We start from the raw sequence: 57,671 nt of genomic DNA, 5'->3' as shown, positions 1-57,671 counted from the left end.
GTTGTTGTTCTTTTACTATTTCTGCTTTTCGTGTTTCAGCTTGAACGAGTTCTATTTCTATTTTTTCTAATTGCTCTTGTAAATCTGGTTTCAATTGAACGGCAAGTTCTTCTATTTTCTGCTGTCGCTGATACTGTTCTTTTTGTAATTGCAATGTTTTTTGCTCTACTTCTCTGACTTCTATTTTTTCTCGTTCAAGTAGTTGTTTTGCTTGAGAATACTTTAGTTCAGAAGTAGTTAAGGTTGCCGCTAATTGCGTTACATTTTTTATTCTTTGTCGAGACTCCAATATCGTTTTTTCTAGCTGGTCAATTGCCTGTGTGAGTTGATTTCTCTGCCACTGTTTTTCAGGCGGCCCGTTGGTTTGTAGGTATTCATCAATCTGTTTCTCCAATTCACTTTGCTTGGATTCTAGATGTTGCTTCAACTCTTCCTTTCGCTGTATATTGGCCTGTATTTCATGAAGTTCCTGTTGGAGGAATCTCAAAATTTCATATTTCACTTCTGCAAATACTTCTTTTACAGAGTGGACTTTCTGTTGCTGAAGCTCAATTCCTTTTGCACGAACAATCTCTTCTTTACCGTAAAACAATGACATCCCTTGTGCGATTTTTTGTAGAACTTCTGTTTTCCCGGATGAAATTTCTTTGTTTTGCAGCACTTTTTTTGTTGCAGGATGGATTAAAAACTTTCCTAAACGATCAATCATTTCATGCATTTCTTGTATAGTCGTGAAATTTTCGGTTGAGCGTTTAGTAATGGTTTCTACCGGATAACGGTGCGTTTGCAATAGAGATTGTGTTTTTTTAATAGCCGTTTGAAATCGCTCATGAAGTTCCTTCCATTCCTGAAATTCATAGGAATACTCTCCACTTTCAATCGACTTGATGATTCGCTGTAAGTCGTTATTCTGCAACGTAATATGAATAGGTAATTCAATCTGGTTTTCAGCGAGCGCCAGTTGGATATCTTTCATTTTCGTCTGAGACTTTACGATACGATGTGCTGCTTGTAGCAATTGTTCTTTGTCAGGAAGCGTTTTGTATTCTTCCATAATATTTTGGTATGCTTCGGTATTGCTCTCCATTTCGTCTAGCCAGTTGATGTATGATTGTGTCTGCCTTAATAAGCACTGCTCTTGTAACGATTCTTCTACTCGACCTGACAATTCTTCTTTATCCGGTTCTGTTTTTAGCTGTTTCTGTAACTCTGCAATTTCCTTTACGTGTTGAGCAAGATCAACTTCAGTTTGCTCCATTCTTTGCTGTTTTTGAGAAAGCCTGCGTACAGACTGTTCAAGCAGAGACTTTCGAGAAAAGTATTCAGATTTTAGTTGTTTCAACTTCTCTTGCACTATGTTTTGCATTTGTAGTTGCTCAGTTAATGTGATTTTCAATTCTGTGTTCTGTTTAATCTGATTGGATAATTGATCCGCATGCTTTTGCAATTCGATATCTTTTTTTCGATAAATTGCACGTGTTGCTTGTACGGTTTCAATTGTTTCATTTCTCCAGTGCAACGCCACATTTTCTTCCATGAAACGCTTGCCCTCTTCTTCAATACTTTCTGATCGCCCATAACGTAAAATACGAGTCGCTGGATCTGTAAGTAATCGACCGAGTGCGTTATCTACAGCTAGATTTGATTGGGATGCGACAAGTGTCCGCAAACCAGCTTTGACGTTTTGGTAGCAAATTTCGGATATTACCGTTGTTTTGCCTGTACCGGGTGGGCCTTGGACTACAAACAAGTCATGCGCTTTCATCGCACCCGAGACTGCTTCTTGCTGGAATTCATTCAAATTATTATAAAACTCCAGTTTCGGCTGTTTATTCGTAATTTGCACGACAGGACGTTCCTCGAATAAGATCTTTTCCAAATTCGCATTTGCCGCTAGACCATCTTGTAAATCCTTGAAACCTTTACGTAACCGACGTATCTGACTTAATTCAGCAAAGTTCGTCAGCACTAGACTTTTATTCCGTGTTGGTAACCATTGTTCGGATCTTGCTTTCTTTTGAAACCGTTGATTTAATTCTACGACAAGGATCTTCTGTCCTTTATGAGCATCGATGACTTGACCGATTTCAGTGGAGAGTTCATTCATTTTTACACTAAACCCACGGAGTTGTTTCCAATTTTTCATTTGCAAATCTTTACAATGAAGACGTACCTTTGTAAAATCACTAGTAAAACTGGCTTGGCTAAATGTACAGAAGATATCCTCTACATCCGCATTTTTCTCCGCAATTTGTAGATAGCCTTCCCAACTTTCAATGCGTTTTTTTACATATTCCGAACGCTCTTCTGCGATGGGCAATTGGCGTAACCTCGTATAAAATTCGATTGGCAGTGCGACTCCTGCACGGTTTAACCTGAATTTTATTGCTGTATGTAGCCGCCGATTTGTCTGAACGGGCTCTCTCGCACCTCTGACATGAAAACCTGTTGCTAGTAGACCATCCGGTTTCAACACGCACTCCATAACAGCCACACGTTGCTGAACTTCTTTGGCAAACCTTTTATTTGTATATGGATCAAAAAACAGCGCATAGGATTGATTTCCCATACGATTCTCCGGTTTCTTTTCAATATATATATCAAAAACAGACTCTGAAGAAACGAAAGCTTCTTCACTTAAAAACCACTGTTCCAAACCTTTTCGTGCATTTTTCGTTATTTCCAGACTACAAAGTATCATTTCTATATTTTTTAACACACTCATAGTAATACATTCTTTTCAATAAAGGGCTTTACTTCAGCAAGATTATACATCATGCTTCTCCCTGTTAATCCCTTGTTCAAAGCTCTCACCTCAGTCCTCTATTATAGATCATAAGTGCATATACCGCGAGTAAGAATAATCTCAGAAAATCCTTTCAAATTTATTTAAAAAAGATGTTTAGAAATGGTTTGCATGGGTATACTATTACTACAAGGCAAACTGAAGGAACTAGTTAGTGTAGTAAGCTGCTAGATCTGGACGAGATGCACAGCCTTGGCGGAAAATTTTTCTTTACTGGCAAGTGGTACACTCGGTTTGGGAATCTGCTTTTAAGATTCCAAATGAAAGACAGGTTTACCAGGTAATGCGAAAGAAGTTTTTTGTGTAAGTGCAAGTGAAATTCCTGCTTCAAAGAAGTTAAGCAGTGTAACATGCAAAAAGCATACTACGAGGGTACAATGTCGTCAGTATGGAGTAATCGCAACATAAAATTTTCCGCATAGCTAGAGAAGAACAGTCAGTGATTGGAAGTTTTCAATCACTGACTGTTTTTTGTTTTGTCGCTAAACCATGTGAGTTGTTTAGTATGAATGAAAACTGGGAAAACAACATATAAGAAACGATAACGAGGAGGAGCAATATATGAAAAAAAGAATGGCGTTAACAGCGATCGGTTTAGGAGCAGCCTATTTAATGCGTAACAAAGATGCACGGGACAAATTGTCACGTCAATTTGACGAGTTCAATGAGACACCTATGCGCGGCGAACGTAAAGATAACACTCAGAAACCCGAACCAAATAAAGGATTACTAGATAGATTTTTAGATTAAATATATTTAATTGCGAGGGAGTGGATCTGCATGAGCAAAGAGAAAAAAGTATTTACAGAAAAAGACCGTAACCAGGCTGAGGGCGGGTATATGGATAACCCTGAAAATTTAAAAACCGATAAAGAAAGCATTTACGATATGCATGAAGATATGCAGACCGTAGACGCTATTCCTTTAGAAGATGTACGTATGGAGGAAGAAGAAGAAAGACACCATCGTGAGACGAAAAATCGTTCGTCCAGTGAAGAGAAATACGAAAAGGAATAAGGATGTTTTGAAATACACTGTAACAAACACGTAGAGTACTTAACTGATATGTAAGCTAATTAGAAAAGTGACGCCCATCAAAAAGGGCGTCACTTTTTATATCATTTTTAATAGTGCTTCTGATCCAATCATACCTGCGGAAATGCCATAGTTCTCAGCTTCTAGCGTTACTGATTCCAGCGGGGCTGCCAACAATTGCTCTATCGTTTTCACACCAACCGCGCGTCCCGCAACAATTTTACGGTCTGCTAGTACACTATTTAATAATCCTACATCAAGTGCACCACACATAATATACCCTTTTTCATTCGAAACTGTAAGTAGCGTCGTTTTCGGTAGTTTTACCGTAACTGCTTGAAATGACTGTCCATCTATAGATATGCTTTGGTGTTCAATCAAGACACCCACCCCTTTCTTTATCAGCATATGATAAGCCAGTCAAAACGTGATTCATCTTATAACCTTTCCTACACCGGGATGCATAAAAAGCTTGCCTACTATGATAAAGGTATGACGTCGTTATGTATTCATGTACTGCCCTTTTGTATGAATATCCAACCCACACTGCATAATCGCTAATCAGCTCAACCTATTTCATATAAAATTCTTCATCTACTATTTGTTGATTCGTCTCATTCAGTTTACTATAAGTAGATAAGGAGGTTTCGGAATGACTGCGATTTGGTTTAATGCACTCTTTTATACGATGCAAAATGAAGGACATACAATAGATGCTTTATTGACAAGAGACGGAAAAATACTAGCGACCGGTTCATATGATGAACTAAAAGATCAAGCTGATACGCAAATAGACTTGCAAGGAGCTTTTGTTTATCCCGGTTTTATCGACAATCATATGCACATGATCGGCCAAGGTGAAAAGCTGTTGCGCCTAGATTTATCCAACACCACTTATTCAGAACATATGATGGAGCTGCTTCTCAACTCCTATAAAGAATTGCCAGAAGACGAATGGTTCATTGGGGAAGGTTGGGATGAGAATAACTTTCCTGACAAGAAAATCTTCACTCGCTATGAGTTGGATGCTGTAACGGATTCACCTATGCTATTAAAACGTACTTGTTGGCATGCTGCTATCGTCAATTCAAAGGCTCTGGAACTAGCTGGTATCACAAAAGAGACACCTGACCCCGATGATGGTGTTATTGAACGCGATCCTAACGGCGAGCCAACAGGGTTATTGAAAGAAGGCGCTATGCAGCGAGTGCTTCAACTTTTACCGAATCCAACAGAGGACTATGTTACGAAAGCTTTGGAAACTTCTGTCGATCATTTACTATCTGTAGGGTTGACAGGTGTTGTGACGGATGACTTAGGTTATTACGGTCACTATCAGACGCCATTGAAAGCTTTCAATCACGTTCTCGGTGGGAAGCGTAAATTCCGTGCCCATTTACTGCGTCATGTTAGTGTATTTACTGATTTGATGGAAGATCATGCGCTCTATAATACACCGTGGGTAGAACCTGGCGAGATGAAGTTCTTCATTGATGGCGCTTTCGGCGGTAGTACTGCTCTGTTAAGTAAGCCATACTTCGATGACCCCGATAATGTAGGAACAGCTGTATTGACTGATGAAGAGATAGAAAACTATGTCAAAATGGCAAGACACTATGGAGAAGCTGTTGCCATACATGTGATTGGTGATCTGGCAGTTGAAAAAGCACTAGATGTCATTGAAATGTATCCTGCCCCAGCCGGCAAGTTAGATCGGTTAATACATGTCATTTTATTACGTGATGATTTAGTGGAACGAATGCAAAAGCTTCCAATTGTTTTAGATATACAGCCTGCGTTCGTTCCTTCTGATTTCCCTTGGGTTGGGGACCGACTGGGTGAAGACCGGCTTGACTGGGCATATGCATGGAAGAAGCTCCTAACTAAAGGTTTTATTTGTGGCGGAGGATCAGATGCTCCTATTGAAGACCCGAATCCTTTGCTAGGTATACACGCAGCGATCACTAGAAAGTCGAATACGGAACAGCATGAAGGATATTTACCAGATGAAAAACTTAGTCGTTATGAGGCAGTACAATTATTTACTTCAGGCGCAGCGGCTACTATAGGTAAAATGAATTCAAGAGGAAAACTATCAGTTGGATTTGATGCAGACTTCACTGTCTTGAAAGATGATGTTTTCACTATAGACGTGGATCGAATAACTGAAATACAAGTAGAAAAAACTATTGTCGCTGGTGAAATTATGTATACAGCGAATACGTGATCACTGTTTAGTAACTAGCGAATGGGGAAAACTTTCTAAAAAGGGGGTTTTACCTTGGAGTTAGTAAAAGTATATGGTGAACTGGATTGGAAGAAGCTCACACGTAACGTGTTAATTCCAGTAGTGGGCGGATCGATTATCGGATTTCTAGCTAACCGCAATACACAAAAACAGTATGCTGAGTTGAAGAAACCTTCATTTTCTCCTCCTGGAGCTACATTTCCAGTTGCTTGGACAGCTTTATATACGATAATGGGTGTTGCGAATTACCGCGTGGAAATGAAGCAGCCATCGCCATGGAAAGATACCGCTATCTCTTTGTATGACGTACAATTAGGCCTTAATTTTCTTTGGTCCTTCTTGTTCTTTAAATGGAATTTACGAGGTACAGCACTGATAGAGATGACGATTTTGTTAGGTGCTATTGCTATGACCGCTTATGAATTCAATCAGACGGATCGTATCGCTGGTGGATTGATGGTTCCTTATATTGGATGGGTAATGTTTGCTCTAGTATTAAATTACTCTACATGGAAATTAAATAAGTGAACAAAAAATGTCCCTGCCAATACTGGCTGGGACATTTTTCAATGCTTATTATATTGATTTTGATTATAGTTCATACGCTCAGCAGTCTTATAAGCGTCATACATACCCCAAATCCATACAATGGGATACGTAATGAAACCTATACCTACAAACATGAGCAGACCATTGATTCCTTGTAAGATAATAAGTAAAATCCCTTTAAGGATTTGTCCATTATAGATTTGGCCGACGCCAGTCCAGAAAAAACTAAGCACGGCGGCAATACCTGGATGCTTAAACATGTCATCTCCCCTTCCTGGCTGTTACGTCTATCCTACAGTATCCAGAAAGGGAATGACAAGATATTTGCTACATGTCTTTTTTAGAAACGGTCTTTATCCAACTGATCACCCTTAACTTCTACGTCCCCTTCTTTTTCAACATGTACTTCTTCACGTTTCACAGATTCGTGAATCGTTTCATTCTCTACAACCTCACGCTTCTTGAGTATGATTTCTTCCGTTACAACGGGTTTCTTTGTTACTTCCACTTGTTCTTCAGTAATCGGAATACGAATTGTCTCGTCATCTTCCCTGAACGCTACCGCATCATTGCCATAGCGACCATCAAGACCAGCTTCTCCATCTACAACAGGTCTACGTTCGATTGTCACTTCGTCGTGCGAAACGCTAACATCTACCGATCTAGGTTCTTCTACTACTTCTTTTTCAACACGGATTTCTCCACGCTGTGTTTCATGCTTATCCACTTGAAGACGTTCTTCGTGTAAACGTATACGTTCCTCTTCTGTATCAGTGTCAGTGAAAGCATGTTCAGTTGCATGAAGGCCAGAGTCTACGTCCCGATTGTGTTGATTGAGTGTATGATCTGGCAGCGTTTGATTCAACCTGAATGCCGGATCTCCTCCATTTAATTCTTGGTCCGTTACGCTTAAGCCATTCGCCCCAAGATTCACGTCTGTACTTTTTCCAATTCTGCCGTAAAACTCGGTGTTGTCCATATAATGGCGATTTGCTTCGCCAGAATCAACATATAGCAACATGCCACCTTGTTCTATTTCCTGATAATATCTTACTGTGTCTTCTGTTCCGAAATCTAAACTATCTACCATACGACGTACATGGTCTTCTCCAGAAACAAACCCCATAAAACGATCCCACCATGAATCGTCAGCTGATTTAATCTCCGCATCCGTACGACTTCTAAGCATAGTTAATTGATCTTCATTTTTCACAACGACATAAATATCATCTTCAGGCCATCCTTCTCTCTTCAACTCGTCCAGACGGTTCACCAAATCTGTTTCATTATAGTACATTCCAATATATCTATTTTTACCCATATAAATCTCCTCCTAATGTTGTAATGAATTATTTAGAACTCTTTTAACGTCGTGTTGATACATGTACCCCGGTTATGAAAATTAGAAACCTTTTCGTTAAATTTTTTTAGAGGATGTATAAATATTTGCTAGTAAGGAATGCTGATAAAAAGGAGTGATTTCATGCTGGAATTAGATACGCCGATTGAAGGCAAACTAGCTTGTTTTGGGACTTTACGGGATAAAGTCGATCAGCACGGGTATCATTTTGGCGGAGGCTGGGATTATCATAAAGGTAGTTTTGATTCCATCCTTCATAGGGAAGCTGGAGAAACCATTTACTTACGTGTCCCCTTTGAAGTTCATGACGGTGAACTTGATGATTTCAACACATCCATTAAATTCAAAAAACCTTACGTCATCAAACATGTGGTGAATACGGGTTTAGATCCCGACTCAAGTTCTTTAATAAGTGGTTCATTGAATCAATTCCAAGAACCGTTAGATCGTGATGCAGAAATTCGTGATAAAAGTCGTTGGGAAATTGCCGGTGAACTAGCAATTGAAGAAATACTACAGTACTTGGAATGAAAAAAGGATCTTCTTGCCGATTTTTTTGGCAGAAGATCCTCTTTATTATTTCTTTACATTTTGTATTTTTTCATCCATTTCATCTGAATCTAGCACTTTTTTAGGATATTTCTTGAAAACCGGTTCTAGTTCGCTCATTAACTCTTCTAATTCTGCTCCAGTATGGAAAAGGGATTCGAAGTATTTGGTATTTCCATCCGACTCCACTACTATTCTAAGCCGTTGCAAAGGTTCTCTGCCGGCAAGGTCTTCATCCGACATAATGGCTTCTTCTGCTACGTAATCGGCTTGCTGAATCCAAGTTGTTCCCGGCTCATCCGCTTTTTTTGCAAATAACAATAATTCTTCTGTATCCATCGTCGGCATCTTCATGCAATTCCCTCACTTTACTTGTTTTACTTAGTGTTCCCTGTTGGTACTAGTTAAAACCATTTAGTGGCTCGCCTCGTTTTCGAAGTATAAATCCTTATGCAGACCACAACCTGGATTAAAGCCCGCGTCGCAAGAAGGACATTGATAGTCGCATTGCAAGTATTCAGTAATGGTGAGTTCGTGGCCGCAATTGCCGCACAGAATGGCCTTTTCATTATATCGACTAACTGGCCAGACAGCGTGGTGACCGCAACCCGCTTTTTCATGACATAGGTGACATGGATAATAGGTTTTACAACAATAGAACTTGATGGCAATTCTGTCTGTTTCTGTTGAGTAATGGATACAGCGCGTTTCATCATCCACTAGTAAGCCCCGAACTTCCTGATCGTATTTTTTCATTTTTCCGCACCCCTCTTATGTACATCATAAAAGTAGAGAGGCCTGTAAAGCAATTAGAAATAGAAAGGGATTTGAAATGGAGTGGAGAGTAAGGAGCTGCAAATTGATAGACTCACCACTTTGGCTATAAAATACACGTCCCGGGTTCAAGCTTCAATCTACTCACTCATCTCTTTTTCTTCATCCCTAGTTTCGAAACTCAGTCATATAAAAAATGTCTCCGGCAATCGTAAGTTTACGACTGCAGAGACATCTTCTGTTTACATATCCTTATGAGTGAATGGACACTTTCCTGTTAATGGCACACTGTCGTCACCGATGAAGAACTGTTTCCATTCATTATGCGTTGGATCTCCGTAATGGCTGATATCGGGATGCTTCGGTAAGTTATCCCATACCTCTACACGTTCACGAACTTTTTCACGTGAGTTGATTCCGCCTTTTTCCGTACCTGTCAGACCCTTAAAAATTTTGCGCGGCTGAAACCCGATGACCATTGCATTTCCTAAATCACGCGTCTTTCGCTGCTTATAGGCAGGCGCATTACCAAAAGCAAAAATCGGCTCACCTTGGAAATGAAAGTCCCACAAATAATGATCAGGATCTCGTGGCGCTTCAGCAGGCCATTCTTCTTTATCTTCTTTATGCAAGTACTGCAAAATATCCCAAAACTGCTGGCGATATTCTTCTATTGTTCCTTCTTTTTCAAAAGGTTCAACAAATACAAACAGACCGTGGCGTTTATGCTTTGGATTTTCAAATAGTTCTAAAAAGGCTTCTAGCGCTTGCGGCAAGTTCGACCAGTCTTTTTGTGAAATATAAGCATAGCGCAACTCGCCTTTATTTTCACCAGCCATACCAAAATAGCATGGGAATGTTTTATCGGTCACAATATCATGAAATGTCTGATACTCTCTACGTAACCATTCTGGTAAATCATCACGTTCTGTAAAGTCTTCTTTTGTTAATAAAGCGTTTGATGTTTGAATCAACGTTTTATCCCCCTCTAACATACTATGCTGTATATCCGTTACCCTGTATTTCGCATAATGAAACATATGAAATGAAGAAAACACCTTATCGAATGGTGATCGATAAGATGTTTTCTCATTGTAAAGGTTTTGGATGATCCTGTAATTCATCAATCGTTTGCATAACCAACGTGACTGCCTGGCTTAAGGCACTTCCACCGCCAAGCGTAGCTGCAACACCAACAGCTTCTAACACTTCTGAAACGGTACAACCTGCATCCATACAAGCTTTTGTATGGAAAATAATACAGAACTCACTATGCGCATAGACACTTACTGCTAGTGCAATCAGCTGTTTATATTTCTGACTGATTTCTCCTTCTTCAAAACCAATTTCCGTAAATGCGTGGAATGATTTCATGAACTTGGGCAACTGTTCGCTCATGGCACCCATACCAGTTTTGTAATCTGCCAGTACCGCATCCGTAAATGTATAGTCTTCCATAAAATCGCCTCCCGTCATAGCAGTAGTATGTCCGATTCTTTGTTTGCTATTCAGCAATAATGGAAATGGTATAAGCAATTACAAATACAGGAGGTTTAGTATGAAAATCGTCATTACAGGAGATACACATATGCCTGGAAGAGGAAAAGGTTTGCCTTCACGATTAATAAAAGAATGTGAAACCGCCGATTTAATTTTACATACAGGTGATTGGAAATCGGTCGAAGTCGTGCAGATGCTTTCTGAATTTGCGGAAGTAAAAGGTGTTTCCGGAAATGTGGATGAAGAGGATATAAAAGAACTGTTTCCATTGCAGCAAGTGATTCAAGCGGAGCACGTAAGCATTGGATTAGTACATGGTCACGGAGAGAAAAAGACTACAGAAAAACGGGCTATTGAAGCATTTGAAGGAGTGCCACTAGACGTCATCGTCTTCGGACACTCCCACATTCCTATGCTTCGTTATTTGAATAAAACCTTATTATTGAATCCTGGTTCACCAACAGATAAGCGAAAATTACCCCATTACTCTTTCGCTATCTTACATATTAATGATGGGATTCGTGCAGAATTGGTATTTTTTGATGATAAAACGTAAAGTACAAAATGAATGGATTAATATGTCCAACCACGTGTATATTGAACGGGTGATTCGATTTCTACACCTAGTTCTTTTGCTGCTGTGTACGCCCAATAAGGATCACGTAATAATTCGCGAGCGAGCAATACGATATCCGCACGGTCATTTTGTAAAATTTCTTCTGCTTGTATAGCTGATGTGATTAATCCTACCGCACCCGTCGCAATATTTGCTTGCTGACGGATTGTATCTGCAAATGGCACTTGATAGCCTGGGAAAGGATGAATAGCAGCCGGAACTACTCCACCTGAGCTAACGTCAACTAGATCGACACCTTGTTCTTTCATCCAGCCTGCCATTTCTGCATACTGCGAAGAATCCATGCCACCTTCTTGATAATCTTCTGCAGAGATTCTCACAAATAACGGACCTTCCCAAACAGAACGAATTGCATCAATTACTTGCCCTAGTATGCGATAGCGATTTTCTGCTGATCCACCGTATTCATCTTCACGATGATTACATAATGGTGTTAGGAACTCATTAAGTAAATAACCATGCGCACCATGGATTTCAATGACGTCAAATCCGGCTTGTTTGGCACGGAGCGCTCCTTGTTTAAATGCTTCAATGGTTTCTTCAATATCAGCGATAGTCATTTCTGTTGGTGTTTTGTGTTTTTCATTGTACGCAATAGGGCTTGGCGCATGAATTGTTCCATCCACTGTCGCCTTTCTTCCTGCATGTGCTAATTGGATACCAGTACGAGCACCATGCTGTTTGTTTAAACGAACGATTTCAGTTAAACCTTCAATATGCTCATCTGACCAAATCCCTAAATCCTCACTTGAAATTCTTCCTTGCGGTTGAACAGCTGTTGCTTCAACGATGATTAGGCCGACTTGTCCTACTGCACGAGTTGCGTAGTGGGTTTTATGCCAATCTTCTACTTTCCCATCTTGATTATGTGAAGAATACATACACATCGGTGCCATTGCGATACGATTTTTAAATTCTACACCACGTATAGTATAAGGACTAAATAATTTTGCCATGAATAAATCCTCCTCTAATAGTTACTAGAGAAAGTATAGCAAATCTCTACTGATTTTTACTGTTCGAGGATTTTAAATTAACTTTATGAAACATATGGTAGTACTTGAACGTATAGTAGACTACATGAAAGGAGGTCTTCTCATGCAACCACTTGTTTCAATATGGACACAACCTAAGCAAACGATTCGTTATGTTCTTGAATACAAAACATGGAGTTATAGTTTCTTCATCTTATTCCTTACCTCGATCAGCGTCGGTATAACATCATTTGCTGAAACGGATATTTTACCCGATCTACCACTGCCGGTAATGATCCTACTCGGTATCGTGTCATCGTTCATCGGAACTATGATCAGCCTGTTCATTAGTTCTGCTCTCTACACATGGGTAGGTAAATGGCTCGGAGGGAAAGGGAACTTTAAGGATATGGTGCAAATGACGCCAATCGCTTCGATACCTTTTATTTGGATGATGCCGATTAACTTGCTATTAGTCGTTATTTACGGCAAGAATTTATTTGTGGATACGACGAATACTGCAAATGTTGACGCTTTTGGATCATTATCTAGTGTATTATTACTCACTAATTTACTAACATTGGCTCTAGGTATCTTTAGTACAGTGATATTATCGAAAGGAATTGGGATTGTCCATCAATTCTCTTCATGGCGTGGATTTGGTACGATTATGATTGTTGCCGGTTTATTTTTAGCATTAATGATTCCATTTATTATCTTTTTGATAGTTGTTTTTTGGGCTTACTAAATTCAACATATAAAAAAACCGAAGGCGAATCCACTTCTGGAAACGTCTTCAGTCTAACGCAAAGCCTCATGAGCTTTGCGTTTTATTATTTATTGACCATTTTCATGAATTCTCTCATTACGCCTGGAAGATCTGGCCAAGCATGTCCTGATACTAGATTCCCTTCTGTATGAAGATCTTTTTCTATATACGTAGCACCAGTTGCTGTAACGTCCGGCTTACATGCAATATACGCCGTATACTCCCTATCTTTCATAAGATCCGAAATAACGGATAATACTTGGGCAGCATGGCAAACTGCCGCCACGGGTTTATTCTCTTCAAAGAAATGGCGCACAATAGCTGGTAATGATTCATCTAGACGAATATACTCTGGTGCACGTCCACCTGGAATAATGAGCGCATCATAGTCTGCAGGATTGACATCTTTGAAGGCAATATGTGAATCCAAGCCATACGCAGGTTTTTCAACATACGTTTCCATTCCATCGATGAAATCATGGGTAACGGTATATAATTTTTTTACGGATGGTGAAGCAATAGTTGTGTCGAATCCTTCTTCCAAACAACGATAGTACGGATAGAAAATTTCCAGTGCTTCTACTGCATCTCCACCAAGAATCAATACTTTTTTACTCATGTGCAGATCCTCTCCCTATTCTAAATTGTGTGACTACTTTACTTCTTTCGACAATTTGATAATGAATCCTCTTTCTTTTGCTGAATTCCTCTTCTTTATGTATAACTATCGCAAATTACACCATATTATGAATAGGAGGGATTTCTATGGATCAAGATATACGTCATTTGTTTCATAAAGGAACGATCAATGAAGAAATGGGAATGGAGTTTGAACTATCTGCCGAAGAAGCTGCGCGTGCCCGAGAGAATGCGAGCGGTAAAGAGTATCGGGATGCTTTGAAAGAAGTCTATCGGGCTACAGAGGATAAAAGAAAATAATTCGTGAAAAAGCCGGACAGTTCATACTGTTTGGCTTTTTACATCTTACTATAATGATTTCCCCGACTTCTTCGTATCATGTATTGCTCAATAAGTATCGCGAGGATCGTTCCTGTAATCAATCCATTAGATAATGTTGAAGCTACAATGGGAGGAAGTTGCGACAAACTTTCTGCCGGGACAAACATGGTTCCTACACCTACCATTAATCCAAAAGCTACAGCTTGGCGAGCACGCTCCTTTTCTGGATCCGCATCAAGTTCATTGAATGCCATCGAGACCATTTTTGTAAAGATGGCGAAAGTTACAGCATATGCAACCGGCGCTGGTAAAGCCGCAAATATCGCCATAATACTTGGAAACAGTGTTATGAGTACTAATAGCGTACTGCCAATAATAAATGGTTTTATAGATGGCATACGTGTCGTGCCAACAAATCCAGCAGATCCTGAAATCGGTACGGATCCAATGGCGGAAAAAGCACCTGCGATCAGATGGATGAATCCTGAAGCAAATGCTCCTTGGCGTAACCGATCTGGCGCTTTAATATGAAAAGACTCCTTCAATAAATGTTCCATGACACGAATTGATGCAAGCATATTCGCTACTAGCAATAATGTGATGAAGATAACTGTAACGAGAACACCACTATCCCATACAGGTTTTCCATAAACAAACATTTTTGGTAGTTGGATTAGCTGATCGGATACTTTCGCGATGGTTGGTGTTTTTCCGAGTAGTAAGAAAATCCCCCAGCCAAGTGCAATGGAGATCAATATCGCATATTTAGATATGAACGGGCGTTTATTAGCCATCGCAATAAACGTGATGAGTAAAACCATGAAACTTCCGAGAAAAATGACTGGATCCAGATGGTCCCCTACTTCTTCTACCCCTATCATTCCCCTAATAAAGGTTCCACTTAATTGTAAGATCAGCAATAGTAGATACGTAAATGTGATTGCGGGTGTGAAGAGTACTTTCATTTTCGTGATGATTCCTGTCGCAGCGAGAATAATGAATAGCACACCGCTGTACAACATACCACTTTGCAATGCTTGCAAGGCGTCTGTTGAGGTTGTATAAAAAATGCCGATCATTCCGGCATAGACCACATAAATTCCCCACCATAAGCCTGCGGGCCCTTCATTAATCGGCATTTTATGTCCGAAAAAAGCTTGTATCAGACTGGCAACACCGAGAACGAATATAGTTCTTTGCATAAATAGTGATGTCGCTATGGAATCCATACCGAAAGCGTGCGCGATTGCGATGGGAGCTGCAATAGATGAGGCAATAAGAAAGACGGTCCATTGTACACCGCCTGCTAGATGTTTCATTAGACGATACCTCCAATAGTGCTGTGCAAATTAGAATTCATATAGTATACCATGAGAGTAATTTTTTTATCATATAGGATAAAAAAAGATGCGGATAAGAAAAAGCACCGTTGATCGAAGTTTAAGACGCACGCTGATCCTCCGGTGTCTTACACTTACGATCAACTAAAGTCGCTTCTTAAATTAAACTTTTGATCCAAAATTAAAATAAAAAAGACTAAAGACCACCCCTAATTCAAGAGTTTGTCTTCAGCCTTATACTACATAATTAACTAATAACTCCGTTCCCGTTATTTACCGATCGGTTGCAGCGTAAGTACACGTCCGTTAGGGATTTCTTGTGTCATGAGTGTTTCGTGGTATTGGCCTTTTGCCCAGTCTTCTGCTTGGTCGTGGAACCATTTGGATTTCAGATGTCCACTTTGGCCAGGTCCGACGACGTGATATGTTTTTGTTAAGTCGTCTAGATCTGCAACAAAACGCCATGATGCACCATGATTGACGGAGCCGTCGTCTTTAAAAGAAGCAGCTTGCACTGTAATATTGGAACCGCCGATTGGCTGTTTTTCGGGATTTAATAATGTGGCGAATACAGGTGAGGCGCTTGCTAGTGGGTGAGGAAATGTCAGTTGATGATAGTCTCCCCATGCCCATTTTTGTTGTTTATCACCGAAGTCATTGGATATTTGTTTCATTGCGTTGCTGAATGAATCATACACCCATTGATCGATGCCTTGCTTTTCTTCTAACCAAACACTTTTTTCTCCACTATAGCCTTTACGCAGAAGTTCATCTGTAATCTGGTTTTTACCTGGCATTAGTTCATAGACATCCTCCGGCATTTCATCGCGGAACATATCAATTTGCAGTTGTTTCATCCATTTGTGAAAAATTAGCGGAGCACTGCTATCTTTTGAATCAACTTGATTCCATTGTTTCAAAGTATTTAATACTTCTTTATAATCACCTGATTGGTCTTTGTTCTCTACTGATGTAATCATGGATGCAAGGAATTCCGCAGCGTAAAGGTTTTTTTGATCCATTTGCAGTTTCATCATGTCATCCGCTGTGAAATTATCTCCTCCTCGCAGCACTTCTGCAATCCGTTCGAAGCGGTATGGTTGTGCCCAGAACTTTGTGATGTGATATGGATAATCTTCATCTACCACTTCATTATTTGCTGTGGCGATGAAACCTTCTTCGGGATTCACTACACGTGGTAGTTCTTCATACGGAATATACCCCTTCCAACCGTAATCAGAGGAATCTCCTGGCACTGCCAATTGTGCGTCACCTTGTTTTCGGATGGGAATGCGACCGTTTGCTTTATACGCGATTGTGCCGTCCGTCGAAGCGAAGACGAAGTTCTGTGCAGGTGCGTGAAACTTCTCCAATGCTTTCTCAAAACTTTTCCAATCTGTTGATTTATTCATCTCCATAATCGCTTCGAGCTCAAGCGTGGGCTCGAGTGCCGTCCACTGCATGGAGAATAATGCATCAGGATTTTCTTCTTTGTACATAACATCAGAAATAATCGGACCGTGTTTCGTGACAACTACTTCATATGGAACATCTTCGGCATCTTTTACTTTAATTGTCTCATCTCGTATTTCTGCCTGTTCCCACTTACCATCATACCGGAATTGAGCTTTTTTACTTGGATGCGGGACTTCAATATACAGATCTTGCACATCCGGTCCAACGTTTGTAACCCCCCAGGCGATATCTTCATTATTTCCCAAAATGATTCCAGGAATCCCTGCAAAGATTACTCCTTCAACATTTTGTTCAGGGGATTGTAAATGCATTTGATACCAAATAGACGGAGTACTCAGTCCTAAATGCGGATCATCAGCCAGTAATGGTTTACCGGAAGCCGTCTTTTCTCCTGATACCACCCAATTATTACTTCCATTGAATTCAGGTGGTGAAAGTTCCGGTAGAAAACGTCCCGCTACCTCTACGTTATGCTCTTTATTAGCCGTCATGATAGATTCTGCATTTTTCGGATATGTCAGGAATAAATCTTTCACTTTTTCTTCTGGAAACGCATTGATCGCCCAGTGGCGGAAGGCTTGCGGTTGCCATCTCCCTCCCAAGTCATAAGCCATATACTTCCCGATCGTTAATGAATCAATCGGTGTCCACTCTTCAGGCTCATACCCAAGAAGTGCAAATTCATAAGACAATTTCTTATTCGATATAGCTTCCCGAATGAATGCATTGACTCCTTCTGCATACCAGCCAAGTACTGCTTTTGCTTGTTCTCCATATCCATCATATGAAGCTTCTGCGGCATTTCGCAAACTAAATGTACGAAATAATTTATCAGTATCGATTGCCTTATCACCGATGACTTCCGCCAGACGACCGCTCGCCTGCCTTCGGGCTAGATCCATTTGAAATAAACGGTCTTGCGCTTGCACATAACCTTGCGCTCGGTATAGATCTTCATCCGAAGCAGCGTTGATATGCGGTACCCCATTGTTATCCCGTGTAACGGTTACTTCTTGATCAATGAATGTGACTTGATGGTTTCCTTCTACAAACGGTTTCGATTTTAAAATGTAAGCGTTTGCAAATATCACAACAAGCACAGCTATAATTGACAGTGTACCGAGTGCCCACAACGTAATCTTTCTGCCTCTTCCCATGTCATTCCCCCTTTAGAACTTAGTATACTAGTAATATTCTGAAATTCCTTTAATTATTGTCCATTAAAGGAATGTAGTAAATCTGAAACTTCGATCCCTTTAACTGTATTTTAAATTTTTTTAAAAAACAAGCTACATAAAGAAAGGATATCCTAGAAGTCGTTGACTTCTAGAACATCCTCTTTTGATACTGCTTAGCGGGATTCGAAAATCTTTTGGATGACGTGATTATTGTTCGATTTTCCAAAGTTTTTATGAATACAGCTTTCAGGCTTTTCACGCATGATGGACGCGAAGCTATTGGCTAGTTCTGCTTCCCCAGCCACATGCACTTCTTTCCATCCACGCTTCTTTTTCATGTTGCCAACTACAGAACCCATGCCTTTATAAAAACGATCCAGATTCTCCTTTAACCGATGATCAAATTCGTCTGTGTGTCCTCCTACTCCCCGTTGTATGGACGACTTAACACCTTTTTGTTCTTTCCAGACATCAAGACCCGAATCGAATTCATACACAGTTTCGTCATGGACCCTCCCCATTGCTGTATCCAATATCCGGACATTACTGTAGCTTGGGAGTATAATTCCCGCTTCTGGATATGCTTGTAACATATACTCAAATTCATTCGTCATGGCTTGGTTTTCCCAATGAAAGCTCGTCTTGACTGCTACTTGAACATAATGAACGGACCATATTTCAGGATCTGCTGCTGCAAAAATGATAACCCCTTTCGCCAAATCATTTTGCTTATCTTCAACTTCTTTCATCACACGGTCTTTCAATGAACGAAATGCAGTCAATTCTTTTTCATCTCCAGATGCGACGAGATATTCATCAAGCCTTTTCAAACCTGATTTTAAATGAATTCTCCATGCAGCTTGTTGTTGGTCAGGATCTGCAGGATTCGTGTTTAAGTATACTGACAGCACACATCGATCATTACAGTGAAATGCTTTCAACTTTTTCAATTCTTCGCTAATACTCATCCAATCATCCTCCTTATTCCCTCAGCTATAGCATGCCCGCCGAAGGGAATATTACAAGATAATTGGAGCTGTGAATTTTTTCAAATAAAAAAGCAATGCTTTATCAAAAATGCCCAGTTTTTAAAAAACGTGCAGTTAATTCTGCTACTTCTTTCTGGTGATGAATTTCTTTATGTCCATAGGGCAACGTAACAAAATCAGTAAGTCCCGGATAATAAACTGAATCCAACTCTACCCGTCCATCGTTTTCACCCTGAAGCAATTTCCCAAGCCACAAATGATTTCGATTCCCCGCGATTGCGCCAATCGTAAAAGGAGTCGTATCCGGCAAATTTAACTGTTCAATATACGTTGCGTTTAATGAGCGTAATGTCTTGTAGTATTCAGTGTATCCTGTAATTTTACTCGCCACGTGCGCCAGCTGACTTCCTCGGTTTGGCGTAGCAATTTGCACACAGTGACCAATTGAATCCTTCCATTCAGTTTCTTGCAACACTTTTCGAATAAGTAGACCACCTGTACTGTGACCAACCAGATGAATAGGAGTATCTATTTGTGAGATCATATCGGACAAATGTTTTTCCACAAGATAAAGTGATTGGTCAAATTCATGATATGTTAACGGTAAGTCGAGTGGTCTGCAATGAAATCCCTGACGTTCTAAATAGATAGACAACGTCTGCATATCACGTGAATTTTTATTGAAACCATGTAACAAAAGAACACGTTCTTCCATGCGATCACCCCTTTATCGTTAAATACCTGATTGAATTTTCTTTGTGAGCTCCTTCGTTTGTTCATTCAGTTCTTCCACAGGGACTTGCTCTTGTGGAATGTCCACCACTTTATACTGTTGCTTTAGCAGTAAAATCCGCTCGACGCTTTGATTGATTCGTTGTTCTGTAATGTCTCCTTCACGCATAGCCGTTTGTAATGCAGTGAGTAGCTCGTCTACAGGCGTGTATTTATGCCCAACAAGTAAAATATCTCCACCCGCCACAATAGATTGAACTGCCGCATCTTCAATCGTATAGTTCTTTTCAATAGCTCCCATGACCAAGTCGTCTGTAATCACCACACCATCAAACTGTAATTCATCACGCAATAAGTCTGAAATAATTATTTTTGAAAATGATGCAGGTGTTTTTGGATCATACGCCTCTACAAGTAAGTGTCCGACCATAATCGCATTTACGCCACCTTCAATTGCCTGTTTAAAAGGATATAGTTCTACGTTCTTCAAGCGCTCCTTAGTATGCTTGATCACGGGCAAATCAATATGTGAGTCTACACTGGTATCACCATGTCCTGGGAAGTGTTTGACGACAGGTATGACATGTTGCGACATCAACCCCTTGGCCTGCTCGATTCCTGCTTTACTGACTAGCTGTGCGTCATGGCCATACGAGCGATCACCAATCACTGGATTATTCGGATTGCTATCGACGTCCAATACAGGTGCAAAATTCATATTCAATCCAAATGCACTCATTTTGCGACCAATTAACTCTCCAACATCATATGCATATTTTCCATTTTCAACTTGTCCGATTTTACGATTAGAAGGTGTTCTTACGAGTTCTTTTGGCAATCGTGTAACACGTCCACCTTCCTCGTCTGCACTAATAAATAACGGTGTTTTCGCATTTGCATTCGCCTGTTTCAAATCATTAATCAAACTAAGCGATTGCGAAACAGAAACGAAATTACGTTTAAATAAAATAATGCCACCGACATGCCTATCTTGAATAAATCTCTTCGCTACAGAATTCAGTTGCGGACCTTGCACCCCCATCAGAATCAATTGACCGAGTTTTTCATCAAGTTGCATTTCCTGTATCACTTCCTGAATTTCAGCACTCGGCTTATGGAGAACAGCAATTTCTGCTATGGTTGCATCGTTTTCTGCTGAGGTAAACAGCAAAGTTAATTGGTGTTCGTCATTCAAATCATAAACAAATGCTGTTTGCCCGTCTACTAGTCCCATTCTATCTGGAACGCCTAGTACTTCCTTGGCCCGCGCTTGCGGTATGTCAACGAATTTCGATTCCGCTATACGTAATTTATAAACCTTCTTGTTCTCTGTCAAACGAAGCTTCAATTTTTCTTTTTTATAAGATGCATATATCCCCTTACGATCACGTTCTACATTATCTGCTTTCCCCAACTGCTCTTGAACTTGTTGAAAAGTAGTTTTCCCCACTTGCCATGGTTTATTAGGAAGTTGTCCTGTTTCAGCTGCATCGTGGATTGCAATCAACGCTTGTTCGTTCTGCTTATATCGTATTTCTTTTTGTTGAGATTGTTCATTCTTATCGTTCTCTTGATTTGAACACCCTATTGCTATCATTAAGAGTGCACCGACGACGAGTAACAAGAATATTCTAGATACCTTTCGCATAGTTCCACCTCTTCTTTTAGTCATAATAACATCTTTCGGACTTCTATTGATATTGTCAGCCGCTGCATAAAACCACGACTTTTGTCCATTCTAATCTGTAGGAGGTGGACGAACATGACGAATAAAAATAATAAGAAAACCATGAATGAACGGACACATAACCCGTTGAAAACGTATGAAAATAAAAACAAAGAAGCCAGCAACAGCAATAATCAACATCCAGAAGGCCATTCATTAGAAGAGTTTTCTGCAGAGTTTGGATCTAGACCAAAAAATAAAAAGAAGAAAAAATAAAACAACTGCCGTGTTCTGTTTACAGAATGACGGCAGTTGTTTTATTTTATACACCTTCGTTAATCCTGAAATGACGTCTCCCATACCAGTTCCCTACCTTATTGTAAATTGAGGCAAGTACTTGTTGGAAGAGCATACCGAAAACGACAGGCATTGCAACTTTCGGCGGAAAAAACGTTGTCGCGATGACAACACCTGTCGCGATATTTCGCATGCCGCCCACAAACATGAACGTCGTAGCAATCACTGGATCTCTCCACAGTACATGCGCTATCCATAAGGCGGTCGCATAGCCCGTTAATGCAATAAACAGTACAAGCGCAATAATACCGGCGAGTTCAATAGAAATCTTCTGCACATAAGGTGCTACTGCACTACCATTAATCGCAACAATCGCAAACAAACTTATTTTAGAGAAAGGTGCTAAGCGAGGTCCCCATTTCTTTTGAACACTCCCCTTTGAGAGTTCATTTAACGTAATACCTAGTATCGTAGGTAGTACGATCATCCAAAGTAAATTAAGTATTAGTGACATACTATCAATGGTTACTCTTTCCCCTACGACGATATGAAGAATAACCGGTAAAATGATAGGTGCCAATAATGTATCAATCAATATGATAGATAAGCATAGAGGTAGATTGCCTTTCGAAATTGTTACCCAAATCACACTCGTAACACCTGTCGGGATTGCGACCGCTAACACAAAACCTACCGTCAGTAAGTGATCATCAAAAAATACTTTGGATAAAAAGTACGCCCACGCCGGCATCACTATGTGCAGAAAAGCAATGCTAACAAGTACTACGACAGGATACTTCCTGACCATGTGCACTTCTTTTATATTCATGCCCAGACTGCCCACGAACGTCATAAACGCAAACAACCAGGAGACAATAAACAATAACTGCTCCCCTACTTGATGAAACACGACGCCTATTACTAAGCTGAGAGGTGTTAAGATGGCAATCCATCGTTGTAAAAACATATTCAAATTAGTAAACATATAATTCCCTTCTTTACTAGCCTGACGTAATGGTTGGTATAGTCGTATTCTAGCATAATAGATTGTGTGAGAATCGATATTGAACCTAACAACTATTTCGGATGCATAAAAAAACCGTAGCGCTGAATCGCTACGGTTCTGTTTTCGTAATATTATTTTGTGTATGAAAGAACTGCATATTTACTAAAGTTCTTCATTGCCTTTGTTGCTTCTGCTTTCTCAGCATATTCAAAAATGCGTACGTTTGCTTGATCAAATAATGTAATTACCCACATGTTTTCCAGTCTCCTTTTAATTTATATTCATTTATCACTAGTAAAGTCAGTGCTTAGTGTGTGTATGTTAGGACTGCGTACTTGTTAAAGTTCTTCATTGCACTTGTTGCTTCTGCCTTCTCAGCATATTCAAAGATTCGTACGTTTTCTTGATCAAATAATGTAATTACCCACATGTTTTCCAGTCTCCTTTTATTGTGTATTCATTTATCAAAAGTAAAGCCAACGCTTAGTATGTGTATGTCAGAACTGCGTAATGGTTAAAGTTTTTCATTGCATTTAATGCGTCGACCTTCTCAGCATATTCAAAGATTCGTACATTTGCTTGGTCAAACAATGTGATAACCCACATGTTGTGTAGTCTCCCTTTTGTTTGGCAGCTTAGTTCCTTGAATGGAATCTGCTAACCAATTTCTTTTGTTACCCTTATCATACTCTGTTCTACAACAAAAGAAACCGATATGTGAAGCGTTTCACAAATCATTCAAAGTCAAAACGCTTACATATGTCGTAATTGTGTCTGCAACCGTTTTCTTATTAACGAAATAGAATTTATGTATATTTTTTCAATTTAACTTAATCTTTTCATCAACAAGAAAGTACATTTTTCAGCAGTTTTTATAAATTAGCCTCTCTGACTAGACATATTTCAATACCGGGACATATAAAAAAACCGCAGCTACGTACGCTACGGTTAAATGATCACTTCTTATTTAGTGTAAGAAAGAACGGCATATTTGCTAAAGTTTTTCATTGCGTTCACCGCATCTACCTTCTCTGCATACTCAAATATTCGTACGTTTGCTTGATCAAATAAAGTAATTACCCACATGTTTGTCAGTCTCCCTTCCATTTTCTTTTTAATCATTTATTTGTATTCGCTCTGTGCATATTCAGTGATTTTACTTTGTGTAGGATAAAACAGCGTACTGATTGAACTTCTCCATGGCAGTTGTAGCCTCTGCTTTCTCTGCATATTCAAACATTCGTACATTCTCTGTTTCGAACAATGTGATAACCCACATGCTGTTCAGTCTCCTTTTTGGTTGTATTTTGATTCTCTCAGCGAGAATCTATGGCCAACTTCTTTTGTTAACCTAAGTATACTACGCCCAGCAAACAATTTGTTTACATTGTGAACATTTTCACAATTCATTCAAAGTCGAAACGCTTACATATGACTACTTTGTGAATTCTAGTCACTGTAGGTTTAGTTGTTTACTCTCGTTTCCCTATCACATTCAGTTAAACACAGCTCAGTATGTAAGGCATATACTATGATGAAAACATAAAGAAAGGAATGATTAAGATCAATTCATCAGTTTCTAATTTCAAATTAGTGTGTTGGTATCAGCCTGTGTGTATATATCCATGTTTTAACGTATTGCCTTTACAGCAAATGAATCACGATGAATATTCGTCTGTGCTATCACACCCCAGTCGAACAGATTATGGTCCAATGCCTTTCACGATCAATATAGAAGAGGCAACAACACGAAACCAAACGTTCCGTACCGTACTTTGGACAGGTGACCATTTTCAGCTCACTCTTATGAGTATTGCGCCGGGAGAAGATATTGGTTTGGAAATGCACCCACATACAGATCAATTTATTCGGCTTGAGGAAGGGCAAGGCATCGTTCAGATAGGACATAGAAAAGATCGAGTAGACTTCGAGCGACACGTTCAAGATCAGGATATTGTTATTATTCCGGCTGGGACTTGGCATAATTTATTTAATACTGGTACTATTCCCATCAAATTGTATTCTATATATGCACCGCCAAATCATCCGCACGGAACAATTCATGAAACGAAGGCGATCGCGGAAGAAATGGAATCCCCACAGTCTCCTCACAATAAGTATATCTAGTATGCTGAAATATGCTGTTGCTATGATTGAAAAATAAAAAAAGACAAGGCACTTATTTACACGGTGTCTTGTCTGAATTGGACTATATTGTTTTGTGCTTTTACCTAAGCGAGTAGGCATTGTGCGTTCACAGTAAAAGGTGTTTTATAAAAACAGCAACCCTAAGCTAACCACAATAGAAATCGAGAACGCGATTTTACTTAAAAACACAAGCTCATCATTTCTAAACTTCATAACAACTGCCAATATAGCTACAATCCCCATTAAGATGGCTAGAGTTTTTTGAATCGTAAAGTTTGTAGGAAAAGATGTAAACGCTAGGTAGGATAAAAGCAGGCCAAATAACATATTGATAATGATTATACTGTTATTGGTTTTACTTTTATATAATACGACTTGTATTCCTATGGCTATAACTATTAAAACTATATACATGATCTCCAATATACCTAATGCCATTTGTGTAACCTCCTTCACAATATGAACTAATTCAGTAATTGTAACATGAAGTCGAAACTTACGATATTTCTGCGTTCGTTTTTCCGTTATTTATTAAAATACAGCATCGGTTGTTCCGTATTTCACATAATAGTGTGATTCCCCGTAAGGTCAAAAAACCCTCGAACTATCCGTCCGAGGGTTTTTAAAATACACATCAATATTTACTGAAATTACTAACCCGTTGTCGCCAAGTTATTTCAACTCTATTAACGCCACACACTCGACATGACTACTATGCGGAAACATGTCTACCGGTTGAACTTCCTTCGTGCGATAGCCGCCATCTTCGAGAATACGTAAATCCCGTGCCAATGTTCCTGGATTACAAGACACATACACAATTTTCTTCGGTTTATAAGTTAGAATGGTTTCTAGCAATTTTTCATCGCAGCCTTTACGTGGTGGATCGACGACTAATACGTCAAACTGCTTACCTTGCGCATACCAATTTGGAATAACCTCTTCTGCCGGACCTGCTTCAAAATGTGCGTTAGTTATATTGTTTAGTTCCGCGTTACGCTTTGCATCTTCTATCGCCTGCGGTACTATTTCAACTCCGTAAACAGCTTTCGCTTGTTTAGCCAAGAATAATGAAATCGTTCCTATTCCACAATACGCATCCACTACCATTTCATTTCCAGTTAGGTCAGCATAATCAAGTGCCTGTTGGTACAGTACTTCCGTTTGAACAGGATTTATTTGATAGAACGAACGTGCTGAAATCTCGAATTCAGTGTCTCCAATCCGATCAATAATAACATCCGCTCCGTATAGATTAATCATTTCATTCCCCATGATGACATTCGTATTCGCTGTATTCACATTTTGCATAATAGACGTCACGTTCGGCAATTGTTGTAGAATTAATTCGACTACGGCGTCTTTTTGCGGGAATTTTTTATGTCGCGTAACGAGTACAACCATCACTTGACCTGTCTGACGTGCTTTTCTAACAATTACATGACGTAGCATACCTTTGTGTGTATGTTCGTCATACGTCTCGATACCAAGCTGTTGAAGTTTATACTTCAGCAGCGTCATCAGTTCGTCTGCTTCTTTCGTTTGGATCAGACAAACATCTGTATCGACAATGTGATGTGTTCGGGCTTTATAGAAGCCAGTAATTACACGGTCGTTCTCCGTATCAAATGGGATTTGTGATTTATTGCGGTAACGCCACGGATCATTCATGCCTTTTACCTTATGTACAGGCACATCAGGGAGCTTAGCTATCCGATCCATTACATCGCGTACCGATTTGCGTTTTTGTATCAACTGACCCTCATAGGACAAATGCTGCAATTGACATCCACCACATGTCGGGAATATATGACAAGGTGGCGTTACACGGGAAGGAGATGGTTCCACGATAGTTAGCAGCTTAGCAAATCCATATTTCTTCAATGTTTTCAATACATGGACATCGACTGTTTCTCCAGGCAACGTTCCTTGAATGAATAACGGATAGCCTTCTACTTTCGCTACGCCCGCTCCATCATGTGTCAGATCTTCTATTGTCACTCGTATTTTTTCATTTTTATTTACTGCAAAGCTCATGACTTTTCCTCCATCTTTCAGATACTTCTAGTGTAACACGGGGAAGCAAACAAAAAAACAGACGTCAATCACACGTCTGTTTCTTTATTGTCTTTACACTCATTCCTGGTCACTGCATCGTCTTTCAAGACCACAAAGAACGATAATAGTATACCCGCAATGATCACCAAAAAAGGCGCATAGAAAATCAAAAATTCATTCATCGTATCGCCTCCTTATGCATGATGATTTTCGTTTCCTTTTACATATTCTTTATTAAACAAGAACATACGTAATAGTAAATAAAGCGATGGAATCAGCAACAATAATCCACATATGAAAGCAATGATTAAAGCAACCGCCATTGCTTGGTTCGTAAAGCTATCATAGATCGTCAAGTACGGGTATAGCAAGTACGGATAATGCGATGCCCCGTAACCAAAGAAAGCGAACACGAACTGTCCCATTAGTAAACTGAACGCCACGCCATAATGACGCTTTTTCCAAATGAGGAAAACCGTACCCAGAAACAGTATGAGCGATATCAAAAACATAGGCCAGAACGTTTGGATACTCTCGTAATGGAGCGGATTATGCTTACGTAATTCAAATATAATCCCGCCAGCTGCGATGATCGTCGGAAATGCCCAGATCAGCGCGTATTTCCTCAAAAGTTGCGTCGCCTCACGATCCCTGGCTTTGTTCGCATACCACGTCAAAAATGCGGAAGAGATATAAAGTGTTGCCGCTATGCTCAATACTACAATCGACCAAGTTAGTGGGCTAGTGAATAACTTCCAGTAATCCAAAACCGGTTGCCCATTCACTATTTCAATAAATCCACCTTCAGAAATTGTTAGGACAATCGATAGTGATGCCGGAAGTAATAACCCCGTCGAACCGTAAGCAAATGAATAGCCTTTATGACCACGGGCCCCATACGTCTCAAATGCATAGTAAGAACCACGAACCGCCAGAAGAATAATGGCAAAACTAACCGGGACTAGCAATGTGGTGCCATAATAAAAGGCGGTTTTCGGGAAGAATCCAATAATCCCCACGAAGAAGAATACGAGAAAAACGTTCGTTACTTCCCAGACTGGCGATAAATAGCGCTGAATGACATTGGTCAATATTCGCTGTTTGCCCGTAAATAAACTGTATGCATTGAAAAAACCTGCTCCAAAATCAATCGCACCAATTAGAATATAGCCGAACAAGAACACCCACAATACCGTAATCCCAAGAATTTCGATATTCATCGAATGTCACCGCCTCTCTCCTGCTGCCGATCTATAATTTCTTGTTCTACAGGATTCCTGATGAACATTCTCCTTAATACAACGACACTGCCGACACCGAGAACTAGGTATAGAAGTGCAAACAGTACAAGCATAGTCGGTACTTGCCCGCTAGTTGTCGCGCCTTCAGAAGTACGCATAATATTACGTAATATCCACGGCTGACGTCCTACTTCCGCCATCCACCAACCCGCTTCAAGAGAAATGAAAACGAGGGGTCCTCCCGCAACAATTAGCCAGCGGAATAAGCGCGACTCGACAAATGACCATCTTCGCCACATACCAATCCAGTATATAGCGGACATCATCATTAATGTTATTCCGATCGTTACCATAATATCAAAGAGGTAATGAATATAAAGAGGAGGGATATCTTCTTCAGAAAATTGATCCAACCCAACGACTTCTGCACTAAGAGATCCATGCGCTAAGATAGAAAGTGCATACGGTATTTTAATGGCATATTTAACTTCCCCATCGTCCAACACACCATACAAAATTAAAGGTGCATTTTCTTCCGTTTCAAAATGCCATTCTGCAGCCGCCAGTTTTTCAGGTTGATACTCTGCTAAATACTTACCTGATAAATCTCCAACCAACGCTGCACTCACACTAAAAATGAATCCTACTTTCAATGTCAGATATAACGCTTTTTTATGGTAGACGTGATTCGAACCACGCAACAAACGGAATGCTGCAATAGCCGCTAATAAAAAGGCGGATGTCATATAAGCTGTCCCGACTACGTGCGCCACTTTTGTGGGCATGGCAGGATTAAACATGGCCACGAGTGGATTGACGTTGATTAATTCCCCATTCACTAGGTTAAAGCCTTGTGGTGCATTCATGAAGGCATTTACAATGGTTATGAATACTGCAGAGAATGAAGCTCCAAGCGCAACAGGGATTAGGAGTAGAAAATGTTTCTTTTGATTTTCAAAACGATCCCATGTATAAAGGTAAATACCGAGGAAAATTGCTTCAAAGAAGAAAGCGAATGTCTCCATAAATAATGGTAATGCAATCACATTTCCTGCAAGCTCCATAAAGTTTGGCCATAATAAGGACAACTGCAAACCAATTGCTGTTCCTGTTACTACTCCTACAGCCACGGTGATAACGAAACCGCGTGCCCAACGTCTAGCTAGCAAAATATAATGCTCATCATTTTTCTTGATACCCACCCACTGAGCTAGCATAATCATGAGCGGGACACCGACCCCTATGGTGGCATAGATAATATGAAACGATAAAGTTAGTTCGGTCAAGATTCTAGAATATAAAACTGGATCCACACAGGCCACCTCCTCTTTTCACGAGAATACTCTTCCAATAATTGATAGCAACATGATACCGGCTACAATAAATGCCAACCACATCAGACGTTTTTCTTGTCTTTTATACACGCAATCACTCCTAAGCACAATTCTATTGTAGGGTTTCCCTTAAAACGCCTTTCAATAACCTATTTAATACGATTTGTTGAAAATTAGACGTATTTCCATATTCATAGCATATCTACTTGTTGTATACTAATAAATTAACCCATTTCACTTGTAATTTGTAAGTATTTACAGTATAATTAGTTAACTAATGAGAGGTGAAAGTGAATGAAAAGAGTAAAAAGAAAAGTTATCGCGTATATTACAAAAGGGGAAGGCAAACACCGTAAATTGCTTGTTTATGAGCAAAAGGATCAGCCTGAAGCAGGTTTACAAGTTCCTGGTGGTACAATCGAACGCAACGAACTATTATTGGATGCATTATATCGAGAAATCCAAGAAGAGTCTGGGATCGTGCGTGATGAACTTATATTAGAAGGTAAAGTGAAAGCTTCAAAGTATTTCCCAGAAGATAAAAACGTAATTTATGAACGTACGATTTTCCATTTTTCCTACATAGGAGAAAACAAACACGAATGGGAATATATCGTAGAAGGTGAAGGTAAAGACGCAGGTCAATTATTCAGCTACCGTTGGATGCCGTTGAAAGAAGTGCCAAAGTTAGCTGCTAAACAAGGAGAAGCGATTGAATACATCTGATATCGACCTGATACGATGCGCATTGCATCGGCATCACCCAATTAATTTTTCACAATAAAAGACTATTCCATCCGAACGTTAGAAATTCGACTGGAATAGTCTTTTTGCTTTTCTTATTTAATTAGTTTTCCTTTATCTTGCGGACGTAATTTCTGTAGCGGTACAAACATCTCGACATGTTGATATAAGTTTTGGAAAGTAGCTGGCAACACGCCACCGTATTCTCCATCCAAGTTCAATAACACTTCGTCTTTGGAAGTCACTACAATATTTTTTGCTTTCGCTGAAACAACTAAAGGATCATCCAGATGTTCTCCGCGGGAAGCTAACGTAACCACACGAATAAATTCTGCAATATTGCATTTCTTTAAAATAAGCAACGTAAAATATCCATCGTTAATACTGGAGTTAGGTGCTAATTTCTCAAATCCGCCAACCGAGTTGGTCAAGCCAATCAAAAACATCATAGCTTCTTCATCAAATACATTTCCATCATATTCAATGCGAAGATGACTGGAATGTATGGAAGGCAACATTTCAATTCCTTTTAAATAATAAGCCAACTGACCAATTACAGTTTTTAAACGGCTTGGAACTTCATATGTCAATTCCGTCATTCGACCGCCACCCGCTATATTAATAAAATAGCGGCCATTCATCAAACCAACATCTACCGGAATCGAATCTCCTTGGCAAATGATATCTACAGCGTCATCGATTTCTCTAGGAATACGCAATGCTCTTGCGAAATCATTCGTTGTTCCCATAGGAATCAAACCAATTTTTGGACGTTTATCAAAATGCCCTACACCTTCTACAACTTCATTGAGTGTCCCATCGCCACCTGCAGCAATAATCACATCGAAACCTCTGCGAACCGCGTCTCGCGCTGCCGCCGTTGCATCACCCTCGCAAGTTGTAGCGTGAGCGGATGTTTCATAACCCGCATTCTCCAATTTTTCGAGGACTTCTGCTAAATGTTTACGGAAGACTTCTCTTCCTGCAGTCGGATTATAAATAATGCGTGCACGTTTCATACACTTTCCCCTCGATCCTTTCGCGTCTGAAAAAAATTAGACGTTTACCATTTTCAAATGGTTTCTTACACATAATTACTGAGACAATTGTAATACAGGAAGCCATGTCGACCGAATATCACTATACACAGCAAGCCAATTTTCAGGCTTAGATGTATATTCAGCCGTCAATTGGGAATAAAACATTTTTTGTTTATCTTCAAAATCAGGTGCATCTTTAGCTGGCAACTTGGCACGACCGTCCATGACAAACTTTTGAAGAACTGGTGCCCGTGGTCCCCACTTATCCACTACCTCACCTGCAGCATTTAATAGCAGATACATAGGAATCGAACGTCCACCATTCGTCAAATATCGATCAATCAGCTCTGGATTTTCATCCCTCAACACAGCGCGAGCATCTAGATTGGCAGCTTCCGCAATTTTTCGAAGGACGGGATTATTTAGCATGGCATCTCCACACCAGTCTTCTGTAATAACTAAAATATGGGGTTGTTTTTCTTTCAGCAATTCAATAAATTCATCATCCTGTGGTACTTCAAATCCATTATAGATCAAAAAACTGTTTTCCTTATGTGTTTCCATTTTGTCCATATACGTTTGAAGGGATACAGCATCTTCAAAATATTGTTGTTCTGTTTTCAATACAATCCCCCCTGTTTCACTGTGTAAGTTCACGTGGAAAAACGTCCAGGTTCAGGCTATTTTGACCTCTCCTGGAACGTTTTCATTTAATAGATAGATTAGCGCTTCTTGATCTCTTCCATCAATAATTTATTAACAAGTGGTGGATTCGCTTGTCCTTTGGTTGCTTTCATAACTTGTCCAACTAAGAACCCAACTGCACGATCCTTACCATTTTTAAAGTCTTCTATTGATTGTTCGTTGTTGTCTAGAATTTCGGTAATGATTGTACGCAATGTACCTTCATCGGAAATTTGGACAAGTCCTTTTTCTTTGACGATATCGGCAGGGTTTCCGCCTTTTTTCACGAGATCAGTAAATACTTTTTTCGCGATTTTAGAAGAAATCGTACCATCTGTAATCAATTTTACAAGTTGCGCCAAGTTTTCAGGCGTCAATGGAGTATCATGCAGTTCTTTCGATTCTGCATTTAGATAGGCAGATACATCCCCCATCAACCAGTTGGAAGCCAGTTTAGGATCCGCTCCAGCTTTTACTGTTGCATCAAAGAAATCAGACATTTCTTTTGTTAAAGTTAGTACGTGTGCGTCATATTCCGGAAGATCCAGTTCAGACACATAACGTGCTTTACGAGCATCTGGTAATTCAGGAATTTCTTTACGGACACGGTCAATCCATTCCTGTTCAATATGAACTTCAGGTAAGTCCGGGTCATTAATAAAGCGATAATCATTGGCACTGCCTTTAATCCGCATCAATACCGTGTCACCAGTTGCTTCATCATAGCGACGAGTCTCTTGTTGAATAATACCGCCAGACAAGAGAATCTTTTCCTGACGCGCTACTTCATTTGCAATACCGCGGCGAATAAAGTTAAACGAGTTCAAGTTTTTCAACTCTGTCTTCGTTCCAAATTCTTCTTGACCGAATGGACGTAAGGAAATATTTGCATCACAACGAAGTGAGCCTTCTTCCATACGTACGTCAGATACTCCTGTATATTGAATGATCGCTTTTAGTTTTTCCAGAAATGCATATGCTTCCTCTGGAGAACGCACGTCTGCTTCTGTAACGATTTCGATTAACGGTGTTCCTTGACGGTTTAAGTCGACTAATGAATAGCCATTTTCTGTATGCGTTAGTTTACCTGCATCTTCTTCTAAATGTACACGTTCAATACGGATTTTTTTCTTCTTACCGTCTACTTCAATTTCAATCCAACCGTTTGCTCCTACAGGACGCTTGTCTTGAGAGATCTGATAGGCTTTCGGATTATCAGGATAGAAGTAATGCTTGCGGTCAAAGTTCATGATTGGCGCAACGTCACAGTTTAGTGCCATAGATGCCTTCATTCCAAATTCAACAGCTTTTTTATTTAACGTAGGTAAAACACCAGGATACGCGATGTCAGTTACGTGAATATTTTTATTCGGCTCTGCACCAAAGTGAGCGGGTGCTGGAGACATGATTTTAGTATCTGTTTTAAGCTCTACGTGGATTTCTAATCCGACAATTGTTTCAAAGTTCATGATTATTTCCCCTCCTGAATCGATGGAGTGCGTTTGTGGAAATCAGTTGCTTGCTCATAGGCATGGGCGACTTTGTATAATGTTTCCTCGTCAAAGTGCTTACCCATGAGTTGCATTCCAACTGGTAGTTCGTTAACGAAACCACATGGTACGGATAGTGCTGGACGACCTGTCAGGTTCGCTGGTACAGCCAAGACATCATTTGCATAATGAACAAGCTGATCACCGCCTGTTTCGCCTAGTTTAAATGCCGTCGTAGCAGCAGTTGGTCCAATTACTACATCATATTTTTCAAATACAGCGTCGAAGTCTTGTGCAATCAAAGTACGAGTCTTTTGTGCGCGTACATACAGATCTTCATGATGATCCGCACTCATTGCATACGTACCGAAAATAATGCGTTTTTTCACTTCATTACCAAAACCTTCTTGACGTGTACGGAAATATGCTTGTTCTAGGTTTTCAGCGTTTTCTGTATGATAGCCATAACGCAATCCATCAAAACGTGAAAGATTGGATTGAGCTTCTGACGAAGAGATTACATAATACGTAGTTGGCGCATATTGAATATGTGGCAATTCTACTTCTTCACAAACCGCTCCAAGTGATTCCAATACAGAAATTGCTTCTCTTACTGCCGCTACGATTTCTGTATCAACGCCTTCGCCTAAGTAAGGTTTCGGAACTGCAACCTTCAGACCTTTTATGTCGCCTGTAAGAGCTGCCGTGAAATCAGGAACTTCTTTTGCAGAAGATGAACTATCATTGTCATCTTCTCCCGCGATTACGCTAAGCAATAATGCGTTGTCTTCCACAGTTCGTGACATGGTACCGATTTGATCAAGTGAGGAAGCAAATGCTGTCAAACCAAAACGTGAAATACGACCGTATGTAGGTTTCATTCCAACAATTCCACAGAATGCAGCTGGTTGACGAACCGAACCACCCGTATCCGAACCGAGAGATAGTGGGACTTCCCCTGCTGCGACTGCTGCTGCAGAACCGCCTGAAGAGCCACCTGGTACATAGTCTGTATTCCAAGGATTTAATGTATTACCGAAAAAAGATGTTTCACTTGTAGAACCCATTGCAAATTCGTCCATATTGAGTTTTCCAATATTAATCGCGCCCGCAGCTTCCAATTTATCTATAGCCGTAGCATTGTAAACAGGTACGAAGTCTTCCAACATTTTACTTGCGCATGTTGTCTTCATATCTTTTGTTACAATATTGTCCTTAATACCGATTGGAACTCCGAAAAGGCGGCCACGTGTATTGGCAGCTTCTTGGTCAAGCTGTTCTGCACGCTTTGTTGCCTCTTCTTTTGCGACGTGAATGAACGCGTGGATTTTCTCTTCGTGCTGTTCAATCGTTTGTAATGTTGCCTCTGTTACTTCTTTAGCAGTAACTTCCCCTTTTTGTAAAAGAGCTTGAAGTTCAGTTGCTGTTTTACTAGTTAACGTCATCACTTTTCCTCCTACTGTCATGGTGCCATGAATGGTATTTTATACTGTGAATTTGATTACAGAATATCCGGAACCTTGATAAGTCCATCTTCCTGATCTTCTGCACTGGCCAGCATTACTTCACGGTCCAAGATATCTTTTGGCTCATCTTCACGTAAGACGTTGATCATAGCAACTGGGTGTGTCATAGGTTTTACACCTGTAACATCCACTTCTTTTAAATCACTTACGCTTTCAATCAAATCTGCTATCTTTGCAGAGAAATTTTCTTTGTCTTCCTCGGAGAGGCCAATACGGACGAAATCCGCAAAATACTTGACGTCTTCTTTCGAAAATGTTGTCATACATCGTTCCTCCTCATTTTGCAATCGTACAATTAATCATACCATTTAATCAGTTTCTTGGAAAGTTCGTGTTACTCCCTAAAATCTGTTAATATCCGTACACGTGTACAAACGGTTCCTCTCGATCCTTGTCATTTACAATTAGCACTTCGGGCCCATTTACTGAAGTAACACTTACTTCAATAGGAACATCTTTAAAATGTGTTTTAACCAATGAAGTTAAGTATTGTGAAAATCCAATTAGCTCCGTCTTGCCAAAAAATTGGATAGGAATTTCCACGCGTAATGAATTGAGTTTCTGATCTTTATAAAAAGCTGTTCCAATGACATTCACAAAGCTCGGGAAGTAATCATCAATGTCTTGTTTGAAGTTCTTGAATGTCGTATTCAAGTCACGATAATTCCCCGTCGATGAAGTTGCGGGAAGTAATACATACTGCTCGTCTACTTCTTTCCAACCTGTGAATTCTTTTTTTCCTTTTGCAGCAAATGAAGTGGCAAAATATGTGCCGGGTACAATATCGTTGCGACTTTCTTGCTTAAACAATCCAACCGCTATTGGTATATCAGCAAGTTCTGGTTTACTGCGCAACCGACTTAAAATAATATCTGCCATCTTCTTGCCTTTTTCTTCAATTGTTTTATCATCAATCGGGCGTTCACTGGCTTCACGTGGATAATACACCGAATTCATCGCTAGTCCAATAGAAATGCCAGCCAATTTCACTTTTTTATCGTCCGTCATTTGTAAATAGTTTTGCTCGACGATATGCGCAAGATATATCGGTGCCTCATCTGCAATTTGAGCCGGTGACATATCATCGGTTATGGCGGGATTGAGACCTGCTTCAAAATTGGATTTTCTGGAGATCCATTGCTTCGCAGTATCGCGGTCAATATACTGACCTTCCTGGAAGAAATAATCTTTTGGGTCGTAATACAATGATGACAGGCGCAGTAAGCCTTCCTCTGTTTCCTGAATATCGTACTTCGTATTGAGATTATTGACGATCAATCCCCGGCTGGCGCTCTTTTTAAATGGAACCGGTGTCCGGTAATAGGATTTTTTAATTTGAGCGTCAGGGATGAGCACCATTTCCTGCTCACTCTCTTCTGTTTCCTGCACTGCTTTTTCCTGATCATCACTCGGCGAAGGTACACAACCTGTCAGCAATACTGCCGACAGAATACCCGTTATAAGCCATTTAATCTTTCTTTTCATTCATATCCACTCCAAGGGTATCAAGCATAGCTTGTTCGTCCCAAATTTCAATCCCCAATTCTTTCGCTTTAGTCAATTTGGATCCTGCATCTTCACCCGCAATGACCAGATCTGTTTTCTTACTCACACTGCCGCTAACAGTTCCGCCAAGTGATTCAATTTGTTCTTTAGCTTCTCCACGCGTCAATTCTGAGAGCTTTCCTGTCAAAACGATGGTTTTGCCAGCGAAAGGTCCAGTAGTTGGCAACTCTTCACGTGTGGCACCTTTATAAACGGTATTTACACCGTAAGAACGCAACTTGTTCATCACTTCCTGAACTTCTTCTGTACTGAAGTACGTTGCCACAGAATCAGCAACTATCGCACCGATTTCAAAAATTTTCATCAGGTCTTCTTCTGTTGCTTGTTCTAACGCATCGAGAGTACGGTATTCTTCCGCTAAGATTCTTGCAACTTTTTCACCTACATGACGAACACCCAATCCAAATAGCAATTTTTCCAATGAATTCTCTTTCGACTGTTCAATGGCCGTCAAAATATTTGTTGCGGATTTCTCACCGATCCGTTCCAAGCTCAATAGCGACTCTTTCGTTAAGATATATAAATCAGATACATCTTGAACCAAATCAGCCGTATACAATTGTTCAATAAGCTTTTCGCCCACGCCATCTATATTCATAGCTCTTCTTGAAACAAAATGGATTAACGCTTCTTTCATCTGCGCAGGACATTTAGGGTTTACACAACGCAGTGCTACTTCCCCTTCAATCCTAACAAGTTCTGAATCGCAAACTGGACAGTTGTCAGGCATATAGTAGGGTTCTTCTTCACCCGTTCGCTGTTCTTTCAATGACATGACGATTTCTGGTATGATATCGCCTGCCTTACGCAACACGACGTGATCCCCGATACGAATATCTCTCTCTCGGATCAAGTCTTCGTTATGCAAAGATGCTCGTCCCACTGTCGTACCTGCCACAAGAACGGGCTCAAGAATTGCCGTTGGAGTCACTACACCTGTCCGCCCTACGCTTAACTCAATATCTAACAGTTGAGTATGCACTTCTTCTGCAGGGAACTTATAGGCAATTGCCCATTTAGGACTCTTTGCCGTATAGCCCAGTTGCTCCTGCGATTCGAAGTTATCGACTTTTATTACAATACCGTCAATTTCATAATCAAGATGTAGTCTATTTTCTGACCAGTAGGCTACGTATTCCAATACCTCTTCAATTGTTGTACAACGCTTACGTTCTTTATTCGTCGTCAAACCTAGTTCATCCACTTTATTGAGCGCATCCGTGTGACTATCTAGGCCATAGACGTCTGCATCGCCGCCTACCGCATAAATGAACGTAGCTAAATTTCTGCTCTCTGCTACTTTGGGGTCTAGTTGACGAAGTGATCCCGCAGCTGCATTTCGTGGATTGGCAAAAGGAACTTCACCCGCTTCATCACGGTATTCATTTAATTTAACAAATGAATTCTTCGGCATATACGCTTCGCCACGCACTTCAATCGTTAAAGGCTCATTCAATTTATGTGGAATGGAGCGGATAGTTTTTAAGTTAGCTGTGATGTCTTCTCCAACTGAACCATCTCCACGAGTAGCGCCCTGCACAAAGCGACCTTCTTCATATTGTAATGAAACAGCAAGACCATCGATCTTCAGTTCACAAACATACACTGCGTTACCTGTTGCTTCTTTTACCCGTCTGTCGAAATCCTTTAAGTCTTCTTCATTAAAGGCGTTCGCTAAACTTAGCATTGGATAACGATGAACGACTTTTTTAAACACTTCGAGTGGTTCTCCGCCAACCCGTTGTGTCGGTGAATCAGGATAGATCAAGTCGGGATGTTCTTTCTCAATCGCCAACAATTCCTTCATCTTCTCATCATATTCTGAATCGGGAACGATAGGGGCATCCAAGTCATAGTATGCGCGCCCATATTCATGCAAGATTTTATTGAGCTCCGCTACCCGCTTCTCTAGTTCTAGAACATCATCCATCTATTTTCCACACTCCTTAAAGAGGCTCTATTCTTTTTCAATCGGTGCGAATTTAGCTAATAATCGCTTAATACCTACTGGATTAGGAAATGCAATATCCAGTTCCATATCATCTGCTTTACCTTTAACACTCACAACCGTTCCAGTTCCCCATATTTTATGGGACGCCTTGTCTCCGGGTTTCCACTGCATTTTTTCTCCGCCACTCTCATTATAGGCTGGGCGTTTGACCGCAGGACGTTTAGCTTTTGCTTTAGGTGCTTGGGCGAAAGGTACACTCATCCCATTCCCATCGGCCAACAGCTCTGTCAATTCTTGCGAGATTTCATTGAGGAAACGGGATGGTTGATTAAAGTTTGACTTACCGAACAACATCCGGTGACCTGCGCTAGTCAGGTAAAGGCGCTGTTCCGCGCGTGTAATCGCCACATACGCGAGTCTTCTTTCTTCTTCCATTTCTTCCGGATCTGTCAGTGCACGAATATGCGGGAATATGTTTTCTTCCATGCCGAGAACGAAGACTACAGGGAATTCTAAGCCTTTTGCCGCGTGCATCGTCATTAGGACGATTTTTTCAGTGGAAGTGTTCTCTTCTTTATCCAATGTATCGATATCCGCTACTAAAGCAAGATCAGTCAAGAATGCAACGAGTGAAGGTTCCTCCTCTTCTTCCGCTGCACGTTTCTCAAACGCTTCTGTAACCGATAGGAACTCTTCAATATTTTCCAGACGGCTTTCTGCTTCGATGGATTTTTCTTTTTCCAGCATCTCACGATAGCCTGACTTATCAATGACTTCTTTCACTAGTTCAGTTACTGATAAAAACTCTTGCATTTGAGTGAATCCATTGATTAGTTCATGGAATTTTACCGCTTCTGTTAATGCTCGTTTAGGTAAACCCATGAAATCCACTTCCTGCAGCGAATCAAATATGGAGCGGTCATTTTGTAATGCAAAAGTAGCCATGCGTTCAAATGAAGTTGCACCGATGCTTCGTTTAGGTTCATTAATGATTCTCGCTAAAGCTAGGTCATCATCGTTATTCGCAATGAGACGTAAATAGGCGAGTAGATCTTTAATCTCTTTGCGATCATAGAACTTCGTCCCGCCTACAATTGTATAATCGAGATTTGACTTCAATAAATATTCCTCAATTAGACGGGATTGTGCATTAGTTCGATAGAGAATCGCAAATTGATCCAATGTTAATCCTAGTTTTTCTTTTACCTCAATGATTTGTTGCACAACAAATTGTGATTCATCTTTTTCGTCGCGCGCTTTATAGATCGAGATTAATTCGCCCTCGGGGTTATCTGTGCGTAATTTCTTATCATAGCGACTTTTGTTATTGTCGATCACTTCATTGGCTGCTTGCAAAATTCTCTTGGTGGAACGGTAGTTTTGTTCCAAAAGAATAACATTCGCTTCTTTATAATCTTTTTCGAAAGACAGAATATTACCGATATCCGCGCCACGCCAGCGATAGATTGACTGATCGGAATCACCTACTACGCAGACATTACGGAATTTTGATGCTAGCATTTTCACGAGACGATACTGCGCGTTATTTGTATCTTGGTACTCATCCACATGAATATACTGAAATTTATTTTGATAATACTCGAGCACTTCAGGAACGCGTTCAAACAAGACCGTGGTCATCATAATTAAATCGTCAAAATCCATTGATTGGTTCTGACGGAGTTTTTTAGTATAACGATCGTAAATATCTGCTACTGTACGTTCATGAGGGTTTTGAGGATTCGAATTTTTCCGGAATTCAACCGCATCCATACATTCATTTTTCGCATTGCTAATGATTCCGAGCATGGCTCGTGGATCATTCTGCTTCGGGTCGAGATTCAGTTCTTTCAAAACACGTTTCATTGCAGTTAGTTGATCGGCACTGTCAAGGATCGTGAAGTTTTTGGATAAACCGATCCGATCCACGAACCTACGTAGAATTCGAACACACATTGAGTGGAATGTTGAAACCCACATACGTTCTCCAGACCCCGGACCAAGTAATCCATCAATTCGGTCACGCATTTCACGTGCCGCCTTATTTGTAAATGTAATGGCCAATATATTGGAAGGATACACTTGTTTTTCTACAACCAAATATGCAATTCGGTGCGTCAATACTCGGGTCTTTCCTGAACCAGCACCCGCCATAATAAGCAAAGGGCCTTCTGTCGTTTTGACTGCGCGCGCTTGCTCAGGATTCATACCTTTTAGTAAATCATCTGATAGTTTATTCATATTCGTACCGCCTTTAAATGAACATTTGTTCTCATTATATAGTACTCACACAGGTAAAGGAACAGATTTCACAGCATCGACTGTTTTAAGAGCCATTTGTAGATTTTCGTATACAACATTTCCTACCACTACAGTATCTGCAATGGCCGCCATTTCTTTTGCTTGATCTGTTGAGCGAATTCCACCACCATAAAAGAGACGAGAGTGAGTAAGTAACTCTTTCGCTGATCGAACAATCTGTGGATCACCGTATTGTCCACTGTATTCTAAATAAAAAATCGGCAAGGAAAATAGGTGTTCAGCCATACGTGCATATGCTTGTACATCTTCTTCGTTCGGAACCCGATCTACCCCTGTCACTTTCGCAGCTGTACAGTCGGGATTTAAAATGCAGTAACCTTCTGTAACTATTTCATCGAAGTTCATCATATGGCCGTATTCTCGGAGTGCTTCGTGATGCAAACCGTTCAGCCATTTCGAATCTGTCGTATTTAAGACCGTTGGAATGAAGTAATAATCGAAGCCTGGCGTGACTGATTCTACAGTAGATACTTCCAATGCAAGTGGCACGGAAAAGCGACGGAAACGTGCGAGTAAATCAAGTACGTTTTCCAATGTAATTCCATCAGATCCACCAATGATAACTCCATCCGTTCCAGATTCCGCCACCGCTTCTACCTGTTCATCTGAGAGGTATTTGGCCGGATCAATTTTAAATGCATGCCGCCATGTTTTATAGTCCATATTTACTTTCCACCTTCTTTTAGCATATTCGTTTTATATAACTTTTAAAAAACCGGTGGGGTTTTATCCCTGGCCGGTTGTGTTAGTCGTTTTTTGTTTGGTTGTTTTGGAGTTCAGGATAGAGTCGATCCAACATAAGGTTGTAACCACCAGACCCATAGTCTACACAACGACGTATGCGGGAAATCGTAGCTGTGCTTGCCCCTGTTTCTTGTTGGATACTATCATATGTTTTTTTCAGTTTAAGTTTATGTGCGACGTCCAGTCTTTGTGCAAGTGATTGCACTTCGCTCATCGTGCAAATGTCATCGAAAAACATGTAACATTCTTCTACATTTTTTAGCTGTAGAATGGCTTGAAATAACTGATCTATTTGTTCTCCGCGGATTTTATCTATTTGCATGTTCTCGCCCTCTCTCTATGTCGATCTTACGGAGTATAAGTGACGGAAGCAGAAGGACCTGATAAGGATGGAACAATGTGGATCCAAGTTTTTCCTACTGTTAATTTAACAGGGATACCTTGATCCATTGGAGTTAAAAACCCATCTTTATTTTGCCATTCGATCGGTTTAGCGATCCCTTCATGAAACAGCATAGCAGGGCCACCTGATTCTAGATCTATTGCAAGTCGGCCTTTTTGATCAACTGTTTGATGATCCATTTCCATCACAATAATATTCGCTAATTCTATCCGTCGTTCGTTTATCTTATCCACTGAATCAATGCCGTTAACAGAACGATAATACCGATTTGCTTGTTGATTATATTGATACGTACTAATAAAATTCGGGTCTGAACTATACGATACTTGTACCGTTGATGCCATATCCCCTATTTTATCACTTTCATTAGGATTTAGGAAAGAAAAGGACGGCCGTGCAGTGATCTTTTCAGAAGCATTCACGAGACTAAAAGCTTCTTCAATATGTTCCTTTGAAATATAAGAGTTATGTGGGGCACGGCGATCTGTTGAACGTTCGAATAGAGTCCCGTCATGATTTATGCCATTTATATGATCGACTACCCGATCATCAAGTAATTTTTTTGCATCCGGACTATAACCATGCGCTATATAAAATGCATCCATACCTGCAGCTAATTGAACAAAATAATCACGGGCACTTCGAATAGGTCCTAACTGATCTGGTATTTTACTCTGAAAAAGTGCAACATAGCGCGTAACTTGACCTTCCGCTAAGAATTCATATATCTGATCGGCATCTGAAAGTCCTGACTGTGGACGTGCTGCGGGTATATTGCTAATTGTCGCTAATACAGGACGGTTATCTATAGAGTCTGCAATTATCTCACCTGTAAACAACGATACTTCATTCGTTTTTTCTTGTTCCTCCGATTCAGATTGATCTTTCGAAGAACAACCTCCGAGACATACTGCGCTAACTAAGGCTATCATGAGTAACTTCCGTCCATTCCCTATCAATATACGTTCCTACCTTTCTACATGAGGAATTAATAGTTCATTTTTCATTACTTGCAAAACACCAACTGGCGTGATTCGGATATATGGTAAGTGAATAGATTGAAGGAATAATAACGTATATATGGCATCTCCATGTGCGTAGCCACGTTCTCCCAGTGCTTTTCTCATTGCTAGCTCTTCTTCAATAATTACTTCCATCGGTTGAACTGACAGTCCACCTGCTACTACTAATGGTAGTGTTTTAATAATTTTACCATTTTCAGCGAGTGCCATGCCTCCACCTATATTCTTGATTTCATTAAATGCTCTCTTCATCTCTTGCCAATCCTGTCCTATCAATAATACATCCCCAGTATTGGAATAGGAAGATGCAAAACCTTGCAGTTTATTACCAAACCCTTTCAACATAGTATTGACTCGCCATTTTCCGTTCTTATCCAGTAATATCAAATAGCACTCATCACCAGTAGCAATAGTAGGACTAGTGAGATCCAAATCACTTTCGTATACTTTCGTAATAACATCATTGACCATCTGAATCCCTATTGAAGATGGGAATGTGAAGTCTTTATCTGTCAGTTCATATGGCAATTCGTATGTCGGTAATGCTTTCCAATCTACTGCTTTAAAGGCGTCAGACGATGTACGATCCCGGAGAACCCACTTCCCTTTAGATAGCACGTCAGTCGGCACAGGGTTATGTTCATTCTCTAAAAAGTTCAATGTCGCAAAACGACCCGTCGCAATTACACTATGCAAGTCCGTAATGTCATAGTACCTCGCCACGTTGTACGATGCCATTTGATACGCATCAATCGGTGATACTCCCGCGTCAAGTGCTACCTGGATGCATTGGTCCATAACGCCTTCACGGTAGAACGAAGGTGGAGAACCATCAGTCGTCATCATCAAATGATCAAAGACATCCCATTCCTTCTCTACAATACCTTTCAATAAATCTGGTAGGTCGGGACGGATTGACGAATAGCGTAATGTGGCAGCATACCCTTGCTGCAAGCGCCTTTCTACTTCATCTACAGTCATCGCTTCATGGTCGCCGTCTGCTCCAAGTAGTTTCATCCGGGCTAGTGTACGTTCCGATGCACCTGGAAAATGTCCTTCAATCTTTTTACCAAGACGTTTTGATTCTACTAAAGACTGCATCATATTTTGATCACCTTGTAGTAATTTAGGCCAACCTGTCAGCTCTCCTGTCATCAACACATCAGGACGCTCCATCCATTTCACAATATCTACGGGATTGAAAAGCTCTTTTTCATTTTGCAGTACCGTTTGTGAATCAACACGTGCCCACCAATAAAATGCAAATGGCAGTTTATTTAGTTGATCAATGAACGTATTTGTAGTTTGCTGATCCAGCATCGAAAACAGGATGAGGTTATCTGATATAAAAGTGGTTGTCCCACGGCGAGAGGCGTAGTCTGCAAATGTTTCGGGATTATATAATTGAAATGGATGAACATGCGGCTCGATATATCCCGGTACTATTTTCTTGTCTGAAGCGTCAACACGTTCTGTTCCTTCAAGCAAAGCCGGCATGAGTTCCCCTACATAGACAATCCGATCACCCTGAATCCAAATATTCCCTTGCATCCACTTCTTGAATATAGAATGTAAGTAGGTAGCATTTTCAATTACGATGTCAGGCGATTTCTGACCATTAATAATCGCTAGTTGCGATTGTATTTCTTTCGCACTCCACATGCACATCACCGTCCCTAAAAGTTGTTTTACTATTTGTGAACTATTGCTTTATAGTAACATAGCAATCCAATCTCGAATAGATATGTCATACAAAGGTTGTCCACAAGTAGTTTTTCACTAATCCACAAAATACTGGAAACTTACACACATTATCAACAACTTACCCACAACTTTTCCACTTGTAAACCACAGATCTTAATAAATGCTGTGGAAAACATATTTTTTAACGCAACTAAAATGTATGCAGCATTTACTATAAGTTCGTAAACACTAAACATCTTCCTTTAATATAAAAAAAGATTGTCTTAGAAGTCATACAACACTTCTAAGACAATCCCGTTTCATCTATTATTCAAATGTACGCCATCCGATATCCGTACGATGGAAGAATCCATCCCATTGTTGATCAGCAAGGCCAGTATAAACTTTTTCTTGTGCTTCTTTTAAAGTGGCCGCTTTCGCTGCAACGAGAAGTACACGACCACCATTTCCGATAAAGTGATCATCTTCCAGTTTAGTCCCTGCATGGAATACATCAAGCCCTTGATCTGTTAGTACATTAAGGTTAGGAAGTGCGTGACCATTCACTACGTCGTTAGGATACCCTTCCGATGCAATGACAACCCCTAACATCGCTTCTTCATGCCACTCAAGATCAAATGTTTCTCCAGCCATCAGGGCTTCCATGAACTTACCAAAATCCGACTTCATACGTGGCAAGACAACTTGTGTTTCTGGGTCACCAAAGCGGGCATTGAATTCAATAACCTTTGGACCTTGATCAGTAAGTATTAAACCAGCATACAGGATTCCTGTGAAAGGAATTCCTTCCTCTGTCATAGCCTCGACCGTTGGTACGACTACACGATCGTACGCTTCCTGCACAATTGCGTCCGAAATTTGTGGGACTGGGGAATAAGCTCCCATGCCACCTGTATTTGGGCCACGATCTCCATCATACGCACGTTTATGATCTTGTGCAATCACCATTGGATAGATTTGTCCATCATGGACGAACGACATATATGAGAACTCTTCGCCATCTAAAAATTCTTCTACCACCACACGTGATGATGATTCACCGAACTTTTGATTGCCGATCATGTCATCTACCGCGTCTAATGCTTCCTGTAACTCCATTGCGACAATTACGCCTTTTCCAGCTGCTAATCCATCAGCCTTCACTACGATCGGAGCACCTTGTTCACGGATGAATGATTTTGCTTCTTCAGCATCCGTGAAAGTTCCATAAGCCGCTGTTGGAATATCATATTTATCCATGATCTCCTTAGCGAATGACTTACTACCTTCGATACGGGCAGCTGCCTGGGTCGGGCCGAATATAGTTAAACCTTTTTCTAGGAAGTGATCAGCAATACCTTCCGCAAGCGGCTGTTCCGGCCCAACGAACGTCAACGTAACACGCTGTTCGATTGCAAAGTCTGCTAATGCTTCAAAGTCTGTAGCCGCAATCTGTACACATGTTGCATCTTGCTGCATACCGTCGTTACCAGGTGCCACAAACACTTCCGATACAGAAGGCGCTTGGTTGAACTGTCTGGCTATCGCATGTTCACGACCACCACTTCCAATTACAAGTACTTTCATGTTTATCTACTCCCTGCACAATTAATGTTTGAAATGACGTACGCCTGTGAATACCATCGTAATGCCGTATTCATTGGCTTTTTTAATGGAATCTTCATCTTTCACCGAACCACCCGGTTGAATGATTGCCGTAATACCTGCTTTTGCCGCTGCTTCAACTGTATCATCCATAGGGAAAAATGCGTCAGAAGCAAGAGCTGCTCCTTTTGCACGTTCGCCTGCCTGTGTCAGAGCAATTTTCGCGGCACCTACACGGTTCATCTGACCCGCGCCAACGCCGATTGTCATGTGCTCATCTGTAATGACGATTGCATTAGATTTCACGTGTTTCACAACGGCCCATCCAAGTTTCATCGCATTCCATTCGGCCTCAGTCGGCTCACGGTCTGTTGCCACTTTGATATCCGCTTCTTCAAAACCGTGGGCATCAGGCTGTTGCATTAATAATCCGCCTTCAACAGATACTGTGTTCCACTGATCTTTTTTCCGCTGTTCAAATGAAATCGTCAAGAGACGGATGTTTTTCTTTTTCGTCAATGTCTCAAGTGCTTCTTCTGTAAACGAAGGAGCAATAATGATTTCAAGGAATATATCAGCAAGTTGCACCGCTGTTTCCTGATCTACTTCTTTGTTCAATGCAATGATTCCGCCAAAAATAGACGTAGCATCTGCTTCGTAGGCTTTTTGGAAAGCTTCAGCAATGGTTTCTCCTGTACCCACACCACATGGATTCATATGCTTAACCGCTACAGCTGCAGGCTCAGTAAATTCCTTAATGATTTGTATCGCTGCATTCGCATCTTGGATATTGTTATAAGATAGTTCTTTTCCATGAAGCTGTTTAGCATAGGCGATCGAGAAATCAGATCCAAGTGGACGGCTATAGAATGCTGCCTGCTGATGGGGATTTTCTCCATAACGCAATGGTTGCTTCAACTCGTATGTATAGGTAACTTGTTCCGGGAATTGTTCGCCTGCAAGGTCTGTTAAGTAGCCTGAAATCAATGAATCGTAAGCTGCTGTATGACGGAACACTTTAGCTGCCAAACGACGGCGTGTCTCAAGAGTCGTCTTGCCATCCGCTTTTAGTTCGTCAAGTACTGCACTATAGTCAGCTGCATCCACAATGACTGTCACGTATGCATGGTTCTTTGCAGACGCGCGAAGCATTGCTGGTCCACCGATATCGATATTTTCGATTGCATCTTCCGCTGATACATCTGGTTTGGAAATCGTTTCTTTGAATGGATATAAGTTTACACACACTACATCGATTGGCTGGATGCCGTGCTCTTTCATTTGTGCTTGGTGTCCAGGGTCGTCTTGTTTTGCAAGTAACCCACCGTGAATCATCGGGTTTAACGTTTTCACGCGACCTTCCATGATTTCAGGGAATCCTGTTACTTCATCTACAGCCGTTACGGCAACGCCATTGTCTTTCAAATGCTTCATCGTACCACCAGTAGACAATAATTCATACCCAAGCTGTTCTAGTTCTTTCGCAAATTCTACTACTCCACTTTTATCCGATACGCTTAACAATGCGCGTTTTTTCAAAGGAATTCCCTCCAGTTTATAAAAAAAGCCTGTCATCTCAACAGGCTCATCAATTTTTAAATACGTTTTGCAATGTCGCTACATATAATTCATGTTCCACGGCATGGATCGCTAAAGCGGTCTGCTCGGCATCCCCATCGACAACATCCACTGCGCGTTGCGCTAAAATCGGGCCCGTATCCATCCCCTCGTCTACCAGATGGACTGTGACACCAGTAACTTTAACGCCAGCATCTACTGCTTGTCCAATTGCATCCTTACCTGGGAATGAAGGCAACAGCGATGGATGGATATTGATGATGCGTTCAGGATATGCGTCCAATAAAACTGGACCGATCAATCGCATATAGCCAGCTAATATTAGCCACTCCACTTGTGCTTCTTGTAATTCTTTGAGGATTGCTTGTTCATATGCTTCTTTCGTTTCGAAGTCACGAGGACGAATGGCTGCAATTGAAATACCTTTTTCATTCGCTCGTTCATTGACGAAAGCATCTGGTTTATCTGTCACCATCAAAACGATTTCAGCTGGAATTCGCTCCGCTTTACAAGCCTCTGCCAAAGCGGCAAAGTTACTACCGCTTCCTGAGGCAAATACTGCGATCTTCACTTTATTCATTATGACAATGTCCCGTCATGCTCACCGTTAAATGTTACGCCTGCTTGCTTCGTAACACGTCCGATTACATACGCTTCTTCACCGTGTGCTTGAGCGATTTCAATTGCTTTTTCAGCTTCTGCTTCCGGCAAGGCTACAACGAACCCAACACCCATGTTGAATACGCTATATAAATCACGATCTGTTAATTTGCCTTTTTCTTTCAACATGTGGAATACAGGAAGCACTGGCCAAGCACCTAGATCTACTTCTACTCCAAATTCTTCAGAGAACATACGTGGAAGATTTTCGAAGAATCCACCACCTGTAATATGCCCCATAGCGTGTACGTCAAGCTGTTGGTGCATTTCAAGTACCGGCTTTGCGTAAATCTTAGTTGGCTTTAACAATGCATCAGCTACTGTGCCAAGGTCTTCATAGCCAGCAATCGTGCCGTTAATATCTGCGCCCAATTGTTCGAATACAATATGGCGTACTAAAGAGTAGCCGTTCGAGTGAATACCGCTCGATGCGATTCCAACTAGTACGTCTCCTGCTTGCACACGGTCGCCCGTAACAAGATTGCTCTTTTCACAAGCTCCTACGGCAAAACCAGCCAAATCGTATTCATCTTCTTCGTAAAGTCCTGGCATTTCAGCCGTTTCTCCACCTATCAATGCTGCACCCGATTGTACACAACCATCCGCTACACCTTTGACGATTGCTTCCACTTTTTCAGGAACTGCTTTACCTAATGCCACATAATCAAGGAAATAGAGAGGCTCAGCACCTTGCGCTACGATATCATTTACACACATTGCGACACAGTCTATTCCAATTGTGTCATGACGGTCCGCCATGAAAGCCAATTTCAACTTCGTGCCAACACCGTCTGTACCAGAAATTAGTACTGGTTCTTTATATTCGAGTGCAGATAAATCGAACATTCCACCAAATCCACCAAATGCACCTGCTACCCCTTTACGAGATGTTCGTGCTACGTGAGATTTCATGCGTTCAACTGACTCATAGCCAGCTTCAATATTTACTCCCGCTTTTTCATATGCCTTCGACATGGAAAGGCCTCCTATCGTACGATTTCTTTTTCATGCGGCATTGCCGTATCCGAATAAATCTCTGTTGGATACTCACCCGTGAAACAAGCCAAGCATTGTCCGCAGTTTTTCATTTCAGATGACCGGCCGTTCGCTTCCAACATTCCCTCTATTGATAGGAATGATAGGGAATCTGCACCAATCTCATCGCGCATTTCATCTATAGTACGACCTGTCGCAAGCAATTCTGAATCTGAACTAATATCTACTCCGTAATAACACGGCGCGATTAATGGCGGTGAAGCAATGACGACATGTATTTCTTTTGCTCCTGCATCGCGAAGCATGGAGACTATTCGTTTAGATGTCGTTCCACGAACAATTGAATCATCGACCATAACCACACGCTTACCATAAACGACCTGATGTACAGGTGACAGTTTCATTTTTACGCCTTTTTCACGTAATGCTTGAGATGGCTGGATAAACGTTCGGCCAACATAGCGGTTTTTGATTAATCCTAATTCATATGGAATCCCGCTTTGTTCAGAGAATCCTATAGCTGCTGAAATACTAGAATCCGGAACTCCAGTGACGACATCTGCACTGATTTGTACTTCACGCGCCAGTTGTTTACCACAACGTTTACGCGCGGCATGAATATTGATACCATCGATATCTGAATCAGGACGAGAGAAATAGACATACTCCATAGAACACATCGCGTTGTCTGCCGGTTCTGCAAAACGCTCAGACACTAATCCATTATCATTGATGATTAGCAATTCACCTGGTTCCACAGAACGAACATATTCAGCACCGATAATTTCAAATGCACAAGTTTCTGAAGCAACGACCCATGCATCACCAATTTTCCCCAAAGATAATGGACGCATACCATTTGGATCTTGCGCCACCATCAACCCTTCATCTGTCATTAAAACAAATGCAAATGCACCTTTTAAAATAGCTAGCGCCTTCTTCACCCGGTCACGATGATTACGTGAACCACTGCTACGTTTGATCAAGTGAGCGAGTACTTCTGTGTCGGATGTACTTTGGAAGATGCTACCTTGCCGCTCCAAATGTTCTTTCAAATCTGTCGCATTGATCAAGTTCCCATTATGCGCAATCGCCAAGCTACCCGTTGTGGAACGAAAGACAAGTGGTTGTACATTTTCTATACCACGGCCGTCTTTTGTCGTATAACGAACTTGCCCAATTGCGCCTCGTCCTTCAAGCGAGTCCAACTTTTCACCTGAGAACACTTCATTGACCAGGCCTTCACCTTTAACTGCATGGAGGCCATTATCGCCTTTTACGACGATACCAGCCCCCTCTTGTCCACGATGCTGAAGAGCATGCAATGCATAATAGCTAAGTTGTGCTGCATCGTCATGTCCCCATATCCCAAATACGCCGCACTCTTCGTTTAGTCCTCTGAGTTCAGCAAGCATGCTATTGCCCCTTTCCAAGCAGTTTGGAATTCTTCTACCGTCCCTTCTACTAAGACAGTTCCCTCTGCGTCTTTGATGACGATTTCTTCGCCATCTGTTACTGTTCCTATTTTCACAGCATCTTGAACTTTCTCTTCAAATGCGGCTACTTGATCAGCTTGTACAGTAACCAAGAAACGTGACTGTGTTTCACTGAATAACGCAGTGATTGCTGAGCCTTCCACTGTTACGTCAGCACCCAAACCTGGTGAACCAAATGTACCTTCACAAAGCGCTACTGCAAATCCACCTTCTGACAAATCATCGGCCGATTGGATGATTCCAGCTTGGATTGCCCCAAGAAGCTGTTGTTGACGAGTTGCCTCTATGTCTAAATCAATTGCAGGTGATTTACCGAAGATCTTGCCTTCGATCATTTGTTGCAACTCGCTGCCGCCAAATTCTGTTTCTGTTTGACCGATCAAATAGATCGCATCTCCAGCTTGTTTGAAACCAGGCGTTGTCACTTGACCTAAATCATGGACGATTCCTACCAAACCGATTGTTGGTGTTGGATAGATTGGCACACCGTTTACTTCATTGGAAAGAGATACGTTACCCCCAATGACCGGTGCATTTAATTTACGACATGCTTCCGAAATACCGTCCGCTGATTTTTCCAACTGCCAGAATACTTCTGGCTTGTCCGGGCTACCGAAATTCAAGCAGTCAGTCAAAGCGATTGGTTCTGCTCCTGAACATACAAGGTTACGTGCAGCTTCAGCTACCGCAATCTTACCACCAACTTCTGGATCCAAATAAATGAATCGAGAGTTACAATCCGCTGTCATCGCAATCCCCTTGTTTGTTCCTCTAACACGGATCACACCTGCAGATGCCCCTGGTGCTAAAACTGTATTCGTTCTTGCACCTGTGTCGAACTGATTATATACCCACTCTTTAGATGCAATCGTAGGCCGTTGCAATAAGTCGAGTAAAGTTTCTTTTAAGTTCGTTACTTGTGGTTCTTTATTTTCAATCGCTTGGTTTTTCGCAAATGATGCAGGTTCTTTAGATTCTTTCTGATAGCTCGGTGCATCTTCAGCTAGTAGATCTGCCGAAACTTCTGCTGCAACTTCACCTTTATGAAGCAAACGAAGCATTTTGTCATCTGTTACATGTCCAATTGTCGCTGCAGTAATTCCGTACTTTGTGAAGAGTGCAATTACTTCCTCTTCCCGACCCTTTTTCACCACGATCAACATACGTTCCTGAGATTCTGACAACATCATTTCATACGCTGTCATATTCTCTTCACGCTGTGGTACAAGGTCTAAGTTCAATTCCACGCCATAGCCCGCTTTTGAAGCCATTTCTGCTGCTGATGAAGTTAGACCCGCTGCACCCATATCTTGAATACCGATCAACGCATCGGATTGAACTAGTTCTAGGCAAGCCTCCATCAATAACTTTTCAATGAATGGATCTCCTGCCTGCATTACCGGAAGTTCTTGCTCTTCTTCAATAGATAATTCAGAAGAAGACATGGTGGCCCCGTGAATTCCGTCACGTCCTGTTGTAGCACCTGCGTATATCACTGTGTTGCCAATACCAGCCGCAACACCTTTTTGAATATCTTCATGATTCAACAAACCGACTGCCATTGCATTGACTAGTGGACGCTTTGAATAACACTGATCGAACTGGACTTCACCGGCTACTGTTGGGATTCCCATTGCATTACCGTAACTTGCAATTCCAGCAACTGCTTCTTCAAACAAAAATCTATCTCGAGGTTCTGTTAAATCTCCGAAACGAAGTGAATTTACTAACGCTACTGGACGTGCACCCATAGAAAATACGTCCCGAATGATCCCGCCAGCACCTGTTGCTGCACCAATGAAAGGCTCGATTGCAGATGGTGAGTTATGGGACTCCATTTTAAAAACAGCCGCTTGGTTGTCACCGATGTCTACAATTCCAGCACCTTCACCTGGTCCCTGTAGTACACGTGCACCTTCAGTAGGAAATCTGCGTAATACAGATTTTGAGCTTTTATATGAACAGTGCTCCGACCACATAGCTGAAAATAAACCTGTTTCCACATAATTCGGAATACGTCCAAGTTTTTCTACTGCACGTTCATATTCTGCATCCGTCATGCCCATTTGGAGATATAGACGATTTTCTTTAATTTGCTCCGCTGTAGGTTCGTGATTAATTGACATGCTGTTCACCCCGACTGTTCATGATTGATTGGAATAAAGCTGTTCCATCTGTTCCACCGATGATTGCTTCTACTGCACGTTCAGGTAGTGGCATCATACCAAGAACATTGCCTCTTTCATTTGTGATACCCGCGATAGCTTCTGTGCTACCATCTATATTTTCATCCCCATATGTGAAGACAATTTGATTATTGCTTTTTAGTTTTTCCACAGTCTGATCGTCCGCATAGTAGTTACCAAATTCATTAGCAACTGGCAATGTGAGCATTTGACCTTGTGTATAGTCTTTAGTAAAGGCTGTATTATTATTTTCCACCCGTACTATTTCTAGGGCTGAACGGAATTTCAAGTTTTGATTACGTAAGAATCCACCTGGGAGAATGCCTGCTTCTACTAAGATATGAAAACCATTACCTACGCCAAGAACTAATTTACCTGATTCAGCAAACGCTTGTAATTGTTTACAAGCAGGTGAACTCTTCGCCAATGCACCCGGACGCAAGTAGTTGCCGTATGAAGTGCCTGTTGGTAATAGAACCGCATCGAATGAATCGAGTTGGTCGGCTTCTGTATGCCAAACGTATTCAACATCTTGCTTTACTGTTTCCTCAATTGCATGGTACATATCAAGATCACAAGTAAGACCTGGGAATACTAGAACGGCGAACTTCATTTGCTGGCAACCTCCCCGATTTCAAAACGGTAATCTTCAATGACTTTATTAATTAATAAATCGCTACACATTTCATTCACGCGTGCTTCGATTGTCTGTTCTGATCCATCAAGCTCTAATTCAATTAATTTCCCAACTCGTACACTTTTTACGTCTTCGTAGCCCATCTTTTGAAGTGCTTCAGTTGTCGCAATGCCTTGTGGATCTACAACACTTTCACGTAGTGTTACATAAATTGTTACTTTCGTCATTGTCAGTTCCTCCCAAAGTGGAAATAATAGTTTTTATTAGTTAATATCTTGCCAAATACCAGACTGCTCAATTTCTTGCAAAGTTCTTTCAAAGTTTTCTGTCATAATCGTCACGTGACCCATTTTACGTTTTTCTTTTGCTTCTGCTTTGCCGTATAAATGAATGGACCAATCTGGATAGTCCGCGATACGTTCTTGAAGCGGTGCTACATGTTCCCCAAGTACATTCACCATTATGGATGACCCCCATAACTTCGGCTCACGTAACGGCCAACCGCAGACTGCACGAACGTGTTGATGGAATTGTGAGATGTTACATGCCTCTATTGAATAGTGACCCGAGTTATGCGGGCGCGGTGCTAATTCATTAATCATGATTTCACCGTCAGGCAGAACGAACATCTCAACTGCTAGTGTTCCTATTAATTCTAAATGGCCTGCGATTTTCTTTGCAGCAATTTCTGCTTGCTCCAAAACTCTTTGTTCTACTCGTGCTGGTACAATCGATTCGTGCAAAATATGATTTTTATGAATATTTTCAGCAATTGGCAGGCAATATGTTTGTCCTGCTGGATTTCTTTGAATGATAACGGAAATCTCTTTTTCAAATGGCACAAAAGCCTCCGCTATACAAGAAGAATGAGTAAATAAATCTTTGGCACTTTCAATTTGTTCTTTCGATTCAAGCTTTACTTGACCTTTACCGTCATAGCCTCCAAAAGCAGTTTTCACGATACAGGGGAACCCAAGATCATCAATTTTCTCTTCTAACTCTTTATATGTTTCAGCGGTTATGTAAGGCGCAACCTGTACTCCAGCTGCTTGAATTTCAGCCTTTTCATTGATACGGTTTTGTGTGATACGGACTAGTTCAGCACCTTGAGGTACGTAAGCTTTCTTTGTCAGTCGCTTCAAACCTGCATAGTCGATATTTTCAAATTCAAATGTAATAACATCACTTACTTGGCTTAATTCGTTCAATGCCTCTTCATCATTATATGATGCCACTATTTCGATATCAGCTAACTGTCCGCATGGAGAGTTTTTTGTTGGATCAAGGACCGCAATCTTGAAACCAGCCTCTTTGGCCGCAAGTCCCATCATCCGTCCCAATTGCCCTCCACCGATGATACCGATTGTCTGTCCTGGTTGAATCATTTTCAATTTAATTCACCACTGCTTTCTAGCGAGATTTGCTTCATTTCATCGCGTCTTTGCTGCAGTTTATTGCGTAATACTTCATCTTGTGCACAGAGCATTTGAGCCGCAAGGAGGCCTGCATTTGTAGCGCCCGCTTTACCAATTGCCATAGTCGCTACAGGTACACCTCCTGGCATTTGAACGATGGATAACAGCGAGTCCATACCATTCAATGCTTTAGACTGCACAGGCACACCAATAACAGGAACTAGCGTTTTCGCTGCAACCATTCCTGGTAGATGGGCAGCTCCGCCTGCTCCTGCGATAATAGCGCATAATCCTTTCTTCTCCGCTTGTTCCGCATAGTCGAACATGAAATCGGGTGTACGGTGGGCCGACACTACTTTCTTTTCATAAGGAACTCCTAGTTCATCCAGTATGTCGCATGCATGTTTCATTGTTTCCCAGTCGCTCTTACTGCCCATTATGATACCAATCTTCGGTTCCAAATCTAATCCGCTCCTTCATGCACAACATGATTTAATATAAAATAATAAAAAGGTCCTTGAAAACTCCACTTTTCACATGCACAAAAAGCAGAACTTTCAAGGACCCTTACCAATATGGATACGTAGCTATCGTAACTTAGCCATTCTCCATGATTATCCAAGAAAAATTGCTTTCCCACATAGTATAGACATTTACGGTGTCTTGGTAGAAACGCCACAGCCAATTCTGCAGCATATACGGGGAACTCATTTACTCTTATTATATTATCAATTAATACATAATCCGTCAACTAAAAGACGAACATTACATTATAGGTCTTTTACAATCATTCGTCTTTAAGTTGACATATGAATGGTTAAACGCTAGTTCTCTTTCCCTTGACAGTTATTAGCTATTTTTGATAGCTTGAAACTGTGTTTGTTGTCTAATTGGAATATACTCTTCTCCAACCTGTTTAAATAGGGGTTTCTCTCTTCTGGCAACAACGGTATATCCCAAACTTTGAATTCTTTCCAAACATTCATCAAGCGTTTCATTTTCTTCTCTATCAAACCAGATCTTTTGTTTACTCATTTGAATAACTTGCCTCTTTTCACACTCTTCACCCAAAAGCCACCGTGTATCGACTTAGGTTCATACGATATAATAAAGGCTTTCGGATCTAGTTCCGTTATGGTTTTATACAGTTGCACTTCGTATTTACGAGGCGTCAAAATTTGCATAGTTGAACGATAACCACTTAATCCATTAGCTGCCGAGTCTGTAACGCCATATCCAAGCCGTCGCAACACAGCGGGCATTTCCTTATCAATATCTGCCGTTATCACGTTAACCGTTATATAACCAAGTGCTAAACGTTCTTCAATTTTCGAACCAATAATAACCCCGATGCCATACCCGAGCGCATAAGCAATCAAGTTTTGTATTTGATCTAGATTATCAAGTACTAAACCAAGTCCGATGACGTATATTACCGTCTCTATCATACTCACAGTTGCAGCAATATAACGATAGCCTTTCAGTGTCAGGATTATTCGTATTGTCATGAAAGTAACATAGACAATATTGATTGCGAAAATTATTAATATCATTACCATTGCACCACTCCTTTAAACAAGTAGGATAATCGTATCGCGCCTTAGTTAAAAACTCAAGGAAAGTCTTTTAAATTGTAGATTATGATAGACGCTTGTGGAGTGGACGAGAAGGATAGAAGGCATGACAAAGATCGTGTAGCCAAATAAGGGGGATGAATAGTGCACTTGATGGGTTAATGAGTGGATTCTTGCCATTGATATAGAGCGATTGTCTGGATGCTTTGAGCGAGGAAGCGGGATGATAGAGCGCATGGCACGCTTTATTGAGCGGGTTAGCAAGACGATAGAGCGCTTAGCGCAATTCATTGAGCGGGTAAGCGGGATGATAGAGCGCTTAGAGCAATTCATTGAGCGAGTAAGCGAGACGATAGAGCGCTTAGCGCAACTCATTGAGCGGGTTAGCAAGACGATAGAGCGCTTAGCGCAACTCATTGAGCGGATTAGCGAGACGATAGAGCGCTTAGCGAAATTCATTGAGCGGGTTAGCGAAACGATAGAGCGCATGGCACGCTTCATTGAGCGGGTAAGCAAGACGATAGAGCGCTTAACATGATTTATTGGCACCTAACCAAGATCGACGATCACTCAACTCTGAACTTAGTCCATATTTAGTATTAAACACAAAAAAGCCACTCCCCAAAGGGAATGGCTTCGCATGCCTAGCAACGTCCTACTCTCACAGGGGGAAACCCCCAACTACCATCGGCGCTGAAGAGCTTAACTTCCGTGTTCGGTATG

The 57,671-nt window shown here is 40.9% G+C and carries 62 protein-coding genes, 1 rRNA gene and 1 riboswitch (1 of these 64 running past the window's edge); of the genes, 12 read left to right on the top strand and 51 right to left on the bottom strand.

The genetic code is table 11. The features are described 5' to 3' along the window. Positions 1-2,725: the 5' portion of an AAA domain-containing protein gene (locus CSV63_RS13415; protein ID WP_099696269.1), read on the bottom strand. Its footprint begins 335 nt before the window's first position; only the first 2,725 of its 3,060 coding nucleotides appear in the window; it begins with the start codon at positions 2,723-2,725; its stop codon lies off the left edge, out of view. Between the two features lie 642 nt (positions 2,726-3,367). Here CSV63_RS13415 and CSV63_RS13410 point away from each other — a divergent pair. Further along, positions 3,368-3,556 (top strand): hypothetical protein, encoded by a 189-nt coding sequence (locus tag CSV63_RS13410; RefSeq protein WP_099696268.1) that lies wholly within the window; start codon positions 3,368-3,370, stop codon positions 3,554-3,556. Between the two features lie 30 nt (positions 3,557-3,586). Then, a complete protein-coding gene (locus tag CSV63_RS13405) occupies positions 3,587-3,823 on the top strand; it encodes a hypothetical protein (protein ID WP_099696267.1) in 237 nt (78 codons plus the stop codon). Between the two features lie 96 nt (positions 3,824-3,919). Here CSV63_RS13405 and CSV63_RS13400 read toward each other — a convergent pair whose 3' ends face one another. Beyond that, complete coding sequence (locus CSV63_RS13400; protein WP_099696266.1) at positions 3,920-4,249, bottom strand: YunC family protein; 330 nt, start codon at positions 4,247-4,249, stop codon at positions 3,920-3,922. Positions 4,250-4,493: 244 nt separating this feature from the next. Here CSV63_RS13400 and CSV63_RS13395 point away from each other — a divergent pair, with 244 nt between their 5' ends. Both CSV63_RS13395 and CSV63_RS13390 read left to right on the top strand, forming a co-directional pair. Next, positions 4,494-6,068, top strand: a complete 1,575-nt coding sequence (locus tag CSV63_RS13395) for an amidohydrolase (protein WP_099696265.1) — start codon at positions 4,494-4,496, stop codon at positions 6,066-6,068. 54 nt (positions 6,069-6,122) lie between these two features. Next, the gene (locus CSV63_RS13390; protein WP_099696264.1) at positions 6,123-6,617 is read left to right on the top strand and encodes a TspO/MBR family protein; all 495 of its coding nucleotides are present in this window, start codon (positions 6,123-6,125) and stop codon (positions 6,615-6,617) included. 38 nt (positions 6,618-6,655) lie between these two features. Here CSV63_RS13390 and CSV63_RS13385 read toward each other — a convergent pair whose 3' ends face one another. Further along, positions 6,656-6,898 carry a hypothetical protein gene (locus CSV63_RS13385; protein WP_099696263.1) on the bottom strand — a complete coding sequence of 81 codons (243 nt, stop codon included), beginning with the start codon at positions 6,896-6,898 and terminating at the stop codon, positions 6,656-6,658. A gap of 80 nt (positions 6,899-6,978) precedes the next feature. Further along, positions 6,979-7,959 carry a YsnF/AvaK domain-containing protein gene (locus CSV63_RS13380; RefSeq protein WP_099696262.1) on the bottom strand — a complete coding sequence of 327 codons (981 nt, stop codon included), beginning with the start codon at positions 7,957-7,959 and terminating at the stop codon, positions 6,979-6,981. 162 nt (positions 7,960-8,121) lie between these two features. On the opposite strand from CSV63_RS13380, the gene CSV63_RS13375 reads away from it, so the two are divergent. Beyond that, on the top strand, positions 8,122-8,529 hold the full coding sequence (locus tag CSV63_RS13375) for a YugN family protein (protein ID WP_085131712.1): 408 nt from the start codon (positions 8,122-8,124) through the stop codon (positions 8,527-8,529). 45 nt (positions 8,530-8,574) lie between these two features. On the opposite strand, the gene CSV63_RS13370 is transcribed toward CSV63_RS13375, so the two are convergent. The 4 genes from CSV63_RS13370 to CSV63_RS13355 form a co-directional block, all read right to left on the bottom strand. Next, positions 8,575-8,901, bottom strand: coding sequence for a hypothetical protein (locus tag CSV63_RS13370; RefSeq protein WP_099696261.1), 327 nt, complete (start codon positions 8,899-8,901; stop codon positions 8,575-8,577). A 60-nt stretch (positions 8,902-8,961) separates the two neighbouring features. Then, positions 8,962-9,303, bottom strand: coding sequence for a CHY zinc finger protein (locus tag CSV63_RS13365; protein WP_099696260.1), 342 nt, complete (start codon positions 9,301-9,303; stop codon positions 8,962-8,964). 260 nt (positions 9,304-9,563) lie between these two features. Next, complete coding sequence (locus CSV63_RS13360) at positions 9,564-10,316, bottom strand: YqcI/YcgG family protein (RefSeq protein ID WP_099696325.1); 753 nt, start codon at positions 10,314-10,316, stop codon at positions 9,564-9,566. Between the two features lie 94 nt (positions 10,317-10,410). After that, entirely contained in the window at positions 10,411-10,779 is a 369-nt protein-coding gene (locus CSV63_RS13355; RefSeq protein ID WP_099696259.1) for a carboxymuconolactone decarboxylase family protein, read from the bottom strand. 100 nt (positions 10,780-10,879) lie between these two features. Between CSV63_RS13355 and CSV63_RS13350 the strand changes: the two genes are divergently transcribed. Next, positions 10,880-11,377, top strand: coding sequence for a metallophosphoesterase family protein (locus tag CSV63_RS13350; RefSeq protein WP_099696258.1), 498 nt, complete (start codon positions 10,880-10,882; stop codon positions 11,375-11,377). A 17-nt stretch (positions 11,378-11,394) separates the two neighbouring features. On the opposite strand, the gene namA is transcribed toward CSV63_RS13350, so the two are convergent. Next, positions 11,395-12,414: an NADPH dehydrogenase NamA gene (namA, locus tag CSV63_RS13345; RefSeq protein WP_099696257.1), complete on the bottom strand. Its 1,020-nt coding sequence runs from the start codon at positions 12,412-12,414 to the stop codon at positions 11,395-11,397. A gap of 142 nt (positions 12,415-12,556) precedes the next feature. On the opposite strand from namA, the gene CSV63_RS13340 reads away from it, so the two are divergent. Next, positions 12,557-13,180 (top strand): YIP1 family protein, encoded by a 624-nt coding sequence (locus CSV63_RS13340; RefSeq protein WP_158233969.1) that lies wholly within the window; start codon positions 12,557-12,559, stop codon positions 13,178-13,180. Between the two features lie 85 nt (positions 13,181-13,265). Here the strand turns inward: CSV63_RS13340 and CSV63_RS13335 are convergent, their stop codons facing one another. Further along, the gene (locus CSV63_RS13335; protein WP_099696255.1) at positions 13,266-13,820 is read right to left on the bottom strand and encodes a DJ-1/PfpI family protein; all 555 of its coding nucleotides are present in this window, start codon (positions 13,818-13,820) and stop codon (positions 13,266-13,268) included. Between the two features lie 146 nt (positions 13,821-13,966). Here CSV63_RS13335 and CSV63_RS16540 point away from each other — a divergent pair, with 146 nt between their 5' ends. After that, positions 13,967-14,140, top strand: a complete 174-nt coding sequence (locus CSV63_RS16540) for a hypothetical protein (protein WP_158233968.1) — start codon at positions 13,967-13,969, stop codon at positions 14,138-14,140. A 38-nt stretch (positions 14,141-14,178) separates the two neighbouring features. Here the strand turns inward: CSV63_RS16540 and CSV63_RS13330 are convergent, their stop codons facing one another. The 5 genes from CSV63_RS13330 to nagZ all read right to left on the bottom strand — a co-directional run bounded on the left by CSV63_RS13330 (position 14,179) and on the right by nagZ (position 21,524). Further along, positions 14,179-15,480 (bottom strand): purine/pyrimidine permease, encoded by a 1,302-nt coding sequence (locus tag CSV63_RS13330; protein ID WP_099696254.1) that lies wholly within the window; start codon positions 15,478-15,480, stop codon positions 14,179-14,181. A 290-nt stretch (positions 15,481-15,770) separates the two neighbouring features. Further along, a complete protein-coding gene (locus tag CSV63_RS13325) occupies positions 15,771-18,134 on the bottom strand; it encodes a penicillin acylase family protein (RefSeq protein WP_099696253.1) in 2,364 nt (787 codons plus the stop codon). A gap of 194 nt (positions 18,135-18,328) precedes the next feature. Then, entirely contained in the window at positions 18,329-19,123 is a 795-nt protein-coding gene (locus tag CSV63_RS13320) for a VLRF1 family aeRF1-type release factor (RefSeq protein WP_099696252.1), read from the bottom strand. Between the two features lie 103 nt (positions 19,124-19,226). Then, complete coding sequence (locus CSV63_RS13315; RefSeq protein WP_099696251.1) at positions 19,227-19,859, bottom strand: lipase family alpha/beta hydrolase; 633 nt, start codon at positions 19,857-19,859, stop codon at positions 19,227-19,229. An 18-nt stretch (positions 19,860-19,877) separates the two neighbouring features. Further along, a complete protein-coding gene (gene nagZ, locus CSV63_RS13310) occupies positions 19,878-21,524 on the bottom strand; it encodes a beta-N-acetylhexosaminidase (protein ID WP_158233967.1) in 1,647 nt (548 codons plus the stop codon). 114 nt (positions 21,525-21,638) lie between these two features. Between nagZ and CSV63_RS13305 the strand changes: the two genes are divergently transcribed. Further along, on the top strand, positions 21,639-21,818 hold the full coding sequence (locus tag CSV63_RS13305; RefSeq protein ID WP_099696249.1) for a hypothetical protein: 180 nt from the start codon (positions 21,639-21,641) through the stop codon (positions 21,816-21,818). A gap of 46 nt (positions 21,819-21,864) precedes the next feature. On the opposite strand, the gene CSV63_RS13300 is transcribed toward CSV63_RS13305, so the two are convergent. The 6 genes from CSV63_RS13300 to CSV63_RS16920 form a co-directional block, all read right to left on the bottom strand. Then, the gene (locus CSV63_RS13300) at positions 21,865-22,824 is read right to left on the bottom strand and encodes a bile acid:sodium symporter family protein (RefSeq protein WP_099696248.1); all 960 of its coding nucleotides are present in this window, start codon (positions 22,822-22,824) and stop codon (positions 21,865-21,867) included. A 152-nt stretch (positions 22,825-22,976) separates the two neighbouring features. Beyond that, the gene (locus CSV63_RS16940) at positions 22,977-23,099 is read right to left on the bottom strand and encodes a hypothetical protein (protein WP_255406667.1); all 123 of its coding nucleotides are present in this window, start codon (positions 23,097-23,099) and stop codon (positions 22,977-22,979) included. A gap of 53 nt (positions 23,100-23,152) precedes the next feature. Next, positions 23,153-23,275: a hypothetical protein gene (locus CSV63_RS16935; RefSeq protein WP_255408945.1), complete on the bottom strand. Its 123-nt coding sequence runs from the start codon at positions 23,273-23,275 to the stop codon at positions 23,153-23,155. A 53-nt stretch (positions 23,276-23,328) separates the two neighbouring features. Continuing rightward, positions 23,329-23,451, bottom strand: a complete 123-nt coding sequence (locus CSV63_RS16930; RefSeq protein ID WP_255408944.1) for a hypothetical protein — start codon at positions 23,449-23,451, stop codon at positions 23,329-23,331. Between the two features lie 357 nt (positions 23,452-23,808). Beyond that, entirely contained in the window at positions 23,809-23,931 is a 123-nt protein-coding gene (locus CSV63_RS16925) for a hypothetical protein (RefSeq protein ID WP_255408943.1), read from the bottom strand. A gap of 70 nt (positions 23,932-24,001) precedes the next feature. Continuing rightward, positions 24,002-24,124 (bottom strand): hypothetical protein, encoded by a 123-nt coding sequence (locus CSV63_RS16920; RefSeq protein WP_255408942.1) that lies wholly within the window; start codon positions 24,122-24,124, stop codon positions 24,002-24,004. 374 nt (positions 24,125-24,498) lie between these two features. Between CSV63_RS16920 and CSV63_RS13295 the strand changes: the two genes are divergently transcribed. Continuing rightward, a complete protein-coding gene (locus tag CSV63_RS13295; RefSeq protein WP_233192110.1) occupies positions 24,499-24,972 on the top strand; it encodes a cupin domain-containing protein in 474 nt (157 codons plus the stop codon). 144 nt (positions 24,973-25,116) lie between these two features. Here CSV63_RS13295 and CSV63_RS13290 read toward each other — a convergent pair whose 3' ends face one another. From CSV63_RS13290 to CSV63_RS13275, 5 genes are all read right to left on the bottom strand, one after another. After that, entirely contained in the window at positions 25,117-25,431 is a 315-nt protein-coding gene (locus CSV63_RS13290; protein WP_099696246.1) for a hypothetical protein, read from the bottom strand. Between the two features lie 234 nt (positions 25,432-25,665). Next, positions 25,666-27,030, bottom strand: coding sequence for a 23S rRNA (uracil(1939)-C(5))-methyltransferase RlmD (gene rlmD, locus CSV63_RS13285; protein ID WP_099696245.1), 1,365 nt, complete (start codon positions 27,028-27,030; stop codon positions 25,666-25,668). Between the two features lie 68 nt (positions 27,031-27,098). After that, positions 27,099-27,233: a cytochrome bd oxidase small subunit CydS family protein gene (gene cydS / locus CSV63_RS16915; protein WP_255408941.1), complete on the bottom strand. Its 135-nt coding sequence runs from the start codon at positions 27,231-27,233 to the stop codon at positions 27,099-27,101. 12 nt (positions 27,234-27,245) lie between these two features. Next, complete coding sequence (locus CSV63_RS13280; protein WP_099696244.1) at positions 27,246-28,271, bottom strand: cytochrome d ubiquinol oxidase subunit II; 1,026 nt, start codon at positions 28,269-28,271, stop codon at positions 27,246-27,248. Next, positions 28,268-29,605: a cytochrome ubiquinol oxidase subunit I gene (locus CSV63_RS13275; protein ID WP_099696243.1), complete on the bottom strand. Its 1,338-nt coding sequence runs from the start codon at positions 29,603-29,605 to the stop codon at positions 28,268-28,270. Before CSV63_RS13275 ends, CSV63_RS13280 begins: the two co-directional genes overlap by 4 nt. A 315-nt stretch (positions 29,606-29,920) precedes the next feature. Here CSV63_RS13275 and CSV63_RS13270 point away from each other — a divergent pair, with 315 nt between their 5' ends. After that, positions 29,921-30,352 carry an NUDIX hydrolase gene (locus CSV63_RS13270; RefSeq protein ID WP_099696242.1) on the top strand — a complete coding sequence of 144 codons (432 nt, stop codon included), beginning with the start codon at positions 29,921-29,923 and terminating at the stop codon, positions 30,350-30,352. 113 nt (positions 30,353-30,465) lie between these two features. Here the strand turns inward: CSV63_RS13270 and CSV63_RS13265 are convergent, their stop codons facing one another. The 24 genes from CSV63_RS13265 to CSV63_RS13150 form a co-directional block, all read right to left on the bottom strand. After that, entirely contained in the window at positions 30,466-31,389 is a 924-nt protein-coding gene (locus tag CSV63_RS13265; protein WP_099696241.1) for a diacylglycerol kinase, read from the bottom strand. 75 nt (positions 31,390-31,464) lie between these two features. Next, on the bottom strand, positions 31,465-32,034 hold the full coding sequence (locus CSV63_RS13260; protein WP_099696240.1) for a thioredoxin family protein: 570 nt from the start codon (positions 32,032-32,034) through the stop codon (positions 31,465-31,467). 98 nt (positions 32,035-32,132) lie between these two features. Next, the gene (gatB, locus tag CSV63_RS13255) at positions 32,133-33,563 is read right to left on the bottom strand and encodes an Asp-tRNA(Asn)/Glu-tRNA(Gln) amidotransferase subunit GatB (RefSeq protein ID WP_099696239.1); all 1,431 of its coding nucleotides are present in this window, start codon (positions 33,561-33,563) and stop codon (positions 32,133-32,135) included. Between the two features lie 2 nt (positions 33,564-33,565). Beyond that, positions 33,566-35,029: an Asp-tRNA(Asn)/Glu-tRNA(Gln) amidotransferase subunit GatA gene (gene gatA / locus CSV63_RS13250; RefSeq protein ID WP_099696238.1), complete on the bottom strand. Its 1,464-nt coding sequence runs from the start codon at positions 35,027-35,029 to the stop codon at positions 33,566-33,568. A 56-nt stretch (positions 35,030-35,085) separates the two neighbouring features. Then, the gene (gatC, locus tag CSV63_RS13245; protein WP_099631682.1) at positions 35,086-35,373 is read right to left on the bottom strand and encodes an Asp-tRNA(Asn)/Glu-tRNA(Gln) amidotransferase subunit GatC; all 288 of its coding nucleotides are present in this window, start codon (positions 35,371-35,373) and stop codon (positions 35,086-35,088) included. Between the two features lie 88 nt (positions 35,374-35,461). Beyond that, positions 35,462-36,595 carry a CamS family sex pheromone protein gene (locus CSV63_RS13240; RefSeq protein WP_099696237.1) on the bottom strand — a complete coding sequence of 378 codons (1,134 nt, stop codon included), beginning with the start codon at positions 36,593-36,595 and terminating at the stop codon, positions 35,462-35,464. Further along, entirely contained in the window at positions 36,579-38,606 is a 2,028-nt protein-coding gene (gene ligA / locus CSV63_RS13235; protein WP_099696236.1) for an NAD-dependent DNA ligase LigA, read from the bottom strand. Before ligA ends, CSV63_RS13240 begins: the two co-directional genes overlap by 17 nt. Positions 38,607-38,633: 27 nt before the next feature. Continuing rightward, entirely contained in the window at positions 38,634-40,868 is a 2,235-nt protein-coding gene (gene pcrA / locus CSV63_RS13230) for a DNA helicase PcrA (RefSeq protein ID WP_099696235.1), read from the bottom strand. Positions 40,869-40,913: 45 nt separating this feature from the next. Next, positions 40,914-41,612 (bottom strand): heptaprenylglyceryl phosphate synthase, encoded by a 699-nt coding sequence (gene pcrB, locus CSV63_RS13225; RefSeq protein WP_099696234.1) that lies wholly within the window; start codon positions 41,610-41,612, stop codon positions 40,914-40,916. A gap of 82 nt (positions 41,613-41,694) precedes the next feature. Then, entirely contained in the window at positions 41,695-42,015 is a 321-nt protein-coding gene (locus tag CSV63_RS13220; RefSeq protein WP_099631677.1) for a YerC/YecD family TrpR-related protein, read from the bottom strand. Between the two features lie 26 nt (positions 42,016-42,041). After that, a complete protein-coding gene (locus tag CSV63_RS13215; RefSeq protein WP_233192104.1) occupies positions 42,042-43,028 on the bottom strand; it encodes a DUF3048 domain-containing protein in 987 nt (328 codons plus the stop codon). Between the two features lie 36 nt (positions 43,029-43,064). Continuing rightward, positions 43,065-44,780: an adenine deaminase C-terminal domain-containing protein gene (locus CSV63_RS13210; protein ID WP_099696232.1), complete on the bottom strand. Its 1,716-nt coding sequence runs from the start codon at positions 44,778-44,780 to the stop codon at positions 43,065-43,067. Between the two features lie 348 nt (positions 44,781-45,128). Continuing rightward, a complete protein-coding gene (purD, locus tag CSV63_RS13205) occupies positions 45,129-46,388 on the bottom strand; it encodes a phosphoribosylamine--glycine ligase (RefSeq protein WP_099696231.1) in 1,260 nt (419 codons plus the stop codon). 21 nt (positions 46,389-46,409) lie between these two features. Then, complete coding sequence (gene purH, locus CSV63_RS13200) at positions 46,410-47,945, bottom strand: bifunctional phosphoribosylaminoimidazolecarboxamide formyltransferase/IMP cyclohydrolase (RefSeq protein ID WP_099696230.1); 1,536 nt, start codon at positions 47,943-47,945, stop codon at positions 46,410-46,412. A 49-nt stretch (positions 47,946-47,994) separates the two neighbouring features. Then, positions 47,995-48,567 carry a phosphoribosylglycinamide formyltransferase gene (gene purN, locus CSV63_RS13195; RefSeq protein WP_369823856.1) on the bottom strand — a complete coding sequence of 191 codons (573 nt, stop codon included), beginning with the start codon at positions 48,565-48,567 and terminating at the stop codon, positions 47,995-47,997. Beyond that, on the bottom strand, positions 48,564-49,619 hold the full coding sequence (gene purM, locus CSV63_RS13190; protein WP_099696228.1) for a phosphoribosylformylglycinamidine cyclo-ligase: 1,056 nt from the start codon (positions 49,617-49,619) through the stop codon (positions 48,564-48,566). Before purM ends, purN begins: the two co-directional genes overlap by 4 nt. Positions 49,620-49,630: 11 nt before the next feature. Then, entirely contained in the window at positions 49,631-51,055 is a 1,425-nt protein-coding gene (gene purF / locus CSV63_RS13185) for an amidophosphoribosyltransferase (protein WP_099636894.1), read from the bottom strand. Next, positions 51,031-53,262: a phosphoribosylformylglycinamidine synthase subunit PurL gene (gene purL, locus CSV63_RS13180; RefSeq protein ID WP_099696227.1), complete on the bottom strand. Its 2,232-nt coding sequence runs from the start codon at positions 53,260-53,262 to the stop codon at positions 51,031-51,033. Before purL ends, purF begins: the two co-directional genes overlap by 25 nt. Beyond that, positions 53,252-53,935, bottom strand: coding sequence for a phosphoribosylformylglycinamidine synthase subunit PurQ (gene purQ, locus CSV63_RS13175; RefSeq protein WP_099696226.1), 684 nt, complete (start codon positions 53,933-53,935; stop codon positions 53,252-53,254). The genes purL and purQ overlap by 11 nt, the downstream gene beginning before the upstream one ends. Further along, positions 53,932-54,186 carry a phosphoribosylformylglycinamidine synthase subunit PurS gene (gene purS / locus CSV63_RS13170; protein WP_099696225.1) on the bottom strand — a complete coding sequence of 85 codons (255 nt, stop codon included), beginning with the start codon at positions 54,184-54,186 and terminating at the stop codon, positions 53,932-53,934. Before purS ends, purQ begins: the two co-directional genes overlap by 4 nt. A gap of 36 nt (positions 54,187-54,222) precedes the next feature. Next, complete coding sequence (gene purK, locus CSV63_RS13165; RefSeq protein ID WP_099696324.1) at positions 54,223-55,344, bottom strand: 5-(carboxyamino)imidazole ribonucleotide synthase; 1,122 nt, start codon at positions 55,342-55,344, stop codon at positions 54,223-54,225. A 2-nt stretch (positions 55,345-55,346) separates the two neighbouring features. Then, positions 55,347-55,835, bottom strand: a complete 489-nt coding sequence (purE, locus tag CSV63_RS13160; protein ID WP_099696224.1) for a 5-(carboxyamino)imidazole ribonucleotide mutase — start codon at positions 55,833-55,835, stop codon at positions 55,347-55,349. A 160-nt stretch (positions 55,836-55,995) separates the two neighbouring features. Then, a riboswitch (purine riboswitch) is annotated at positions 55,996-56,096 on the bottom strand. A 127-nt stretch (positions 56,097-56,223) separates the two neighbouring features. Continuing rightward, on the bottom strand, positions 56,224-56,409 hold the full coding sequence (locus CSV63_RS13155) for an NETI motif-containing protein (protein ID WP_099636889.1): 186 nt from the start codon (positions 56,407-56,409) through the stop codon (positions 56,224-56,226). After that, the gene (locus CSV63_RS13150; protein ID WP_099636888.1) at positions 56,406-56,933 is read right to left on the bottom strand and encodes a DUF2179 domain-containing protein; all 528 of its coding nucleotides are present in this window, start codon (positions 56,931-56,933) and stop codon (positions 56,406-56,408) included. The genes CSV63_RS13155 and CSV63_RS13150 overlap by 4 nt, the downstream gene beginning before the upstream one ends. 238 nt (positions 56,934-57,171) lie before the next feature. On the opposite strand from CSV63_RS13150, the gene CSV63_RS13145 reads away from it, so the two are divergent. After that, on the top strand, positions 57,172-57,486 hold the full coding sequence (locus CSV63_RS13145) for a hypothetical protein (protein ID WP_099696223.1): 315 nt from the start codon (positions 57,172-57,174) through the stop codon (positions 57,484-57,486). A 104-nt stretch (positions 57,487-57,590) separates the two neighbouring features. On the opposite strand, the gene rrf is transcribed toward CSV63_RS13145, so the two are convergent. Continuing rightward, positions 57,591-57,671 (bottom strand): 5S ribosomal RNA (gene rrf, locus CSV63_RS13140); the annotation flags it as partial.

This window comes from Sporosarcina sp. P34 (assembly GCF_002743375.1).
In the GTDB taxonomy this organism is placed as follows: Bacteria; Bacillota; Bacilli; order Bacillales_A; family Planococcaceae; genus Sporosarcina.
This window is presented reverse-complemented; position numbering and strand designations above follow the sequence as displayed.

What these genes read in the sequence shown, in the direction of transcription:
- CSV63_RS13410 (WP_099696268.1), top strand. Translation starts at nt 3,368, where the DNA reads ATGAAAAAAAGAATGGCGTTAACAGCGATCGGTTTAGGAGCAGCCTAT.
- CSV63_RS13405 (WP_099696267.1), top strand. Translation starts at nt 3,587, where the DNA reads ATGAGCAAAGAGAAAAAAGTATTTACAGAAAAAGACCGTAACCAGGCT.
- CSV63_RS13400 (WP_099696266.1), bottom strand. Translation starts at nt 4,249, where the DNA reads ATGCTGATAAAGAAAGGGGTGGGTGTCTTGATTGAACACCAAAGCATA.
- CSV63_RS13395 (WP_099696265.1), top strand. Translation starts at nt 4,494, where the DNA reads ATGACTGCGATTTGGTTTAATGCACTCTTTTATACGATGCAAAATGAA.
- CSV63_RS13385 (WP_099696263.1), bottom strand. Translation starts at nt 6,898, where the DNA reads ATGTTTAAGCATCCAGGTATTGCCGCCGTGCTTAGTTTTTTCTGGACT.
- CSV63_RS13380 (WP_099696262.1), bottom strand. Translation starts at nt 7,959, where the DNA reads ATGGGTAAAAATAGATATATTGGAATGTACTATAATGAAACAGATTTG.
- CSV63_RS13375 (WP_085131712.1), top strand. Translation starts at nt 8,122, where the DNA reads ATGCTGGAATTAGATACGCCGATTGAAGGCAAACTAGCTTGTTTTGGG.
- CSV63_RS13370 (WP_099696261.1), bottom strand. Translation starts at nt 8,901, where the DNA reads ATGAAGATGCCGACGATGGATACAGAAGAATTATTGTTATTTGCAAAA.
- CSV63_RS13365 (WP_099696260.1), bottom strand. Translation starts at nt 9,303, where the DNA reads ATGAAAAAATACGATCAGGAAGTTCGGGGCTTACTAGTGGATGATGAA.
- CSV63_RS13360 (WP_099696325.1), bottom strand. Translation starts at nt 10,316, where the DNA reads ATGTTAGAGGGGGATAAAACGTTGATTCAAACATCAAACGCTTTATTA.
- CSV63_RS13355 (WP_099696259.1), bottom strand. Translation starts at nt 10,779, where the DNA reads ATGGAAGACTATACATTTACGGATGCGGTACTGGCAGATTACAAAACT.
- CSV63_RS13350 (WP_099696258.1), top strand. Translation starts at nt 10,880, where the DNA reads ATGAAAATCGTCATTACAGGAGATACACATATGCCTGGAAGAGGAAAA.
- namA (WP_099696257.1), bottom strand. Translation starts at nt 12,414, where the DNA reads ATGGCAAAATTATTTAGTCCTTATACTATACGTGGTGTAGAATTTAAA.
- CSV63_RS13340 (WP_158233969.1), top strand. Translation starts at nt 12,557, where the DNA reads ATGCAACCACTTGTTTCAATATGGACACAACCTAAGCAAACGATTCGT.
- CSV63_RS13335 (WP_099696255.1), bottom strand. Translation starts at nt 13,820, where the DNA reads ATGAGTAAAAAAGTATTGATTCTTGGTGGAGATGCAGTAGAAGCACTG.
- CSV63_RS16540 (WP_158233968.1), top strand. Translation starts at nt 13,967, where the DNA reads ATGGATCAAGATATACGTCATTTGTTTCATAAAGGAACGATCAATGAA.
- CSV63_RS13330 (WP_099696254.1), bottom strand. Translation starts at nt 15,480, where the DNA reads ATGAAACATCTAGCAGGCGGTGTACAATGGACCGTCTTTCTTATTGCC.
- CSV63_RS13325 (WP_099696253.1), bottom strand. Translation starts at nt 18,134, where the DNA reads ATGGGAAGAGGCAGAAAGATTACGTTGTGGGCACTCGGTACACTGTCA.
- CSV63_RS13320 (WP_099696252.1), bottom strand. Translation starts at nt 19,123, where the DNA reads ATGAGTATTAGCGAAGAATTGAAAAAGTTGAAAGCATTTCACTGTAAT.
- CSV63_RS13315 (WP_099696251.1), bottom strand. Translation starts at nt 19,859, where the DNA reads ATGGAAGAACGTGTTCTTTTGTTACATGGTTTCAATAAAAATTCACGT.
- nagZ (WP_158233967.1), bottom strand. Translation starts at nt 21,524, where the DNA reads ATGCGAAAGGTATCTAGAATATTCTTGTTACTCGTCGTCGGTGCACTC.
- CSV63_RS13305 (WP_099696249.1), top strand. Translation starts at nt 21,639, where the DNA reads ATGACGAATAAAAATAATAAGAAAACCATGAATGAACGGACACATAAC.
- CSV63_RS13300 (WP_099696248.1), bottom strand. Translation starts at nt 22,824, where the DNA reads ATGTTTACTAATTTGAATATGTTTTTACAACGATGGATTGCCATCTTA.
- CSV63_RS16940 (WP_255406667.1), bottom strand. Translation starts at nt 23,099, where the DNA reads ATGTGGGTAATTACATTATTTGATCAAGCAAACGTACGCATTTTTGAA.
- CSV63_RS16935 (WP_255408945.1), bottom strand. Translation starts at nt 23,275, where the DNA reads ATGTGGGTAATTACATTATTTGATCAAGAAAACGTACGAATCTTTGAA.
- CSV63_RS16930 (WP_255408944.1), bottom strand. Translation starts at nt 23,451, where the DNA reads ATGTGGGTTATCACATTGTTTGACCAAGCAAATGTACGAATCTTTGAA.
- CSV63_RS16925 (WP_255408943.1), bottom strand. Translation starts at nt 23,931, where the DNA reads ATGTGGGTAATTACTTTATTTGATCAAGCAAACGTACGAATATTTGAG.
- CSV63_RS16920 (WP_255408942.1), bottom strand. Translation starts at nt 24,124, where the DNA reads ATGTGGGTTATCACATTGTTCGAAACAGAGAATGTACGAATGTTTGAA.
- CSV63_RS13295 (WP_233192110.1), top strand. Translation starts at nt 24,499, where the DNA reads ATGAATCACGATGAATATTCGTCTGTGCTATCACACCCCAGTCGAACA.
- CSV63_RS13290 (WP_099696246.1), bottom strand. Translation starts at nt 25,431, where the DNA reads ATGGCATTAGGTATATTGGAGATCATGTATATAGTTTTAATAGTTATA.
- rlmD (WP_099696245.1), bottom strand. Translation starts at nt 27,030, where the DNA reads ATGAGCTTTGCAGTAAATAAAAATGAAAAAATACGAGTGACAATAGAA.
- cydS (WP_255408941.1), bottom strand. Translation starts at nt 27,233, where the DNA reads ATGAATGAATTTTTGATTTTCTATGCGCCTTTTTTGGTGATCATTGCG.
- CSV63_RS13280 (WP_099696244.1), bottom strand. Translation starts at nt 28,271, where the DNA reads ATGAATATCGAAATTCTTGGGATTACGGTATTGTGGGTGTTCTTGTTC.
- CSV63_RS13270 (WP_099696242.1), top strand. Translation starts at nt 29,921, where the DNA reads ATGAAAAGAGTAAAAAGAAAAGTTATCGCGTATATTACAAAAGGGGAA.
- CSV63_RS13265 (WP_099696241.1), bottom strand. Translation starts at nt 31,389, where the DNA reads ATGAAACGTGCACGCATTATTTATAATCCGACTGCAGGAAGAGAAGTC.
- gatB (WP_099696239.1), bottom strand. Translation starts at nt 33,563, where the DNA reads ATGAACTTTGAAACAATTGTCGGATTAGAAATCCACGTAGAGCTTAAA.
- gatA (WP_099696238.1), bottom strand. Translation starts at nt 35,029, where the DNA reads ATGACGTTAACTAGTAAAACAGCAACTGAACTTCAAGCTCTTTTACAA.
- gatC (WP_099631682.1), bottom strand. Translation starts at nt 35,373, where the DNA reads ATGACAACATTTTCGAAAGAAGACGTCAAGTATTTTGCGGATTTCGTC.
- CSV63_RS13240 (WP_099696237.1), bottom strand. Translation starts at nt 36,595, where the DNA reads ATGAAAAGAAAGATTAAATGGCTTATAACGGGTATTCTGTCGGCAGTA.
- ligA (WP_099696236.1), bottom strand. Translation starts at nt 38,606, where the DNA reads ATGGATGATGTTCTAGAACTAGAGAAGCGGGTAGCGGAGCTCAATAAA.
- pcrA (WP_099696235.1), bottom strand. Translation starts at nt 40,868, where the DNA reads ATGAATAAACTATCAGATGATTTACTAAAAGGTATGAATCCTGAGCAA.
- pcrB (WP_099696234.1), bottom strand. Translation starts at nt 41,612, where the DNA reads ATGGACTATAAAACATGGCGGCATGCATTTAAAATTGATCCGGCCAAA.
- CSV63_RS13220 (WP_099631677.1), bottom strand. Translation starts at nt 42,015, where the DNA reads ATGCAAATAGATAAAATCCGCGGAGAACAAATAGATCAGTTATTTCAA.
- CSV63_RS13215 (WP_233192104.1), bottom strand. Translation starts at nt 43,028, where the DNA reads ATGATAGCCTTAGTTAGCGCAGTATGTCTCGGAGGTTGTTCTTCGAAA.
- CSV63_RS13210 (WP_099696232.1), bottom strand. Translation starts at nt 44,780, where the DNA reads ATGTGGAGTGCGAAAGAAATACAATCGCAACTAGCGATTATTAATGGT.
- purD (WP_099696231.1), bottom strand. Translation starts at nt 46,388, where the DNA reads ATGAAAGTACTTGTAATTGGAAGTGGTGGTCGTGAACATGCGATAGCC.
- purM (WP_099696228.1), bottom strand. Translation starts at nt 49,619, where the DNA reads ATGTCGAAGGCATATGAAAAAGCGGGAGTAAATATTGAAGCTGGCTAT.
- purF (WP_099636894.1), bottom strand. Translation starts at nt 51,055, where the DNA reads ATGCTTGCTGAACTCAGAGGACTAAACGAAGAGTGCGGCGTATTTGGG.
- purL (WP_099696227.1), bottom strand. Translation starts at nt 53,262, where the DNA reads ATGTCAATTAATCACGAACCTACAGCGGAGCAAATTAAAGAAAATCGT.
- purQ (WP_099696226.1), bottom strand. Translation starts at nt 53,935, where the DNA reads ATGAAGTTCGCCGTTCTAGTATTCCCAGGTCTTACTTGTGATCTTGAT.
- purS (WP_099696225.1), bottom strand. Translation starts at nt 54,186, where the DNA reads ATGACGAAAGTAACAATTTATGTAACACTACGTGAAAGTGTTGTAGAT.
- purK (WP_099696324.1), bottom strand. Translation starts at nt 55,344, where the DNA reads ATGATTCAACCAGGACAGACAATCGGTATCATCGGTGGAGGGCAATTG.
- CSV63_RS13155 (WP_099636889.1), bottom strand. Translation starts at nt 56,409, where the DNA reads ATGAGTAAACAAAAGATCTGGTTTGATAGAGAAGAAAATGAAACGCTT.
- CSV63_RS13150 (WP_099636888.1), bottom strand. Translation starts at nt 56,933, where the DNA reads ATGGTAATGATATTAATAATTTTCGCAATCAATATTGTCTATGTTACT.
- CSV63_RS13145 (WP_099696223.1), top strand. Translation starts at nt 57,172, where the DNA reads ATGATAGAGCGCATGGCACGCTTTATTGAGCGGGTTAGCAAGACGATA.